Genomic DNA, 57,671 nt, shown 5'->3' with positions numbered 1-57,671 from the left:
CTTACGCGAATTCTTTCAACGCCGGTGAACGTGCAGGAGGATGGGATGGGGCGCACGGCCGCCTTGTCCGGCGACCATTTCGGCGCGTGAACGGCCGCCCCCGAAGCGCATGAGTCTGGTTGCTTGCGACGACCTGCGTTGGGGCCGGCCTGGTGAGGCAGGGGAGATGGGCCGCTGCGGCAGCGCGGAACAGGCATCGAGCCCCCGCCTTAGCGCCCCGCCGGCCGGATCGCCGGGCTCAGAACTCCACGACGACGAAATCTTCCTTGCCGACGTCGCACAGCGGGCAGCGCCAGCCGTCCGGAATGTCGGCGAAGCGGGTGCCGGCCGCGATGCCTTCGTCCGGCAAGCCGTCCGCTTCGTTATAGACCCAGCCGCAAATCAGGCAGACCCAGCTCTTGTATTCGACCACTTCGCTCATGTTGCACTCTTGAAGAACCATTGCATTCGACGTCGTCCGATCGCGCGAACTCGGCGCGTCGGGCGGCGAAAGGCGCAATGGTACCGGATTTGCCGCGAACGCCCGTCGGAGCGCGGCGCGGGGCGGGCGCGCCCGCGGCCTGCCCGCGGGCGTCGCGAGCCGGTGCGCCGGGCGTGCGCCGCCGGTCGGCCGGGCGTCCCGGAGCGGCGCCGAGCCCGCGGCGCGGCGGCCGCTCGCGGTGTATCCTTCGATGGCCTTTCAACCCCAAAGGAGAGAGCGATGCTCTACAACAAATGGCTGGCCGGCGCGTTCACCGCGGCCGCGCTCTTCGCGTCCGCCTCGGCGCACGCGGAAGCGAGGGTGTACTTCGTCGAGCCGACCGACGGTGCGTCCGTCTCGAACCCCGTTCACGTGAAATTCGGCCTCGAGGGCGATGTGGCGCTTCGGCCCGCGGGCGACATGACGCCCAACACCGGCCATCATCATCTGCTGATCGACGGCAAGCCCATTCCGAAGGGCGACGTGATCCCCGTCAGCGAGCGTTCGCTGCATTACGGCAAGGCTCAGACCGAAACCGACGTGAAGCTGCCGCCCGGCCGCCATACGCTGACGCTGCAGTTCGGCGACGGCGCGCACCGCTCGTACGGCCCGGAGCTGAGCCAGACGATCACGATCAACGTCCAGTAGGCCCATTCGGGCAGTCCGGCACGCGAGGGCCGCCGCGCCAGGCCCTCGCCGCCGCCGGGCGCCGCCTCGCGCGGCCCGTCGCACTAGGCCGTCGTGCCATCTCGGCGTCGCGCGCCGCCCCCGGTACAATGAGCGCTTCCGATTTTTCTCCGCCGTCTTCCCCATGTCGCTTTATTCCATCACCGGCGCGCAACTCGCGTTCGGCCACGTCGCGCTGCTCGATCACGCGGATTTCTCGCTCGAAGCCGGCGAGCGCGTCGGGCTCATCGGCCGCAACGGCGCCGGCAAGTCGTCGCTGCTCAAGATCGTCGCCGACCTCGCGAAGCCCGACGACGGGCTCGTCACGCGCCAGCAGAGCCTCGTGACGGTCTACGTGCCGCAGGAGCCGGAATTCGAGGCCGGGCAGACGGTGTTCGACGCGGTCGCATCGGGCCTCGCCGGAACGCGCGCGCTGCTCGCCGAGTACGACGAGATCGCGCACCGGCTCGCGGACACGCCCGAAGGCGCGGAGCACGACGCGCTGCTCGCGCGGATGAACGCGCTGCAGTCGTCGCTCGATGCGACGGACGCGTGGAGCTGGCGCACGCGGGTCGCGACGACGCTCGCGCAAATCGGCCTCGACGGCGACACGCAGGTCGACGCGCTGTCGGGCGGCATGCAGAAGCGCGCGGCGCTTGCGCGCGCGCTCGTCGTGCAGCCGGACGTGCTGCTCCTCGACGAACCGACCAACCACCTCGATTTCGACGGCATCCGCTGGCTCGAGGAACTGCTCGTCGCGCAGCGCGCGGGCCTGCTTTTCATCACGCACGACCGCGCGTTCCTCGATCGCGTGGCGACGCGCATCGTCGAGCTCGATCGCGGCCGCCTGCTGTCGTATCCGGGCAACTTCTCCGCGTACCAGGTCCGCAAGGCGCAGCAGCTCGAAGTGGAGCGGGTGGAGAACGAGAAGTTCGACAAGCTGCTCGCGCAGGAAGAGGTGTGGATCAGGAAAGGCGTCGAGGCGCGGCGCACGCGAAGCGTCGGCCGCATCGCGCGGCTCGAGCAGATGCGCAGCGAGCGCGCGGAGCGCCGCAACACGCAGGGCAACGTGAGGCTCGACGTCGCGCAGGGCGAGAAGTCGGGCAAGATCGTCGCGGAGCTGACCGACGTGACGAAGCGCTACGGCGAGCGCGCGGTCGTCGACCGTTTTTCGAGCACGCTGATGCGCGGCGACAAGATCGGCTTCGTCGGCCCGAACGGCGCGGGCAAGACGACGCTGCTCAAGCTGATCCTCGGCGAAATCAAGCCCGACGAAGGCACGGTGCGCACCGGCACGAACCTGCAGGTCGCGTACTTCGACCAGATGCGCGCGCAGCTCGATCCGGAAAAGAGCCTCGCCGACACGATCAGCCCGGGCAGCGAATGGGTCGAGATCGGCGGCGTGCGCAAGCACGTGATGAGCTATCTCGGCGATTTCCTGTTCGCGCCCGAGCGCGCGCGCTCGCCCGTCAAGTCGCTGTCGGGCGGCGAGCGCAACCGTCTGCTGCTCGCGCGCCTGTTCGCGCGGCCGGCGAACGTGCTCGTGCTCGACGAGCCGACCAACGATCTCGACATCCCGACGCTCGAGCTGCTCGAGGAACTGCTGACCGACTACGACGGCACGGTGCTGCTCGTCAGCCACGACCGCGCGTTTCTCGATAACGTCGTCACGTCGGTGATCGCGTCGGAGGGCAACGGCCAGTGGCGCGAATACGTCGGCGGCTTCACCGACTGGCAGATCCAGCGCGAGCGCGCGCAGCGGATCGCCGATGACGACGCGGGCAAGCGCGCGGCGAAGGAGCCCGCGGCCGCGAAGGACGACGCGCCGAAGAGCGCGGCGGGCCGCAACGCGCAGCGCACGGTCAAGCTGTCGTTCAACGAGCAGCGCGAGCTCGACGCGCTGCCGGAGCGGATCGCCGCGCTCGAGGCCGAGCAGAAGGCGGTCGGCGCGCAGCTCGAGGACGGCTCGATCTTCTCGAAGGACCCGCAGGAGGGCGCGCGCCTGACCGAGCGCTTCGCGGCGCTCGACGACGAGCTTCTCGCGGCGCTCGAGCGCTGGGAGGCGCTCGAAGCGAAACGTAAGCCTTCATGAGTTCGCCGTTGCGGAACCAGTAAAATACGCCGCGTTCCGGACGGGGCCCGCGCGGCGCACGCGCGCGGCGCGCCGCCCGCTTTCGAAGCAATCCGAGCACGCCATTGTTTCGACTCGAATTTTTATCGAATTCAACGTTTTGTCCACGACGTTATCCACACGAGTTGGGGATAACGTCAAGGTGAATGACGAACCTGAGCTTCTATGTCTACGAAAAAGCCCGCAGCGGCGTATAGCGAAGCATCGATCAAGGTGCTGAAGGGCCTCGAGCCCGTCAAGCAGCGGCCCGGCATGTACACGCGCACCGAGAATCCGCTGCACATCATCCAGGAAGTGATCGACAACGCGTCCGACGAGGCGTTGGGCGGTTACGGCAAGCAGATCACGGTCACGCTGCATCCCGACCAGTCGGTGTCCGTCGAGGACGACGGGCGCGGCATCCCGTTCGGGCTGCATCCGGAAGAGAAGGTGCCCGTCGTCGAAATCGTGTTCACGCGGCTGCACGCAGGCGGCAAGTTCGACAAGGCGAAGGGCGGCGCGTACACGTTCTCGGGCGGCCTGCACGGCGTCGGCGTGTCGGTGACGAACGCGCTCGCGACGCGGCTCGACGTGACGGTCTGGCGCGACGGCAAAGTCGCGCAGCTCGGCTTCGCCGACGGCGACGTCGTCAAGCCGCTCGCGACGCAAGGCGCGGGCCGCGGCGAGAAGAAATCCGGCACGCGCGTGACCGTGTGGCCGAATCCGAAGTATTTCGATTCGCCGAACCTGCCGACGGGCGAGCTGCAGCGGCTGCTGCGCTCGAAGGCGGTGCTCCTGCCGGGCGTCGAGGTCGTGCTCGTCAACGAGAAGACGGGCGAGCGGCAGAGCTGGAAATACGAAGACGGCCTGCGCGGTTATCTGCTCGACGAGATGAACGGCAGCGAGCTGCTGATTCCGCTGTTCGAAGGCGAGCGCTTCGCCGATTCGCGCTCGGGCGACGACACGTTCGCCGAGGGCGAGGGCGCGTCGTGGGTGGTCGCATGGAGCGAGGAAGGCTCGCTCGTGCGCGAGTCGTACGTGAACCTGATTCCGACGCCCGCGGGCGGCACGCACGAATCCGGCCTGCGCGACGGCCTCTACCAGGCGGTGAAGAGCTTCGTCGAGCTGCACAACCTGCAGCCGAAGGGCGTGAAGCTGCTCGCGGAAGACGTGTTCGCGCGCGTGTCGTTCGTGCTGTCGGCGAAGGTGCTCGATCCGCAGTTCCAAGGGCAGATCAAGGAGCGCCTGAACAGCCGCGACGCGGTGAAGCTCGTATCGTCGTTCACGCGCCCGGCGCTCGAGCTGTGGCTCAACCAGCACGTCGAGCACGGCAAGAAGCTGGCCGAGCTCGTGATCAGGCAGGCGCAGGCGCGCACGCGCGCGGGCCAGAAGGTCGAGAAGAAGAAGAGCTCCGGCGTCGCGGTGCTGCCCGGCAAGCTGACCGATTGCGAGACCGAGGACATCGCGCGCAACGAAATTTTCCTCGTCGAGGGCGATTCGGCGGGCGGTTCCGCGAAGATGGGCCGCGACAAGGAATACCAGGCGATCCTGCCGCTGCGCGGCAAGGTGCTCAACACATGGGAGACCGAGCGCGACCGCCTGTTCGCGAACAACGAGGTGCACGACATTTCGGTGGCGATCGGCGTCGATCCGCACGGCCCGGACGACAGCGTCGACCTGTCGAACTTGCGTTACGGCAAGATCTGCATCCTGTCGGACGCGGACGTCGACGGCGCGCACATCCAGGTGCTGCTGCTCACGCTGTTCTTCAAGCACTTCCCGCAACTGATCGAGCGCCGCCACGTGTTCGTCGCGCGGCCGCCGCTGTTTCGCGTCGACGCGCCCGCGCGCGGCAAGAAGCCCGCGCAGAAGCTCTACGCGCTCGACGAAGGCGAGCTCGAGGCGATTCTCGACAAGCTGCGCAAGGACGGCGTGCGCGAATCGCAATGGACGATCAGCCGCTTCAAGGGCTTGGGCGAGATGAGCGCCGAGCAGCTGTGGGACACGACGATGAATCCCGACACGCGCCGCTTGATGCCGATCGCGCTCGGCGACCTCGACTTCGAGTCGACCGTCGCGCAGATGACGATGCTGATGGGCAAGGGCGAGGCCGCCGCGCGCCGCAACTGGCTCGAGGAAAAGGGCAACGAAGTCGAAGCGGATATCTGAGCGCGGCCGGGCGCGCGCCCGGCTTCGCACGCATCGCATAAACGGACACGAAATCTAGATGGACGACAACACTCCCGATCTTTTCGCCGAGCCGGCCGCGCCCGAGGGCGATTTCCTGACGCTCGGCCGCTACGCGGAGCGCCAGTATCTCGACTACGCGGTGAGCGTCGTGAAGGGGCGCGCGCTGCCTGACGTGAGCGACGGCCAGAAGCCCGTGCAGCGCCGCATTCTTTACGCGATGAACGAGATGGGCCTCGGCGACAACGCGAAGCCGGTGAAGTCCGCGCGCGTCGTCGGCGACGTGCTCGGCAAGTACCACCCGCACGGCGACCAGTCCGCGTACGACGCGCTCGTGCGTCTCGCGCAGGATTTCTCGATGCGCTATCCGCTCATCGACGGCCAGGGCAACTTCGGCTCGCGCGACGGCGACGGCGCGGCGGCGATGCGCTACACCGAAGCGCGCCTCACGCCGATCGCGAAGCTCCTTCTCGACGAGATCGACGAGGGCACGGTCGACTTCATGCCGAACTACGACGGCTCGTTCGACGAGCCGAAGCTCTTGCCGGGCCGGCTGCCGTTCGTGCTGCTGAACGGCGCGTCGGGGATCGCCGTCGGCCTCGCCACCGAGATTCCGTCGCACAACCTGCGCGAAGTCGCGGCGGCCGCGGTCGCGCTGATCCGCCATCCCGCGCTGCCGCACGCGGAGCTGATGCAGCTCGTGCCGGGGCCGGATTTTCCGGGCGGCGGCCAGATCATCTCGAGCGACGCGGAGATCTCCGCCGCGTACGAAATCGGCCGCGGCAGCCTGAAGGTGCGCGCGCGCTGGAAGATCGAGGATCTCGCGCGCGGCCAGTGGCAACTCGTCGTCACCGAATTGCCGCCGAGCACGTCGGGCCAGAAGGTGCTCGAGGAGATCGAGGAGCTGACGAACCCGAAGCTCAAGGCGGGCAAGAAGACGCTCACGCAGGAGCAGATCAACACGAAGAAGGCGATGCTCGACCTGCTCGACGCGGTGCGCGACGAGTCGGGCAAGGACGCGCCCGTGCGGCTCGTGTTCGAGCCGAAGACGCGCACGATCGACCAGACCGAATTCGTCAATTCGCTGCTCGCGCACACGAGCCTCGAATCGAACGCGACGCTCAATCTCGTGATGATCGGCGAGGACGGACGGCCCGCGCAAAAGGGGCTCGCGTCGATTCTTGGCGAATGGGTGCGGTTCCGCCAGGCCACCGTCACGCGGCGCTGCCGCCACCGGCTCGGCAAGGTGAACGACCGGATTCACATCCTCGAAGGGCGGATGATCGTCTTTTTGAACATCGACGAGGTGATCCGCATCATCCGCGAATCGGACGAGCCGAAGGCCGCGCTCATCAGCGCGTTCGGCCTCACCGAGCGGCAGGCCGAGGACATTCTCGAAATCCGTCTGCGCCAGTTGGCGCGGCTCGAGAAGATCAAGATCGAGAAGGAGCTCGAGGAGCTGCGCGCCGAGAAGGCGAAGCTCGAAGAGCTGCTCGCGAACGAAAGCGCGATGAAGCGGCTGATGATCAAGGAGATCGAGGCCGACGCGAAGCAGTACGGCGACGAGCGCCGCACGCTGATCCAGCAGGAGAAGCGCGCGACGTTCGAGGCGAAGGTGGTCGACGAGCCGGTGACGGTCGTCGTGTCGCAGAAGGGCTGGGTGCGCGCGCTGAAGGGCCATGGGCTCGACCCGGCGAGCTTCTCGTTCAAGGCGAGCGACGGCCTGTACGCGGCGTTCCAGTGCCGCACGCCCGACACGCTGATCGCGTGGGGCAGCACGGGGCGCGTGTATTCGGTGCCGGTCCAGGTGCTGCCGGGCGGGCGCGGCGACGGCGTGCCCGTCACGTCGCTGATCGAGCTCGAATCGGGCTCGCATCTGCTCCATTACTTCGCGGCGCCCGCCGAGCAGCCGTTGCTGCTCGCGTCGAGCAACGGCTTCGGCTTCATCGCGAAGGTCGGCGACATGGTGAGCCGCGTGAAGGCGGGCAAGTCGTTCATGACCATCGACGAAGGCGCGGCGCCGCTCGCGCCGATGCCGGTGCTGCCGGATGCGTCGCAGGTCGCGTGCCTGTCGAGCGGCGGGCGTCTGCTCGTGTTCGGCATGGACGAGATGAAGACGCTCGGCGGCGGCGGACGCGGCGTGATCCTGATGGCGCTCGATCCGAAGGAGACGCTCGTGCAGGCGCTCGCGATCGATGCGGCGGGCGTCGTGCTGACGGGCACGGGCCGCGGCGGCAAGGCGCAGGAAGAGGCGCTGACGGCGCGCGCGCTCGAGCCGCACGTCGGCAAGCGGGCCCGCAAGGGGCGCGCGCCGGACACGAAGCTGAAGGTGAGCGGATTGCGCCCGGTGCTCGGCTGACGGGGCGCGGCGCGGGAGCGTGCGGCGGGGCCGCGTGTCCGCATCGAGATGCGGGCGCGGGCCGGCCCGGTCGGATCGTCGGGGTGCGGCTTTGGAACGTTTCGGCGCCGTCGGGCGGCTTCGGGCTGCTTCGGCGTCGGCGCAGCGCCGCGCGGCCGTGACGTCGGCCGCTGCGATGTCGACCGTCGCCGGAAATCGGCCGCTGTCGCGGGCATTCGGAATAGTTTGGTTGCTGGCGATTCGATCTTCGTTCGTCGTTCGTCGCATCGCGATCGACGGCCAGGTTTGTGGTTCAGGGCAGTAACGAGTACGCTGCTGCGAACGGCGAACGGCGAACGGCGAACGGCGAACGGCGAACGGCGAACGGCGAACGGCGAACGGCGAACGGCGAACGGCGACCGCCGACCGCCGACCGCCGACCGCCGACCGCCGACCGCCGACCGCCGACCCTCTTCGTTCGTTATCCTTTGCGTACGATGTCGGCCATGGCGATCCGCGCGGCGGCGCACGTGTCGCGGCGTATCCGCAGCGCGTCAAGCGAATCGCACGCATCGTCGCAACGTCGACGAACCCGCAATCGACAAACGAAACGAACGAAACGCCGAAACGCCGAAGCGCCGAAGCGCCGTTCGACTAGAGCGGCGCACCCAAAAGCCGCAACCCGCGTGCATTGCGCTGAACCGTCGCGCGCCGCGGCTGTCGAATGCGCTCATCGTGTCGCGCGCCGTGCATCCGCGCGGCGCATCGGCCATCTGAAAACCGGAAAGAAAAGGTCCCCCTCATGTCTCACGCCATCGCCGTCGCTCTGTTTCTCCATCTGCTCGCGGTCGCGGTGTGGGTCGGCGGCATGGTGTTTGCGAACTTCTGTTTGCGTCCCGCGTTGTCCGATCTGTCGCCGCAACTGCGCCTGCCGCTCGTCGAAGCGGTATTCGGCCGCTTCTTCAACTGGGTCGCGGGCTCGGTGATCGTGATCCTGCTCACGGGCGGCTTCCTGCTCACGCAGTTCGGCGGCGCGCACGCGACGTGGCCGCTGCATGCGATGGCGGGGCTCGGCGTGGTGATGATGCTGATCTTCGGCCACATCCGCTTCGCGCTGTTCCCGCGCATCCGCCGCGCGGTGCAGGCGCAGAACTGGCCGGACGGCGCGCGCGCGGTGAATGCGGTGCGTCTCCTCGTGATCGTCAACCTCGTGCTCGGCGTCGTGACGATCGCCGCCGCGGTGCTGTCGCGCGGCTTCTGACTTTCGGCGTCCCCAGCCTTCGACGCGCGCGCACGCGGGGCGTTTGTTTCCCCGATGCGCGCGTCACGGCGCGAGCATCGTCTCCAGCAGCCATGAGCCGGCTGGTCCGAGCGGCCGGCCGCGCGACCACACGGCATCCACCGGCACGCGCCGCGGCCAGCCGCGCGCATTGAGCTCGACGAGCTGTTCGCGCGCGAAGTGTTCGACCATCCAGCGCGGCAACTCCGCCCAGCCGAAGCCCGCCACCGCCATTTCCAGCAACAGCAGATAGCTCGGCGCCGACCAGCAGCGCCGCCCCGCGACGAGCCCCGTTTCGATCCGCTCGCCGTGCGGCGCCACGTAGGTATTGAGGCGCAGCTCGCGTGCGTCGTGCAGCGCGGCGAGCGGTACTTCGGCGTCGCCGTACGCGGCGAACGGATGCTGCCGGCCGACGTAGAGCCCGATCTCCGAGCGCTCGGCGACCGTCGCCGCGCCGATGTCGGGCGGGTAGGTGCTGCGCGCCGCCATCAGACCGAGCTGCGCGCGGCCTTGCTGGATCAGGTCGAGCACGTCGTCGTGCTCGGCGATCTGACATTCGAACTCGAGCGTCGGAAAGCGGCGGTCGAGTGCCGCAAGCGTCTGCTCGTATCGGCTCGACTGATAGGTGTCCGACATGACGAGCGTGAGGCGCGCCTCCTCGCCGCCCGCAAGACGCGCGGCGACCTGATCGATCGCCTCGCTCGCCTCGAGCACGCGCTGCACTTCGGGCAACAGCGCGCGGGCCGCGTCGGTCAGCGTCGGCTGGCGCGTCGAGCGGTCGAACAGCGTGACGCCGAGGTCGATCTCGAGGTTCGCGATCGCTTCGCTGATCGTCGACTGCCGCTTGCCGAGCTTGCGCGCGGCGGCCGAAAACGAACCGAGGTTGGCGGCCTCGGCGAACGCGAGCAGCGCTTCGGGGGAGTGGCGCATCGCGCATGCTCCTTTGATGTATCGGAAAAACCGATCATATCAAATTGGATGATTACGGTTAATCCGATGAAAATAGCGCCATCTCATTCACCGATGGAGCTTTTCATGCAAATGCAAATGACCAGGCACGTGCCGACGAAGACGCTGGCCGAGCGCGTCGTGCACGCGCTCGCGTTCGAAGTGACCGCGATCGCGATCTGCGCGCCGGTCGTCAGCTGGGTGCTCGGCCTGTCGCTCGTGCACGTCGGGGTGTTGACGGCGGCGGTATCCGTGATCGCGATGGTGTGGAACGTCGTGTTCAACGCGCTCTTCGAGCGGATCGAGCGCCGCTATCGTCTCGCGCGGACGTTCGCGGTGCGCGCGATGCATGCGATCGCGTTCGAACTCGGCCTCGTCGCGATGGCGCTGCCGCTCGCCGCATGGTGGCTCGGGATCAGCCTGCTCGAGGCGCTCTTGCTCGATTTCGGCATCCTGCTGTTCTTCCTGCCGTTCACGTTCCTGTTCAACCTCGGCTACGACCGTCTGCGTGCGCGCTGGATCGCGCAAAGGGCGGTGGCGTGGCGATGAACGGAATCCGATTCTTCTTCGATGGTCCCTTTCGAAAGCCGGCGCGACGCCGGCTTTTTCTTTTTTTGTGCAAGCGTGTCGCGGCGCGCTTCGTCGTAGGTGCCCGAGCGTGCGGCGCGGCTCGTCGCGGCGGCGCTCGCGATGAGCCTTTCCGTGCGCGAGCCGGCCGACTTCGGTGTTGCGCCGATCGCGGCCGTGCACGACATGAACTAGCTGCGCTTTCTCGACGCTGCGCATCGCGGGTGGAACACGATGCGGGAGGACTGGGGCGACGCAGCGATGTCGGAGGTGTTCGAGCGCGAACCGAACGCGCTGTGCCGCGCGGCGTGTTCGCGCGGGCGGGCCGCTATTTCGCCGACGGCAGTTGCCCCGTCGGCGCGGACACGTGGCGCGCGACGCATCGCCAAAGGCCGCGAAGCGGGAGGCGGGCGGCAGCGAAGCACAACGCAGCGAACGAAGGGGGAGACAAGTACGGCGCGACGCGAAACGCGACCGTGAAGCGAATCAACGACTCGAATCAGCAACTCAAATCAACAACGCGAAACCACGAGAAACAATAGATCGCGGAAAACCTCGGGCCGCATTCACCCATGCGCCGCGAGAATCAGCCAGCCGCCGCACGCGGCCGCGACCGCGCCGTATAGCGCATAGACGGGCACCTTGAATCGCGCGAGGCACAGCCAGGCGATCACGCCCGTCGCCCAATACACCGGCTCGACGGGCGTCTTCGCGACGAGCCGCACGGCCGCGATCGCGAGGAACGCGGTGGTGGCCGCGCGCAGCACGCGCATGCCGCTCGCGAAGCGCGGATGCAGCTTCAGGCGCTCGACGTGCCGCCGCGCGAAGATGACGAGGCAGCCGGACGGCACGAACAGCGCGACCGTCGACAGCAGCGCGCCGCGCCAGCCGTCCTCGAGATAGCCGAGAAACGGCACGACGTTCAGGAGCGGCCCGGGCGACACCGGCGACAGCGTGAACGCGAGCATGAAGTCCTGCTCGGTGATGCCCGTCGCGCGCGAGACGAACAGCGATTTCAGCACGGGCAGCGCGGAGAAGCCGCCGCCGAAGAGCGTCATGCCGGCGCCCGCGAGGCGCGGCCAGAATAGCGACGATTCGTATTCGATCGGCAGCGGCAGCGCGAACAGCGCGATCAGGACCGCCAGCGATACGAGGAGCCGCCATTCGCGCGCGGGCAGCGCGAGCCGCAGCGTCTCGCTGCTGCGGTGCCCGCCCGCGAGCCAGCCGACGGCGAACGCGGCGGTCAGGATCGCGACGAACGTGGCCGGGCTGTGCGCGAGCGCGAGGAGCACCGTCGCGAGCGCGGCGATCACGCGCTCGAGCGGCGCGTGCACCAGCGCACGGATCTGCCTGAACCAGGTGAGCCCGATCAGCGCGGCGAGCACCATGCCGAAGTGATGCAGCAGCACGGGCGACGCGAGCGTGCGCACGAACGGCGTCTGGTAGAAGATCGCGAAGACCGTCATCGCCGCGAAGAACGGCAGCACGCTCGCGATGCCGGCGATCCACGCGCCGGCGTGGCCGCGCAGCGCGTGCCCGACCTGAACCGCGACGTTGCAGCCGACGGGGCCGGGCATCATCCACGCGAGCGCGACGAGATCGGCGAACGAAAGCGGATCGATACGCCGCTCATGGTTGACGTAATGCTGCTCGAGCTGAGCCATCATCGCAAGACCGCCCCACGACACGGCGGAAACGCCTGTCACGGTCTTGAACAATGCCCATAGCGATTCTCGCTCGCCGCAACACGCGGCCTCCACGCTTGCGATTGTCATGCTGATGTCCAAGTGCGGTCGTGGACGCACCCGCGGCCACATGTGCGTCGCACGTTCCATTGTGCACTCGGAAAACCGGTAGTTGTATGAGCGAAAACGAGTACGCACCGGGCGCGCGGCGCAAACGAGGGTGCGGTGTTTAGTCGCCGCCCGTCGATTGTTTAGCGGTGCTCGCGATATCCCGGCGCAGCGGGGAAGCGCTGTCGCCGCCGCATACGCCGAAGCGCGCGAGAAGGGCCGGAATGCCGTCGGCGGGCACCGGCCGGGAGAACAGGAAGCCTTGCGCCTCGATCCGGCCGAGCGCGGTGAGCCAGGCGATCTGCTCCTCGGTTTCCGTTCCCTCGACGACGACCGTGAGGCCGAGCGAGCGTGCGAGGTGCACGATCGACGACACCATCACGCAGACGCTGCGGTCGGCCGGGATCGCCTGGATGAACGAGCGGTCGACCTTCAGCGTGTCGACCGAGAAGCGGTGCAGGTACGACAGCGACGAATAGCCGGTGCCGAAATCGTCGAGCGCGACGCGGATGCCGAGCTTCTTCAGCGCGACGATCTTCTCCGACACGAGCTCAGGGTATTCCATCATCGCGGTCTCGGTGATCTCGAGCTCGAGGCGGCGCGCCTCGATCCCGGTCTCGACGAGCGCGCGCGAGATCGTCTCGATCAGGTCGCCGCGCCAGAACTGCACGGGCGAGATGTTGACGGCGAGCGTGAGCTTGTCGTGGCCTTCGTTGCGCCAGCGCGCGAGCTGCTCGCACGCGGTGCGGATCACGAAATCGCCGATCGGCACGATGAGTCCGGTCGATTCGGCGATCGAAATGAATTCGTTCGCGGAGATCACGCCGTGTTCCGGATGGTCCCAGCGCACGAGCGCCTCGAAGCCGGTGATGCAGCGGTACGTGAGGTCGATCTTCGGCTGGTACGCGAGGAACAGCTGCCCGTCCGCCAGCGCGACGCGCAACTGCTGTTCCCAGCGCATCAGGTGATCCGCGCGATGCGACAGATGCGGCGCGTAGAACTGATAGCAGTTCTTGCCCGCGTCCTTCGCGCTGTACATCGCGAGGTCCGCCTTTTTCAGCAGGTCGATCTCGCTTTCGTTCTCCACCGAATGCAGCGCGATGCCGATGCTCGCGTGCAGCACGAACGAGCTGCCGCGCACGTCGAACGGCTCGGCGAACATCCGCACGATCGCCTCCGCGAGGCGCTCGGCGCGCCGCTCGACGTCGTCGCCCTTCACGACGACTACGAACTCGTCGCCGCCGATGCGCGCGAGCGCGCCTTCGTTCACGACCGCGTCGGACAGGCGCGCGGCCGTCATCTGCAGCACGATGTCGCCGGCGTTGTGGCCGAGCGTGTCGTTGACGGTCTTGAAGTTGTCGAGATCGATGAAGAGAAGCGCGAGCCGCGACAGGTTCGACGGCAGCGCGACGTCGTTGCGCAGGCTGCGCAGCGTCGCGTAGCGGTTCGCGAGGCCGGTGAGCAGATCGAATTCGGCGAGCTGGGTCATCTCGCGCTCGCGCCCGAGCAGCTTGCCGATCAGGCCCGTCGCGACGCCGAAGAACGCGAGCATCGCGAGCGTGATGAAGCTCGTCATCAGCAGATAGACGTTGCGCGTGTGGTGGTAGTCAGCGAGCTCGTCCGCCTGCGACAGGCCGACCATCACGCCGAGCGGGTAGCCGTCGAGATGGCGGTACGACACGATGCGCACGATGCTGTCGATCGGATCGACGTAGGTGCCCGACGCGCGCTCGGACACCGGATACACGCCCGACGCGGAGAACGTGCCGGGCACCTTCTGCGCGGAGCCCGTGCTGCGCGCGAGCACGGCGCCCGTGTCGGAGATCACGGCGATCACGCCGTCCTTGCCGAGCGTCGCGTTGTTGTAGAAGTCGTTCGTGAAGTAGGTCGGGTCCTCGGACACGACGACGACCCCGGCGAACGAGCCGTCCGGATGGTTCAGGCGCCGCGTCATCTGCAGCGTCCAGTGCCGGGACACGCGGCCGAGCACCGGCTTGCTGATGTACAGATCGTCGTCGTTGCGGTGCGCGTGCACCTTGAAGTGCTCGCGGTCGGACAGGTCGATCGGCTTCGGATGCGGGTCGGCCGTGTTCGCGGTCAGCCGGCCGCGCGCGTCGAGGAGCGACACCTGGATCAGCGTGTCGCTCGGCACGACGCCTTTCTCGACGGTGCTCGCGAGATTGAAGTGCGCGGGCGACTTCTCGAACTCGTACTTGACGAAGCGGGTGATCTGGTCGACCTGATGGATCGCCTTGACCGTGTGCTGCTCGAGCGCGGTCGACAGGATCGCGGCCGACGCCGCGGCCTCGCGGTACGCGCTTTCCTTCTCGACGGACAGACGCGCGATGATGGCTACCCACAGCAGCGCGAGCGCGAGCGTGCCGAGGAGCGGGATCGCGAACAACGCGCGGCGGCGGCGCGACTTGCGTGTCGCGCGCACCGGCCGCGCGGCGCGGGCGGCGTGTGACCGGGACGAACTCATCGGACGAAACGTGTCCTTGCGCGCATGGGCGATCCGACAGGATAACCGAGTAAACGGGCCGATAAAGAAGACAATAGACGAGGCCCGATATTACTGAATGGTCAGTCTTTAATTTAGCGCGGCCAGGATATCGCTAACCGGGTGAGGAGGGGATCGGTCCCGCGCGCGGCCCGCGCGGAACCGGCCGCGCGGCGGGCGCGGCCGGGTGAACGCGCGGCCTACCGCAGCCGGATGCGGCCGTCGACGAGCGTGACCGCGGCGCCGCCGATCCAGATCTTGCCCGCGTCGTCGTCGTAATCGACCGCGATGCGGCCGTCGCGGCCGAGCGCGGTGCCCTGGCGCGCGGTGTAGCTGCGCCCCGGGCGGCGCCCGGCCTGCGCGAGGAGGCCCGCGATCGCAGCGTTCGCGCTGCCCGTCACGGGGTCTTCGCCTGCGGCGAACGCGTCGCCCGTCATCAGGCAGCGGACTTCGAACGTCGCCGGGCCGTCGGCCGGATGCGGGCCGTATGCGGCGAGGCCGCCCGCGCCGAGCGCGGCGGCGATCGGCGCGAGCGCCTCGCGGTCGGGGGCGAGCGCGAGGCAGTCGGCCGCCGACGCGAGCCGCACGACGAGCCACGGCGCGCCGTTGTCGACCGCCTGCGGCGGCGCGCCGAAATCGATCGCGCCCGTGCGCAGCGCGGCCGTGAGCGCCGGCCAGTCGCGCTCGGGCAGCGGCGTCACGCGCGCGGGCGGCGCGGCGAACGCCCAGCCGCCGTCGCGCCGCGCGAGCTCGACGAGCCCCGCGCCGCATTGCTGGACGAGCCGCCCGGGCGTCTTCGGCTGCCCGCCCGCGTCGAGAAACGCGTGCGCGGCGCCGAGCGTCGGGTGGCCCGCGAACGGCAACTCGCCGCCCGGCGTGAAGATCCGCACGCGGTAGTCGGCGGCGGGATCGGTCGGCGCGACGAGGAACGCGGTCTCGGACAGGTTCGTCCAGCGCGCGATCTCGAGCATGCCGGCGTCGCAGAGCGCGTGCGCGTCGAATACGACGGCGAGCGGATTGCCCTTGAACGGCACCGACGTGAACACGTCGACCTGCTTGAAGCGCACCGTCACGGTGCCGGCAGCGGCGGCCATCGCGTTACGCGACTTCGGCGATCAGCTCGATCTCGACGCACGCGCCGAGCGGGATCTGCGCGACGCCGAACGCCGAGCGCGCATGCTTGCCCGCGTCGCCGAACACTTCGGCGATCAGCTCCGACGCGCCGTTCGTCACGATGTGCTGCTCGGTGAACTCGAGCGTCGAGTTGACGAGGCTCATCACCTTGACGATGCGCTTGACCTTGTTCAAGTCGCCGGTGTGCGCGTGCAGCGTCGCGAGCAGGTCGATCGCGACCGCGCGAGCGGCTTGCTTGCCTTGCTCCGTCGTCACGTCGTGGCCGAGCTTGCCGGCCCACACCTTGCCGTCCTTCTTCGCGATGTGGCCGGACAGATAGACGGTGTCGCCGGATTGCGCGCTCATCACGTAGGCGGCGGCGGGCGCACCCGCGACCGGCAGCTCGATGCCGAGATCCTTCAGTTTGTCGTAGACGTTTGCCATCTGATTCCTATCCTCGTGAGTCAATCGTGAAATCGTGAATGTGTGAACGAACGAGAAGCGTCACAGGCGCTCGCGCAGCAGCTTGCCGAGCCGCGCGATGCCTTCCTCGATCTGCTCCGGCGGCACCGTGACGAACGACAGCCGCAGCGTGTTCTTCTGCGCGTCGCTCGCGAAGAACGGCGCGCCCGGCACGAACGCGACGTTGTTCGCCACCGCCGCCTCGAGGAGCTGCATGCTGTCGATCTGCGCGGGCAGCGTCACCCAGATGAACATGCCGCCCTCCGGGCGGTTCCAGCTCACGCCTTGCGGCATGTGCCGGGCGAGCGACGCGAGCATCGCTTCGCATTGCGCGGCGTAGAGCTTGCGGATCGTCGGGATGTGCTCGTCGAGGAAGCCGTCGCGGATCACCTCGTACGCGATGCGTTGCGTGAGCGACGGCGTGTGCAGGTCCGTTGCCTGCTTCGCCTGCACGAGCTTGAAGTGCAGCTCCTCGGGCGCAATGATATAGCCGATCCGAAGGCCGGGTGCGAGCACCTTCGAGAACGTGCCGAGGTGGACGACGTGATCGGGCGCCATCGACAGCATCGTCGGCAGCGGTTCGCCCGCATAGTTGAGCGCGCCGTACGGATCGTCCTCGAGCACCGGGAACGGGCTCGTCTGCGCGAACGCGGCGAGCGCGCGGCGGCGCTCGACGGGCAAGCGGCGGCCGGTCGGATTCTGGAAATTCGGTTGCGCGTACAACAGGCGCGCGTCCTTCGTGAGCTCGGGCGTGAGCCCGTCGGGCACGAGGCCCGCGTCGTCGGTCGGCACCTGCACGTAGGTCGGCTCGAAGAGCGAGAACGACTGCAGCGCGCCGAGGTAGGTCGGCGTCTCGACGAGCACGCGGCTCGCCGGATCGATCAGCGCTTTGCCGAGCAGATCGAGCGCCTGCTGCGAGCCCGTCGTGACAAGCACCTGCGTCGCGCGCACGCGATAGCGCTCGGCGATCCACTCGCGCAGCGGCAGGAAGCCTTCCGTCGCGCTGTATTGCAGCGCGGCGGCGGGCGAGTCGCGCAGCACGCGGTCGGCGGCTTCGCGCATGCGCTCGGCGGGGAAGGTCGCGGGCGACGGCAGGCCGCCCGCGAACGAGATCACCTCGGGGCGCTCGGTCACTTTCAGGATCTCGCGGATCGCCGAGCTCGTGAGCTTGCGTGCGCGTTCGGACAGGGCCCAGTGGGGCGGCTTGAGATCGCTCGGATTCATGGTCTCCTCGGTCGGTATCGTGGGTCGTGAATGAAAGGGGCGATTATCGCTCGTCAAATCAGGCCGCGCGAGCGGGCTGCGGCGCGGTGCTCACGGCGGCGCGGCGGCCGAGCACGACGGTCGCGATCACGGCGGCGGCGAACAGCCAGGTCGACGAGGAAACGGTTTCGCCGAAGCAGAGCGCCGAGAACGCGATCGTGAAGAAGATCTGCAGGAGCTGCACCTGGCCCACGCGCGCGGTGCCGCCCATCGCGAGGCCCGCGTACCAAGCGAAGAAGCCGACGAACTGCGAGAACAGCGTCACATAGCCGAACGCGAGCCACACGCGCGGCGACACCGGGCCCGGGTGCGCCGCGTGGTGCGCCCACGCGAGCCAGCCGACGGGCAGCACGAGCAACGGCGCGGACACGACGAGCGCCCAGCAGATCACCTGCCATCCGCCGATCTCGCGCGCGAGGCGCGCGCCTTCCGCGTAGCCGAGCGCGCCGAGGCCGACCGCGACGAGCATCAGCAGGTCGCCCCGCTGCAGCGCGCCGCCGCCGTCGCGCAGCGCGTACGCGACGACGAGCGCGCTGCCCACGACGGCGCTCGCCCAGAACGCTTTCGACGGCCGCTCGCGCGACAGCCACGCCGCATACAACGCGACGAGAAGCGGCTGCAGACCGTTGACGACCGCGCCGTGCGAGGCGGGCACGGTCTTCATCGCCCATGCGGAAAACACCGGGTACGCGACGATCACGCCCGCCGACACGACGGCGAGGCTCTTGAACTGCGCGCGGCTCGGCACGCGCTCGCGGCGCAGCCACAGCAGCAGCCCGGCCGGCACCGCGGCGGCGAGCGCGCGGCCGAGGCCGTTCAGGAGCGGATGGAGCTCGGTGACGACGATGCGCGTCATCGGCAGCGTCAGGCTGAAGATCATCACGCCGATCAGGCCGAGCAGCATGCCGCGTGTTTCGCGCGAATTCATGAGGGGGCTCCGTGGTCGCGAGTGGTTGTCATGAGCGGTTGTCGTGAGCGGTTGTAGTGAGCGGGAAGCGGGGCGGGCGCACGCGTGAGCGCAGCGTGCCCGCCGGCGTGTCGAATTCGACCGCGAGCGCGGGCGCATCGCCCGTCTCGACGCCGATCAGGTGCGCCGTGCCCGGCCGGAAGTCGGAACCGGTTTTTCGGGCGCGCGTGCGTCACCGCGTCGCATCGCCGTCGAAAAAACTGTAATCGCAGGGGCCAGCACAGTAACGGTACAATCGCCGCGATACTCTTCGGTACAGTTGGAGGCCCGCGATGTCCACCGTCCCGCTCGCGCAGATTCCCGCGCCGCACGATACCGCGACGCTCACGCTCGTCGACCAGCTCGTGCAGTGGGCGCGCCGCCGGATCGACGAGCGCGTGTTCCGGCCCGGCATGCGGATGCCGTCGATCCGCAAGCTCGCGATCGACAAGAGCGTGTCGCGTTTCACGGTCGTCGAAGCCTACGAGCGGCTCGTCGCGCAGGGCTATCTCGATTCGCGGCGCGGCTCCGGCTTCTACGTGCGCGAGCGCGCGCCGGGGCCGCCGCCCGTTGCGGCGGGCGGCGGGCGGGCGCAGCCCGTGCACAACACGATCGACGTCGTCTGGCTGCTGCGCAACATGCTGCATACGGTCAGCCCGGAAAAGGGGCCGGGGCTCGGCTACCTGCCGAGCCGCTGGCTCGACGGCGAGCTGATCACGAGCGCGTTGCGCGCGCTCGGCCGGCAGTCCGGCGCGCAGATGCTCGGCTTCGGCAGCGCGCAGGGCTTCCTGCCGCTGCGCCAGCAGCTGCAGACGCGCCTGGCCGAAATCGAGATCGGCGCGACGCCCGAGCAGCTCGTGCTCGTGTCCGGCATCACGCAGGCGATCGACCTCATCGCGCGCCACTGCGTGCGGCCGGGGGACGCGGTGATCGTCGGCGATCCGGCCTGGTTCCAGATGTTCGGCCGCTTCGCGTCGCAGGGCGCGCAGCTCGTCGGGATGCCGTACACGCCGGACGGCCCCGATCTCGACGCGCTCGAGAATCTCGTGCAGATGTGGCGCCCGAAGATGCTCGTGATCAACTCGGTGCTGCACAACCCGACGGGCACGTCGCTGTCGGCCGCGCAGGCGTTCCGGATACTGAAGCTCGCAGAGGCGTACGATTTTCTCGTCGTCGAGGACGACGTCTACGGCGATCTGTGCCCGCCGAGCTATCCGGCGACGCGCATGGCGAGCCTCGATCAGCTAAAGCGCGTGATCTTCCTCGGCAGCTATTCGAAGACGCTCGCGGCGAACCTGCGGGTCGGCTACATTGCATGCGCGCCGGAGCTCGCGAAGGCGCTGACCGACCAGAAGATGCTCGTCGGGATGACGACGCCCGAGCTCAACGAGCGCGTGCTGTACAAGGTGCTGACGGAAGGGCACTACCGGCGCCACGTCGAGCGGCTGCGCGCGCGGCTCGACGGCGTGCGCGACAAGACCGCGCGGATGCTCGAGCGCAGCGGGATGCGGCTCTTCGCGATGCCGGCGGCGGGGATGTTCCTGTGGGCCGACACGAGCGTCGATTCGGACGCGCTCGCCGCGGCCGCGCACGAGGAGGGCTTCCTGCTCACGCCTGGGAGCCTGTTCTCGCCGCAGCAGTCGCCGTCGACGTGGACGCGCTTTAACGTCGCGAACTGCGGCGATCCGGCGTTGCCCGCGTTCCTCGGCCGCTATCTCGACGGCGTGAACCGCCGCGCCTCTTGAAATTCCGTCGAGCGCCCCAACTTGGGGCGCGGTCGAGCGTCGCGAAAGTGTGATGACGCCGCGCGCCGGCTCCTTTGGGGTCGTGAATCGAAAACGTCTGTCGTAATTGACGCAATCAATGGGTAAATCAAGATGACTCAGCAAACCATGAGCTTTCAGGCAGAGGTCAAGCAGCTCCTCCACCTGATGATTCATTCGCTTTACAGCAACAAGGAAATCTTCCTGCGCGAACTCGTGTCGAACGCGTCCGACGCCGCTGACAAGCTCCGTTTCGAGGCTCTGGAAAACAACGCGCTCTACGAGAGCGATCCGAACCTGCGCATCCGCCTGTCGTTCGACAAGGCCGCGCGCACGATCACGATCGACGACAACGGGATCGGCATGAGCCGCGACGAGGCCATCGCGAACCTCGGCACGATCGCGCGCTCGGGCACGAAGGAATTCTTCTCGAAGCTCTCCGGCGACCAGCAGAAGGACGCGGCGCTCATCGGCCAGTTCGGCGTCGGCTTCTACTCGGGCTTCATCGTCGCGGACCGGATCACCGTCGAGACGCGCCGCGCGGGCCTGGCCGCGTCCGAGGGCGTGCGTTGGGAAAGCGCGGGCGAAGGCGACTTCTCGGTCGATGCGATCGAGCGCGCCGCGCGCGGCACGACCATCACGCTGCACCTGCGCGACGGCGAGGACGAACTGCTCTCGTCGTACCGCCTGAAATCGATCGTCCAGAAGTATTCGGACCACGTCGCGCTGCCGATCCTGATGAAGAAGGAAGAGTGGGATCAGGAAAAGGGCGAGATGGTCGAGAAGGACGAGGACGAGACCGTCAACCAGGCGAGCGCGCTGTGGACGCGTGCGAAGAGCGACGTCACCGAGGAGCAGTACAAGCAGTTCTACCAGCACGTCGCGCACGACCACCAAGATCCGCTCGCGTGGACGCACAACCGCGTCGAGGGCCGCAGCGAGTACACGCAACTGCTCTTCGTGCCGTCGCACGCGCCGTTCGACCTGTGGAACCGCGACTATCGCGGCGGCCTCAAGCTGTACGTGAAGCGCGTGTTCATCATGGACGACGCGGAGCAACTGCTGCCGCAGTACCTGCGCTTCGTGAAGGGCGTCGTCGACTCGTCGGATCTGCCGCTCAACGTGTCGCGCGAGATCCTGCAGGAAAGCCGCGACGTGAAGGCGATCCGCGAAGGCGTGACCAAGCGCGCCCTGTCGATGCTCGAAGAGCTCGCGAACGCCGAAGACGACGCCGGCCGCGAGAAGTACAAGACGTTCTGGAGCGCGTTCGGCCAGGTGCTGAAGGAAGGCGTCGGCGAGGATCACGCGAATCGCGAGCGCGTCGCGAAGCTGCTGCGCTTCGCGTCGACGCACGGCGACACCGACGAGCAGAACGTGCCGCTCGCCGATTACGTCGCGCGGATGAAGCCCGAGCAGACGAAGATCTACTACGTGACGGCCGACACGTGGCAGGCCGCGAAGAACAGCCCGCATCTCGAAGTGTTCCGCAAGAAGGGCGTCGAAGTGCTGCTGCTCACCGATCGCGTCGACGAATGGATGCTGTCGTTCCTGCACGAGTTCGACGGCAAGGGGCTCGCGAGCGTCGCGCGCGGCGACCTCGATCTCGGCGCGCTGAACGACGACGAGAAGAAGGCGCAGGAGCAGACGGGCGAGGCGATGAAGCCCGTCGTCGACAAGATGAAGGAAACGCTCGGCGACAAGGTGAAGGACGTGCGCGTGACGTTCCGGCTCACCGATTCGCCGTCGTGCCTCGTCGCCGACGACAACGACATGAGCGGCTACCTGCAGCGGATGCTGAAGGCGGCGGGCCAGAACGCGCCGTCGTTCCAGCCGATCCTCGAGATCAATCCGGAGCATCCGCTCGTCAAGGCGCTGAAGGCCGACGGCGCGGACTTCGGCGACTGGTGCCATCTGCTGTTCGAGCAGGCGCTGCTCGCCGAAGGGGGCGCGCTCGAGGACCCGGCAAGCTTCGTGAAGCGGACCAACGCGCTGTTGCTGTCGCGCGCGGCGTGATGGCGCGGATGCGTTTCGACGCGGCCGACGCGCATTGGCGCGAGACGCCGCGCCCCGGCGCGTCGAGCGCGCAGAAGGACTGGCTCACGCGCGGCGGCTCGCTGACCGCGCACCTCGCGCGGCTCGGCCGCGTGACGGTGCGCGTGACGCGCGAGACCGTCGCGACACCGTGGGCCGATGAGCACGCGGCGCTCGCATGCGCGCCGCGCACGCCGGTGTGGGTGCGCGAAGTCGTGCTCGCGGTCGACGGCACGCCGTTCGTCGCCGCGCACAGCATCGCGCCGCTCGCCGCGAGCAAGGGCGTGTGGCAGGCGATGCGGCGGCTGCGCACGCGGCCGCTCGCGGAGCTGCTGTACAGCGATCCCGAAGTGACGCGCTCGGCGCTCGTGAGCCGGCGCGTGATCGCCGGCCATTCGCTGTTCGCGCTCGCGTCGCGCGCGCTCGAGCGCGCGCAAATCGCGCCGCACGCATTCGCCGCGCGCCGCTCGGTGTTCGAGCGGCACGGCGAGCCGCTGATGGTGACCGAATGCATGCTGCCCGCGTTGTGGCGGCATCTCGATGCGCCCGGCGCGCGCCGCGCGCGCGGCGGCGAGGCCGCGTGATGTTGCGCGGCTTTCCTCCCGTCGTGGCGCCCGGCACGCACACGCTGATTCTCGGCAGCTTTCCCGGCGAGGCGTCGCTCGTGGCCGCGCAGTATTACGCGCATCCGCGCAATCAGTTCTGGCGGCTGCTCGGGGCGGCGCTCGGCGAGCCTGCGTTGCATGAATTGCCGTACGACGCGCGTCTCGCGCGCGTGCTCGCGCACGGCTTCGGCATCTGGGACGTGCTCGCCGCGTGCCACCGCGAAGGCAGCCTCGATTCGGCGATCCGCCATGCGAAGCCCAATGATTTCGATTCGCTGCGGGAAGTCGCGCCGTCGCTGAAGAAGGTGTGCTTCAACGGCAAGACGGCGGGGCGGTTCGAAGCGATCATTCGCGCGGCGGGGTTCGATACGCTCGTGTTGCCATCGTCGAGCCCGGCCAATGCAACGCTGTCGTTCGACCAGAAGCTGATCATTTGGAAGGGCATCGTCGCCTGACGCGCTGCGCGCGACGCGATCGCCGACGCCGGCCGTCGCGCGTTTCCCGTTCGTTTCGTTTTGCTTCGTCATCCTTCGCGTCGAGTGCCGCGGAATGCGGGGCGAACCGATGCGGCGAGCAACCGTTTCACGTGTGCTCAATGCCGCGAGTGCTATCCTCTCGTTCGCCCGAAGACCCACATCAGTACGAGATTCATCCATGACCCGATTGATCAAGCGCGCGTCCGCCGAGGCGCGCGCGTTCCAGCGCGGCAAGCCGTCTCCGTTCAACGGCTCCGACAAGCTCAAGCCGTCCCGCGCGAAGCGCAGCCGCGCCGCGTTCGACGACGAAGTCGACGGCGTTGCCGTGCTCGACGCGCCTCGCAAGCCGCGCTTCGCGCCCGTCACGTTCTCCGAAGAGCGCGGCGTGCGCTATCTGCATTTCGGCACCGAGTGGGTGCAGGGCGCGATGCGCCTGTCGAAGCCGCATCACATCGAGCTCGAGTACGCGCAGCAGATGATGGCGTGGCTGCTCTTTCTCGAGACGCCGAAGCGCATCGTCCAGCTCGGCCTCGGCACCGGCGCGCTGACGAAGTTCGCGCATCGCTTCCTGCCGCGCGCGCACGTCGAGGCGGTCGAGCTGAATCCGGCCGTGATCGTCGCCGCGCGATCGATGTTCGAGCTGCCGCCCGACGACGCGCGTCTGACCGTCCACGAAGCGGATGCGTGGGATTTCGTCAATGATCCGAAGAATCGCGGCACGATCGGCGCGCTGCAGATCGACCTGTACGACGCGACCGCGCGCGGCCCGGTGCTCGACAGCGTCGCGTTCTATCGCGCGGTGCGCAGCTGCCTGGCCGACGCGGGCGTCGCGACGATCAACCTGTTCGGCGATCATCCGAGCTTCGTGCGCAACATGAAGCACCTGAACGCCGCGTTCGACCAGCGCGTGATCGCGCTGCCCGAAGTGCACGACGGCAATCGGATCGCGCTCGCGTTCTCGGGCCCGGCGCTGTCGGTGCCGTTCGCGCAGCTGACCGAGCGCGCGAAGCTGATCGAGGCCGAGCTGCGCCTGCCCGCGCGCTCATGGGTGAAAGGATTGAAAGCGTCGCTCGGCGAGCGCGCCGACGTGTTCACGATCTGACGCCGAAGCGGCCGCGCAGGCCGAAGGCCGCGTATGCCGCGTATGCCGCGTATGCCGCAGAGGCCGCGCAGGCCGCGCAGGCCGCCCGCGCCGCCGCCGCAAGGGCGGGCGGCGGCGGGGCCGGCTCCGGGTTCGCCCTCGTATGACAGGGTATTTCCGACTTTTATACTGACTGACGCCAGGGGAGGCGCAGCTTACCCGTCGTGTCGTTCCTCTCGCACCGCCGTACCCGTTCAGAACATATCAATAACCGGGATGTGAAGAGGAGACGTCATGGCTCACGATGCCGACGCCAACCGGGCCGCGAAACGCTGGCTCTGGCTGCTGGTCCTGCCGCTCGTCGCGATGGTCTGGGTGCCGTCGTACAACAAGATCGAACCGCAATGGCTCGGTTTCCCGTTTTTCTACTGGTACCAACTGATGTGGGTGTTCATTAGCGCCGTGATCACCGCGTTCGTCTACTTCAAGACGAAGAACTGCTGGAAGGGCGTTCCGCGGGGAGACGGCAAATGAACCTGACCGCGACCTTCGTCTTCGTGCTGTTCTTCGTCGGCGTGACGATCATGGGCTTTCTCGCCGCGAACTGGCGGCGCGGCAATCTCGCGCATCTCGACGAATGGGGCCTCGGCGGCCGGCGCTTCGGCACGATCGTCACGTGGTTCCTGCTGGGCGGCGATCTCTACACCGCGTACACGTTCGTCGCCGTGCCGGCGCTCGTGTTCGGCGCGGGCGCGATGGGCTTCTTCGCGCTGCCGTACACGATCCTCATCTATCCGTTCGCGTTCGTCGTGTTTCCGAAGCTCTGGAGCATCGCGAAGCGCCACGGCTACGTGACGGCCGCCGATTTCGTCAGCGCCCGCTACGGCAGCCGCTCGCTCGCGCTCGCCGTCGCCGTGACGGGCATCGTCGCGACGATGCCGTACATCGCGTTGCAGCTCGTCGGCATCGAAGTGGTGATCGGCGGGCTCGGCTTCGACACGAAGGGCTTCGTCGGCGACCTGCCGCTCATCATCGCGTTCGCGATTCTCGCCGCGTACACGTACACGTCGGGCCTGCGCGCGCCCGCGATGATCGCGATCGTCAAGGACATCCTGATCTACATCACGATCGCCGCGGCCGTGATCGTGATTCCGGCGAAGCTCGGCGGCTTCGGGCACATCTTCGGCGCGGTGCCCCCCGCGAAGCTGCTGCTGAAGGTGCCCGACGCGTCGAGCATGAACGGCTTCAGCGCATACACGACGCTCGCGATCGGCTCGGCGCTCGCGCTCTTTCTGTATCCGCATTCGGTGACGGCGATCCTGTCGTCGTCGTCGGGCAACACGATTCGCCGCAACATGGCGATGCTGCCCGCGTATTCGTTCGTGCTCGGCCTGCTCGCGCTGCTCGGCTACATGGCGCTCGCGTCGGGCGTGAAGGACATGCCGCAATACGCGCCGTACTTCAAGGCGTTCGGCCCGAACTTCGCGGTGCCCGCCTTGTTCCTGCACTTCTTCCCGTCGTGGTTCGTCGGCGTCGCGTTCGCCGCGATCGGCATCGGCGCGCTCGTGCCGGCGGCGATCATGTCGATCGCGGCCGCGAACCTGTACACGCGCAACATCCATCGCGAGTTCGTCAACCGCAACATGACGCACGACCAGGAGACGAACGTCGCGAAGCTCGTGTCGCTGATCGTGAAGGTCGGCGCGGTCGCGTTCATCCTCGGGCTGCCGCTCACGTACGCGATCCAGCTGCAGCTGCTCGGCGGGATCTGGATCATCCAGACGCTGCCCGCGATCGTGCTCGGCCTCTACACGCGCATGCTCGACTATCGCGGGCTCCTGCTCGGCTGGGCGGCGGGGCTCGTCTGCGGCACGTGGATGGCGATCTCGCTGAAGCTCGCCGGCTCGATCTTCACGATTCATTTGTTCGGCTATGCGATTCCGGGCTACGCGGCCGTCTGGGCGCTGGCCGTGAATCTCGTCGTGTCGATCGTCGTCAGCGCGCTCGTGCGCGTGCTCGGGATGGCGCATGCGGAAGACCGCACGCGGCCGGAGGATTATCTCGACGTCGTCGAGAGCTGAAGCGCGCGTCCGCTCCGGCGGGAAACGCAAGCAAAGACGCCCGCGGCGCGCATCGCGCCGCGGGCGTCGTCCGTCGATCGGTTGCGGGAAGCTTCGGCTTCCGAAGCGTTCGCCGCCTTCACTTCTTCATGTTCGGATCTTCGACGTTGATCATCCAGTGCACGCCGAACTTGTCGCGCAGCATGCCGAAGCCGAGCGCCCAGAACGTCTTCTCGAACGGCATCGTCACCGCGCCGCCGCCGCCGAGCAGCGCGTCGAAGATCTTCTTGCCTTCGTCGACGCTCGGAGGATTGAGCGACAGCGAATAGCCGTCGTGCACCTGCTGCGTGCCCGACTTGCAATCGCCGTCCGAGCACATCAGCACCGAGTCGCCGATCTGGAAATTCGCGTGCATCACCTTGTCGGCCATCTCGGGCGGCGTCGGCCGCTCGGGATTCGGCGGCGCGTCCTTGAAGCGCGCGATGAAATTCACTTTCGCGCCGAGCGCGTCGCCGTAGAACTTCAGCGCCTCGTCGCAGCGGCCGCCGAAAAACAGATACGGTTGTACTTGCATCGTCGTCTCCTTGAACTTGGGCTGGGAGGGGCGCAGTCGCACCCGTGCGAACGATTGTAGTGCGTCTGGATGACAGCGACGGGAAGAATGAAAAGGGCCGCAACGCGCGAGAGGGGAAAGCGCTCGGGAGAAGGGCCGCGATCGAACAGGACCTCAAAAGAACCGTGCCGGTGGCGGACGGCCGGGCGTGCGCCACCGGCGCGATGCAAGAGCGCCGCATCGCATCGCGACGCAGCGCTTCGTCGATTCATGCAATGGCAAGCAAAGAAACGGATGCCGGCCCCGAGCCGCGCGGCGGCGGACGTCGACGCCGCGCCGCGATTCGGGGCCCGCGCGCGTCAGCGCAGCGCGTCGATCATCCGCTCCAGCTTCACCGCATCCGCCGAGAACAGGCGGATGCCTTCGGCGAGCTTCTCGGTCGCCATCGCGTCGTCGTTCAGCTGGAAGCGGAACGACGATTCGTCGATCGCGACGCGCTCGAGCTGCGCGTCCTTCGCCGCGTCCGGAGACAGCTTGCGCGCGACCGTTTCGGCGCTGTCCTGCAGCTTCTGCAGCAGATCGGGGCTGATCGTCAGCAGATCGCAGCCGGCGAGCTCGGTGATCTGGCTCGTCGTGCGGAAGCTCGCGCCCATCACTTCGGTCGTGTAGCCGAAGTGCTTGTAGTACGTGTAGATGCGGCGCACCGACACGACGCCCGGATCGTTCGCGCCGCCGTCCTTCGCCTCGTCCCACTCGGCGCCTTTGTGCTTCTTGTACCAGTCGTAGATCCGGCCGACGAACGGCGAGATCAGTTGCGCGCCCGCCTCCGCGCACGCGGCCGCCTGCACGAGCGAGAACAGCAGCGTCATGTTGCAGCGGATGCCTTCGCGCTGCAGCACTTGCGCCGCACGAATGCCTTCCCACGTCGACGCGAGCTTGATCAGCACGCGTTCGCGGCCGATGCCCGCCGCTTCGTAGAGCTTGATGAGCTCGCGGCCCTTGTCGATCGAGCGCTGCGTGTCGAACGACAGGCGCGCGTCGACTTCGGTCGACACGCGGCCCGGGATCAGCTTCAGGATCTCGGTGCCGAACGCGATCAGCAGGCGATCGATGATGAAGCCGACGGATTCGCCCGCATGGTCGCGGACCGTTTTTTCGAGAATCGGCCGATAGGCGTCCTTCTGGACGGCCTTCAGGATCAGCGACGGATTCGTCGTCGCGTCCTGGGGCTGGTATTGCGCGAGTTGCTGGAAGTCGCCCGTGTCGGCGACGACGGTCGTGTATTGCTTGAGCTGGTCGAGTGCGGTAGTCATGACGAGTCGAAAGCGAGGCGCGGCGCGCCGGTTCGGTGAGGACGACCGCGCGGCGGGGCGCGGGGCGATGCGTGGCGGCGCGGCTTGCGCGGCCGCCGGGCCCTCCATTTTAGGCCCGAATCGGGAACCGGTGCCGAACGCTCGTGCGCGGACGGTTGCGCGGCGCGCGCCGACCGCGCATCGAGCGCGCATGCCGGCGATGCATCGGGATGCCGATCGCGCCGCCGCCCGCGTGCGAGCCGGGCGGACCGAACGCGGCGCGCACGCGAGCCCGGCGAACGTCAGGCGGTGCGACGCGCGTTGAGAATCGCCTGCGTGAGCACGCCCGCGACGAGCCCACAGAACGCCGAGCCGATCGACAGCAGCGTGAGGCCGGAGGCCGTGACCATGAACGTGACGAGCGCCGCCTCGCGCTGTCGCGCGTCCTGCATCGCGTTGGTGAGGCCGCTCATGATCGAGCCGAACAGCGCGAGCGCGGCGACCGATACGACGAGCGCCTTCGGCAGCGCGCCGAAGAGCGCGGCGATCGTCGCGCCGAACACGCCCGCGACGAGGTAGAACACGCCGCACCAGACGGCCGCCGTGTAGCGCTTCGTGCGATCGTCGTGCGCTTCCGGGCCGGTGCAGATCGCGGCCGTGATCGCCGCGAGGTTGATACCGTGCGAGCCGAACGGCGCGAGCACGAGCGACGCGATGCCCGTCGTCGCGATGAGCGGCGACGACGGCGTCTCGTAGCCGTCCGCGCGCAGCACCGCGATGCCCGGCACGTTCTGCGACGCCATCGCGACGACGAAGAGCGGAATGCCGATGCTCACGATCGCCGACAGCGAGAACGACGGCATCGTGAACACCGGCCGCGCGAGCGCAACGTGGAAGCGGCTGAAGTCGAGCAGGCCGAGCGCGCCGGCGGCCGCGGTGCCGGCCGCGAGCGTCGCGACGATCGCGTAGCGCGGCGCCGCGCGCTTGACGATCAGGTACGTGAAGAACATCGCGAGCACGAGCGCGGTCTGGAACTGCGCGGCGCGGAAGATCTCGATGCCGATCTCGAACAGGATGCCGGCGAGCAGCGCGGCGGCGATGCCGGACGGAATCCTGCGCATCAGCGTGTCGAACAGGCCGCTCGCGCCGACCGCCGCGAGCAGCAGCGCGCACACGACGAACGCGCCGATCGCGTCCGAGTACGCGACGCCCGGCAGCGATGCGACGAGGAGCGCCGCGCCGGGCGTCGACCACGCGACGACGATCGGCGCGCGATACCGCAGCGACAGCCCGATCGTCGTCACGGCCATGCCGATCGACAGCGCCCAGATCCACGACGAGATCTGCGCATCGCTCAGATGCGCGGCGCGGCCCGCCTGGAACATCAGCACGAGCGAGCTCGTGTAGCCCGTCATCATCGCGACGAAGCCCGCGACGAGCGCGGACGGCGACGTGTCCGCGAGAAGATTGAGCCGCGCGAGCGCGGGCGACAGATTGGAGGCGGGCGGCTGACTGCTCATCGGTGAAACGTCGGGTCTGATGCGTTGGGGGAGGTGAAAGGCGCGGTGCGCGGCGCGTGCGTCACTTGCTCAGCGCGCGCATCGCGGATTCGAGGCCCGCGAGCGTGAGCGGATACATCCGGTCGCCGAGCACGTCGCGGATGATCGAGATCGACTGCCGGTATTCCCACAGCCGCTCGGGCTCGGGGTTCAGCCACGCGAAGCGCGGGAACTGGTCGGCGAGACGGCGCAGCCACACGGCGCCCGCCTCGGGATTGTTGTATTCGACCGAGCCGCCCGGCTGCAGCACCTCGTAAGGGCTCATCGTCGCGTCGCCGACGAAGATCAGCTTGTAGTCGGGCGTGAACTTGTGCAGCACGTCCCACGTCGGCGTGCGCTCCGCGTGGCGGCGGCGGTTGTTCTTCCACAGATGGTCGTACACGCAGTTGTGGAAGTAGTAGAACTCGAGGTGCTTGAATTCGGCCTTCGCGGCGGAGAAGAGCTCCTCGGTGCGTTTGATGTGGTCGTCCATCGAGCCGCCGACGTCGAGCAGCATCAGCACCTTCACGTTGTTGTGGCGCTCGGGCACCATCCTGATATCGAGCCAGCCGGCGTTCGCGGCGGTGCTGCGGATGGTGTCGGGCAGGTCGAGCTCCTCGGCCGCGCCTTCGCGCGCGAAGCGCCGCAGCCGCCGCAGCGCGACCTTGATGTTGCGCGTGCCGATCTCGACCGAGTCGTCGTAGTCGCGATACGCGCGGGCTTCCCACACCTTGACCGCGGTGCGGTTGCCGCTCGACGGCCCGCCGATCCGGACGCCTTCCGGGTTGTAGCCGCCGTGCCCGAACGGCGACGTGCCGCCCGTGCCGATCCATTTGTTGCCGCCCTCGTGGCGCTCCTTCTGCTCGTCGAGCAATGCCTTGAGGCGCTCCATCAGCTTGTCGAGGCCGCCGAGCGACTGGATCTGCGCCTTCTCCTCGGGCGTGAGCTCGCGCTCGAGGCGCTTTTCGAGCCAGTCGAGCGGGATGTCGAACGCGTCCGACGGCAGCGCCGACACGCCGTGGAAGTACGCGCCGAACGCCTTGTCGAACTTGTCGAAGTACTGCTCGTCTTTCACGAGCGTCATGCGCGCGAGATAGTAGAACGCGTCGAGCGACGGCTCGATCGTCTGCGCCTTGAGCGCCTCCAGCAGCGTCAGGTATTCCTTGACGGACACCGGCAGCTTCGCGGCGCGCAGCGAGTAGAAGAAATCGATCAGCATGGGCGGGCCCTCGCGCAATCGCGGCGAGCCGGGCGGCAAACGCGCGTCGCGCGCTCGTTCGCGCTCGTGGCGGCTGAAATCCGGCGGCTCATCTCGCGTGTCTCCTCGCAGCTCCCGCGTGCCTAGCGGTTATGGCGGTTCATGTAGACGAGCCGCTCGAACAGGCTCACGTCCTGCTCGTTCTTGAGCAGCGCGCCCGCGAGCGGCGGCACGATCTGCTTCTGGTCCTTCGAGCGCAGCGCGTCGGGCGGGATGTCCTCGGCGAGCAGCAGCTTCAGCCAGTCGAGCAGCTCGGACGTCGACGGCTTCTTCTTCAGCCCCGACACGCCGCGCAACTCGAAGAAGCTCTCGAGCGCCGCGCGCAGCAGGTCCTGCTTGATGCCGGGGTAGTGGACCGCGACGATCTTCTGCATCGTCGACGGATCGGGGAACTGGATGTAGTGGAAGAAGCAGCGGCGCAGGAACGCGTCGGGCAGCTCCTTTTCGTTGTTCGACGTGATGATGACGAGCGGGCGGTGCTTCGCGCGCACGGTCTCGCGCGTCTCGTACACGTGGAACTCCATCCGGTCGAGCTCGCGCAGCAGGTCGTTCGGGAATTCGATGTCGGCCTTGTCGATCTCGTCGATGAGGAGCACGCTCGGGCGCTCGGCGTCGAACGCCTGCCAAAGTACGCCCTTGACAATGTAGTTCGCGATGTCCTTCACGCGCTCGTCGCCGAGCTGCGAGTCGCGCAGGCGCGATACCGCGTCGTACTCGTAGAGGCCCTGCTGCGCCTTCGTCGTCGACTTGACGTGCCACTGCAAGAGCGGCATGCCGAGCGCCGCGGCGACTTCCTCGGCGAGCATGGTCTTGCCCGTGCCCGGCTCGCCCTTGATGAGGAGCGGGCGCTGCAGCGTGAGGGCGGCGTTGACGGCAAGCTTCAGATCGTCTGTCGCGACGTAGTGCGAGGAACCTTCGAAACGCATGGCGGCGAGCTTCCGGCGAAAAAATCCCAGTATAAGGCAGAAGCGCCGACGGCTTCGCGCGCGCGGTGTATCGTGCGGGGCGCACTCGGCGGGGCCGCATGGTGGACGCATTCCCCGGCGACGCGGTACAATCTGGCCGTTTTTTTGGCCTGCGTGGCGGCCTCACAAGTAAAACGGCGCCGGCCGTTGCCTTTGCGGGCGCCAGTTTCCCCTCAAGCTAGGTTACAAGAGCTATGAATAAATTCGGCAAACATGTCGTTGTCGCAGCGGCGCTCGCGGCGCTCGCCGCCGGCGCGCAGGCGGCCGGTGTGGTCGGCAACCCGAAGGACGGGGCGAGCAAGGCCGCGATGTGCATCGGCTGTCACGGCATCGACGGCTACCGCGTCGCTTACCCGGAAGTCTACAGGGTTCCGCTCCTCGGCGGCCAGAACCAGGTTTATCTCGAGAACGCGCTGAAGGCCTACCGGAAGAAGGATCGCCATTTCCCGTCGATGAACGCGATCGCCGAATCGCTGACGGATCAGGACGTCGCCGATCTCGCGGCCTACTACGCCGCGCAAAAGCCCGATTCGAAGAACAATCCCTACAAGTAAGCTCGCGCTTGCTGATCTCAGCACCGGGATAGGAGCATCCATGAAGAAGCCTCAGACGGCACTCAAGACGGCGGCGGCGCTCGCGCTCGCGGCCGGCTTCGCGATCGGCACCGCGCATGCGGCGGACATCGCGAAGGGCAAGGAACTCGTCGAGTCGCACAACTGCGCGGCCTGCCACGGCGCGAAGCTCGACAATCCGATCAACGCGGAATATCCGCGCCTCGCGGCCCAGCACGCCGACTATCTGGTCTGGGCGATGCGCGAGTATCAGATGGGCCTGACGAACCCGCTCCTCGGCCGCAACAACGCGATCATGCAGGCGCAGGTGCAGAGCCTGTCGGTTGCCGACATGAAGGACATCGCCGCGTATCTCGAGTCGCTGCAAGGCAGCCTCGTGTTCAAGAAGTAAGGACGGATACGTCCGGCGTCGCGTGCGTCCGCTTGCGCGGCGCGCGCCCGAAAAAATGCCCCGCTTCGCGCGGGGCATTTTTTTGTTCGGCGCGCAGCGCGCGGATAGCGGTGTGCGATGCGGTCGCGAGCGCGGCGGTGCGGGCGATCGCGCAAGCGCGGGGTGAGCGCGGCGCTCGCCGGTGTGCGAGCGTTTCCGGAGCGCGACGCGCGGGCGGCGTGTGCTCGCCCGAGGATGCGCACGGCGCAGCGTGCGGCGGACTCGTTTTTTTGCCCGATTGCGATTGCGGCGCAATCCGTGCGCGCCGATGTTCGCGCGCCGGGCGAAGCCGTGCCGTGTCGTCGCTTCGGCCGTCGCAGCGGCTTTCGAGGGCGGATGGCAGGAGCGGGCGGTGCGAAGCCGCGAAACGGCGCGGCGAAAGCGGATGGCGAAACCGGACGAAGATACCGGAGGAGGCAGCGAAGCGCGACGTGGCGAAGCGCCGCCGCGTCAGCCGCGCGAAGCGCGTTGCAGGATGCGCTGCAGATAGGCGTCGGAGTCGGGCGGCGTGTTCGTCCGTTGCGCTTCCCAGATCGTTTCGCCGAGACATTCCATGATCGCATGCTGCGCGTCGTGCGCCGAATCGCAGCGGGCGGCGAGTTTCTCGTGCGCGGCCCGGATGCCGGGCGGTTGATCGATCGACAATTGCTCGCTGATCGCGAGATGCATCGACAGATGCAGGAACGGATTCGTGCGCCCTTCGTCGGGCGTGTAGTCGTGCGCGGCCGAACGTTCGGCGTCCTCGAGTTCCGCGTGGTATTCGGGATGCTCGACGATCCAGTCGGCCGCCATCGCTTCGAGCGGCGTGAGGATTTCGCCCTTGCGCTGCTTGCGCCAGGCGTCGATGAAGAAGCGACGCACGTCGTCGCGGCTCGGATTGAACATGATCGTAAAGCGGGGTGCGTGTAGCGGGCCGTCGCGGCCGCGCGAATGCGCATTTTACGCCGCTTGCGGCCGCGCTGCCGAAAGTGCGTCGATACGGTGCGCGGGCGACGGGCAGCGCGCATGCGACGGGGCGGACCGCCCGCGCGCGAGGTTCGCGTGCGGATGGTCGCGGCGCACGGGAAATCGTCCGGCAGCGGCTTGCCGGCGCAGATGCACGGCGATGATTTTCCGTTTCGTCGTGTCCGGCTGGCGAGCGGGCGGTGCGCCCGTGACGCGGGGCATGGAACCCGCCGCGCCGCGTGTTGCGCGGGTGGCGGCGGATTCGGCATAAACACCGCTTATGCGGGCGTTTGAAGCTCGTTAGAATCGAGCGCTTTCACTACTCGTTTCCCGCCATGGCCGCTGCCGCCGGAGCACCTTCCGCCGCCTTGCGCGGTGCGCTGTACGTCGCGTTGTCCGCCGCCGCGTTCGGCGCGATGGCGATCTTCGGCCGCTACGCGTATGCGGGCGGCGCCGACGTGCTCGGCTTGCTGATCGTCCGCTTCTCGATCGCGGGCGCGCTGCTCGCCGTCATCGCGCGACGGCGGCGCGTGAGCTGGCCGCGCGGCCGCGCGCTTTGCGCGATCGTCGGCATGGGCGCGCTGGGCTACGTCGGCCAGTCGCTGTGCTACTTCAGCGCGCTGCAACATGCGCAGGCGAGCCTCGTCGCGTTGCTGCTCTATTTGTATCCGGCGTTCGTCACGTTGCTCGCCGCGTGGTGGCTCGGCGAGCGGCTTACGCGCGCGAAGGCGGTCGCGCTCGCGCTGTGCGTCGCCGGCTCGGCGCTGATGGTGGGCGGCGGCCGCGGCGAGCCGCTCGGCATCGCGCTCGCGCTCGGCGCGGCGGTCATCTATTCGCTGTACATCGTCGTCGGCGCGAAGGCGACGCGCGGCGTCGATCCGCTCGCGACCGTCGCGGTCATCTGCTGCGCCGCTGCCGCGACGCTCGTCGGGCTCGCGCTTGCGCGCACGGCCGCGTTCGACTCGCCGCCGCATTGGCCGCGCGCGGCGTCCGGCTGGGCGGCGCTCGTCGCGATCGCGCTCGTGTCGACGGTCGCCGCGATGCTCGCGTTCTTCGCCGGCCTCGAGCGGCTCGGCGCCGCTCGAACGTCGATGCTGTCGACGCTCGAGCCTGTCGTGACGGTCGCGCTTGCCGCGTCTCTGTTCGGCGAGACGCTGACGCCGCTGCAATGGGCGGGCGGCGTCGCGATCCTTGCGGCGGTGCTGTGGCTCGTGCGTGCCGGCAATCCGGCCGACGAAGCGCCGCCGTCGACGATCGCGAGCGCGTGACGCGCGCGGGGTGGCGCGTGGGGCGTCTTGTCGATCGAGCGGGGCGGAGGGCGAGCGTGGGGAGGGAGTTGACGTCGCTCGCGGAAGGCACTTTTGCGACGGAGACTCCGCCGGGCGTATCGGGCGTATCGGGCGTATCGGGCGTATCGGGCGTATCGGGCGTATCGGGTACATCGAGTACATCGAGTACATCGGGCACGTCAGGTGCATCGGGTGTATCGAGCACGTCGGGCACGTCGAACATGTCGAGCGTGCCTAGCGACGAGCATGCGGAGTACGCCGGACACATGAACTACGCCGAGCACATCGAGCGAGCCAAGCACGGGGAGCGCGCGGAGCAAGCCGCGTACTCAATTTCGGCGAGCGCGCCCAGCACGCCCCATATGGAGAGCATGCCGAGCAGATCGAGCGGCTATACGCGGCGCTCGGAATTGAGGCGTGCAGGCGGCGGTGTGATTCGCGTACAGAACGGCTGAGCGGACGGTGCGAATGTCGATGCCGCGCGCCGCGGTCTCCTCAACGGCTTCGATTGCGTCGATGCAGCCTGCGGTGAACGGGACGCACGGGGCGCGGAGCCTCGCCACGCGGTCTCATCGCGACTGTTCGAAGCGAGCGAGATTGACGATGTCTCCATCGGCCGAAGGCGCGTTCGAGTCTCGCATCGCCGGATCGGACAAGGCATTTCGACGCACGCGCCTTCGCATCGAACGCCTGCGCGCAGGCGCGAAGCAAGCGCGGAGCAATTCGAGCGGACCGCGCCGCGTCGCATGCGGCGCGCGTTCGTCACTGCACGGGCGCCGGCGTCTTCGGCTTGTACTCGCACAGCGGCTCGATCGCGCAATGCCAGCATTCGGGCCGGCGCGCCTTGCACACGTAGCGTCCGTGCAGGATCAGCCAGTGATGCGCGTCGTGCACGAATTCCTTCGGCGTGAACTTCTCGAGCGCGGCTTCGACCGCGCGCACGTCCTTGCCGGGCGCGAGCCCCGTGCGGTTCGCGACGCGGAAGATGTGCGTGTCGACGGCGATCGTCGGCTGGCCGAACGCGGTGTTCAGCACGACGTTCGCGGTCTTGCGGCCGACGCCCGGCAGGCTCTCGAGCGCCTCGCGCTCGGCCGGGACTTCGCCGCCGAAGCGCTCGAGCAGGATCTTGCACGCCGCGACGACGTTCTTCGCCTTCGTCCGATAGAGGCCGATCGTCTTGATGTAGTCGGCCACGCCGTCCTCGCCGAGCGCCACGATCTTTTTCGGCGTGTTCGCGACCGGGAACATCTTGCGCATCGCCTTGTTGACCGACACGTCGGTCGCCTGCGCCGACAGCATCACCGCGATCAGCAGTTCGAACGGCGTCGTGTATTCGAGCTCGGTCGTCGGATGAGGATTGAGGCTTTGCAGCGTTTCGAAGATCGCGCGTCGTTTGTTGGCGTTCATGCGGTTATGGCTTCGTTTTCGAGGTCGGCGACGCGTCGCCCGCGGCGCTCGATTCGCCGCCGCCGGGCTGGTCGGTCGTGTCTCGCCGTTCGGCGAGGCGCCGGCGCCTCGCTTCGGCCGCGTCGATCTGCGCCTGCACGGCGGCGCTCACGCCTTCGGTGTTCTTCGGTCCCGCGCCTTGGGCGGCGAGCTCTTCCTTCTTCTTGCGGGCGCGTTCGAGCGCCGCCGCAATGATCGCACGCTTCTTCGCTTCCGGATCGTGGTCGGCGGACGTGGCGGTAGCGGACGTGCCGGTAACGGATGCACCGGCAGCGGACGCATCGGCAGCCGGCGCGGCCACGGAGGCGCTCGCCGCTGCCGCCGCGCGACGCGCCGCCGCACGCGCTTCGGCGGCTTCGCGCTCGCGCTTCTGGCGCGCGAGGCGCGCGTCGTGGCGCGCGCGCGCGGCGTCCGCCTGCTGCTGCGACCACGCGTCCCAGCCGGTCTTCTCGCCCGTGACGGGTATCATCGCGATGCAATCGACGGGGCACGGAGGCACGCACAGGTCGCAGCCGGTGCAGAGCTCGGCGACGATCGTGTGCATTTGTTTCGGTGCCCCGACGATCGCGTCGACGGGACACGCCTGCATGCACAGCGTGCAGCCGATGCACAGCTGCTCGTCGATGAACGCGACGGGGCGCGGGCGCTCGACGCCGTGCTCCGGATTGAGCGCGATCACGGGCTTGCCGAGCAGCTTCGCGAGCCGCGCGACGCCTTCGACGCCGCCCGGCGGGCATTGATCGTAGCCGGCCGCGCCGGCCGCGATCGCCTCCGCGTACGGGCGGCAGCCGTCGTAGCCGCACTTCGTGCATTGCGTTTGAGGAAGCAGATCTTCGATGCGATCCGCGAGGGTCTTGGAATCGGTCACAGTGACTACGTGGGGAGGCACGCGGGCGCGGCGCGGCGGCCGGGCGTTCGAACGCGGCCAGGATCTCTCTCGAAACGACAATTATCGCCGATTTTTCGCATTGCGCTTAACAACGCATGTGCCATAATCAAAACGCTTTTTCGCGTGACTATAGCAGGGTGTCCCTTAACGATGGCGCGCCCGTTCACGCCGCCGGCGATCGACGCAGGGCCGGCGGCGCGAGCCGGACTACGCGGCTCACATAGCAAAACGCCACTATGAATCAGCCAAAAATCAAAAGAGACCCAGAGGGAACCCGGCGCCGGATCCTGCTCGCGGCGGCCGAAGAGTTCGCGACAGGGGGGCTGTTCGGTGCGCGAGTCGACCAGATCGCGCGCCGCGCCGAAACCAACGAGCGCATGCTCTATTACTACTTCGGCAGCAAGGAACAGTTGTTTACCGCGGTGCTCGAATACGCATTCTCCGCGCTGATGGAAGCCGAGCGGACGATCGATCTGGAAGGCATCGCGCCCGTCGAGGCGATCACGCGGCTCGCCCATTTCGTGTGGGATTACTACCGTGACCATCCCGATTTGCTGCGCCTGCTCAACAACGAGAACCTGCACGAGGCGCGCTATCTGCAGAAATCGACGCACATTCGCGAAATGATCTCGCCGATCGTCAAGACGCTCGACGGCGTGCTCGAACGCGGCCAGAGGGCCGGGCTCTTCCGCACGGACATCGATCCGCTGCGGTTCTACGTGACGCTGTCGGGGCTCGGCTACTACATGGTGTCGAACCGCTTCACGCTCGCGGCGATCTTCGGCCGTGATTTCAGCACGCAGGGCGAGCGTACCGAGATGATCAAGATGAACACCGAGCTGCTGCTCGCGTTTTTGCTGAGGCGCTGAGCCGGGCGGCGCCCGGCCGGTTCCGATCGTTTGCGGCGCGGATGCGGCCGTAGATTCGTCAAATTCAAAAAAAACGCGCGCCGCTCGCGCCCGAAGGCGGGAGGCGGCGCGCGATTCGGCGGGAGCGCGCGGCGGCGCCCGCTTCAGGCGGCCTTGCGCGAGCGCGGCGCGCGCGTCGAAGGGGCCTTCGCCGCGGTGCGCTTGGCGGCGGCCGGCTTCGCCGCGCGGGCTTTCGCCGCCGGGCGCTTCGCGGTCGTCAGACGCAGCGCGGCCGCTTTCGCGGGCGCGGCGCTCGCCGTTTCACTGCCCGATTTCGATTCGCCCGGCTTGGACCGCGAAGCGGGCGCGGGCCCGGCCTGCGGCGTCGGCTTTTTCGGCTGCGACGCGTGCTCGCGGATGAAGTCGCGCAACTGCGGGTAGATGATCGTGCGCCAGCGGCGGCCGGAGAAGATGCCGTAGTGGCCGCACTTCTCGGCGGTGAGGCTGCGGCGTTGCACCTGCGGGATGCCTGTGCACAGCTCGTGCGCGACATGCGTCTGGCCGCTGCCCGAGATGTCGTCGAGCTCGCCTTCGATCGTCATCAGCGCGGTCGAATGAATGTCGGCCGGCTGCACGCGTTCGCCGCGGATGTCCCACGTGCCTTCGGCGAGACGGAACTCCTGAAACACGATGCGGATCGTGTCCAGGTAGTATTCGGCCGCCATGTCGAGCACCGCGTTGTATTCGTCATAGAAGCGGCGGTGCGCCTCGGCGTCTTCCTCGTCGCCGCGCAGCAGGCTTTGGTAGAAGTCCCAGTGCGATTGCGCGTGGCGCTCCGGATTCATCGCGACGAAGCCCGTGTGCTGCAGGAAGCCCGGATACACTTTGCGGCCTTCGCCCGGATAATTCGCGGGCACCGTGTGGATCACGTTGTTCTCGAACCACGAATGCGAGCGGTTCGTCGCGAGCGAATTCACCGACGTCGGGCTCTTGCGCGCGTCGATCGGGCCGCCCATCATCGTCATCGTGAGCGGCGTGTCCTCGCCGCGGCTCGCCATCAGCGAAATCGCCGCGAGCACGGGCACGGTCGGCTGGCACACCGAGATCACGTGCAGGTTGCGCGCGCCGATATGCCGGATGAATTCCTGGATGTAGTCGACGTAGTCGTCGAGATGGAACGGGCCGACTTCGACGGGCACCATCCGGGCGTCGATCCAGTCGGTGATGTAGACCTTGTGATCCTGCAGCAGCGTGCGGACCGTGTCGCGAAGGAGCGTCGAGTGGTGGCCGGACAGCGGCGCGCACACGAGCACGACGGGTTCGTCCTTCAGTTGCCCGACGGCGCCCGAATCGTCCGCGTAGCGCTTGAAGCGCAGCAGGCGGCAGAACGGCTTCTCGACGATCGTCTGCTCGACGATCGGAATGTTGTGCCCGTCCTTGACGATCTGATGAATCGCGAACTCCGGCTTTTCATAATCCTTGCCGAGCCGATACAGCAATTCGTAGCCCGCCGCGAGGCGCGTCGCGCCCGGCACGAGCGAAAGCGGGCTCGACGGATTCGCGAACGATTTGGATGCGGCTTGAGCCCAGGCGGTCAGCGGGCTCAACATCGCCCGCTGGAATTCGTGAAATTGGTAAAGCATGCGAGCTCCCGATGGGAGAACGGTGCGCGAACGCGGCGCGGGGCGTCGCGGCGTGCCGTGTCAGTCAGCAATCGGACCGATTCGCTCGTCGGATCGAATCAGTCGCGACTGATCATATCGGACATTCAGGGGTGTCGCAACGCAGCATACCCGCATTTCCGAGCGATGCCTCGACATCTGACCTTGTCTTACGTTTGTCGCGAAAAGCGTGATCGGCGCTAGCGTCCGGCGACGGCGTCGGCGGGCGTCGGCTGGCCGGCCGCGCGCAGCATTTCCTCCTCGTGATGCATCAGGTTGAACGCCGTGTGCACGAGCCCGACGTGCGAGAACGCCTGCGGGAAATTCCCTACCTGGCGACGCGTCACGGGATCGTATTCCTCGGCCAGCAGGCCGAGGTCGTTCGTGAGCGACAGCAGGCGGCGGAAGAGCGCGTGCGCGTCGTCGATGCGGCCCAACAGGGCGAGATTGTCGACGAGCCAGAAGCTGCATGCGAGAAACGTGCCTTCGCCGGGCGGCAGGCCGTCGTCGTATTCGGTCGTGTGATAGCGCAGCACGAGGCCGTCGCGCATCAGCCCGCGCTCGATCGCGGCGACCGTGTCCGCGACGCGCGGATCGGACGGCGGCAGGAAGCCGACGAGCGGCAGCATCAGCACGCTCGCGTCGAGCGCGTCGCTGCCGTAGCTCTGCGTGAACGCGCGCATCCGCGAATTCCAGCCGTGCGCGCAGACGTCCGCGTGGATCTCGGCGCGCACTTCGTGCCAGCGCTCGAGCGGCGCGGGCAGGCGGAACATCTCGGCCGACTTGATCGCGCGATCGAACGCGACCCACGCCATCACCTTCGAGAACGTGAAGTGGCGACGGCCGCCGCGCGTTTCCCAGATGCCTTCGTCGGGCTCGCGCCAGATCTTCTCGAGGTGCGCGAGCAGCGTCGTCTGCACCGACCACACCGTGTCGTCCGCCTGCAGGCCGCCCACGCGCGCGACGTGCAGCGCCGCCATCACTTCGCCGAACACGTCGAGCTGCAACTGGTTCGCCGCATTGTTGCCGATGCGCACCGGCCGGGAGTCGTGATAGCCCGGCAGCCAGCCGAGCTCCATCTCCGGCAGGCGCCGCTCGCCGGCGATTCCGTACATGATCTGGATCTGCTCGGGCGAGCCCGCCATCACGCGGCCGAGCCATGTGCGCCACGCGCGCGCCTCGTCGTAGTAGCCGCCGCGCATCAGCGCGAGCAGCGTGATCGTCGCGTCGCGCAGCCAGCAGTAGCGGTAGTCCCAGTTGCGCGAGCCGCCCAGTTGCTCGGGGAGCGACGTCGTCGGCGCGGCGACGATGCCGCCCGTCGGCTCGTACGCGAGCGCCTTCAGCGTGATCAGCGAGCGGCGCACGGCGGCCGCGTAGCGCCCGCGCACCGGGCAGCGCGCGGACCATTCGAGCCAGTAATTCTCGGTGCGCGCGAGCATCGACAGCGGCTCGCGCGCGGGCGGTAGCCGCAGGTGCGACGGCGCGTACGACAGCGAGAACGGCACGCGCTCTTCCGCCTTCACGGTGAATTCGGCGATCGTGTGCAGGTTCTCGCCCGACAGCGGCACCGGCGTGCGCAGCACGACCGTGTCCGGGCCGGCGATCGCCTTCACGCCGGCTTCGCGCGACAGCCGCGTGACCCACGGGACCGAGAAGCCGTAGTCGAAACGCAATACGAGCTGCATTTGCATTCTCATCTCGCCGCGCCGGCCGACGACGATCCGCACGAGCTCCGACCAGCCGCTGCCGGGCGGCATGAAGTCGATCACGGTGACGGCGCCTTCGTCGCTCTCGTAGTCGGTTTCGAGGATCAGCGTGTCGCCGCGGTAGCGGCGCGAGGTCGAGCTCACGCGGACGTCGGCGGCGGGCGCGACGAGCCAGCGGCCGTGCTCCGGCGTGCCGACGAGCGCGGCGAAGCACGCGCCGGAATCGAAACGGGGCCAGCACAGCCAGTCGACCGAGCCGTCCCGGGAAATCAGCGCGGCCGTGTGGCCGTCGCCGACGAGGGCGTAGTCTTCGATGAGGGCGGGCATGGGCGACGATCCTCCAGCAATCCTTGTCGTTTCACGATCTGGGCACGTTCGCGCCGCGCTGTACGGCGGCAAGCGGGCGCCCGTATACTCCGGCGGGCGGCGCGGCGCGGGCGCTCGAGGCGGCCCGCGTTTCGCAACATCACATCACTTGAGACGAATCGATGCAAGGAGGTTCCGATGACCCGACGCGCTCACGCGCCTTCGCCTTTCGCTTTCCCGCTTAGGTTGAGCCACTGGATGAAAGGTTTCGCGCTCGCGCTGCCGCTTTTCGGCGCTCATGCGTTCGCAGAAGAGGCGAGCGCGGGCCCGGCGGGCGGCGTCTTCAACCTGCTCGTCGGCACCTACACGGGCTCGGGCAGCGAAGGCATCTACGTGTATCGCTTCGACACCGGCTCGGGCGGCATGACGCCCGTGTCGTCGGCGAAGGCGGAGAACCCGTCGTATCTCGTCGCGAGCCGCGACGGCCGCCACGTGTACGCGGTCAACGAGCTGCCGGGCGACGCCGGCCCCGCGAGCGTGCGCGGCGGCGTGAGCGCGTTCGACTTCGACGCGAAGACGGGCGCGCTCACGTTCGTCAACCGCGTGTCGGCGCAAGGGAACGACCCGTGCTACCTGAGCCTGTCGCCGGACGGCAAGTATCTCGTCGCGGCGAACTATTCGGTCGCGTCCGATCCGGGCGGCAGCTTCTCGGTGTTCCCGGTCGAGGCGACGGGCGCGCTCGGCGCCGCGGTGCTGAACGTGCATCACGAGGGCACGGGGCCCGTGAAGGGGCGGCAGGACGGCGCGCACGTTCATTCGACCGTGTTCTCGCCGGACGGCCGGTATCTGTTCGTGCAGGATCTCGGCGCGGACAAGATTTTCTCGTACCGCTACACGCCGGACGGCAGCCGCGGGCTCATCGGCCCGACCGACATGCGCTACACGCTCGCGAAGCCGGGTTCGGGCCCGCGTCATCTCGTGTTCAGCGCGAACGGGCGGTTCGCGTACGTGACCAACGAGCTGAACGCGTCGGTCGGCGTGTACCGCTACGACGACGGCCGCCTCGCGCACGTCGAGACGGTGCCGATGACGGCGCCGGGCTTCGCGGGCAAGGTCGGCGGCGGCGCGCTGCATCTGTCGCCGGACGGGCGCTTCCTGTACGCGACCAATCGCGGCGACGCGAACGACATCGTGATCTATGCGGTCAACGCGGCCGACGGCAAGCTCGCGCTCGTCGGCCGTCAATCGAGCCTCGGCAAGACGCCGCGCGAGTTCGCGATCGATCCGAGCGGCAAGTGGCTCGTGGTCGGCAACCAGGACAGCGACAGCGTGTTCGTGTTCCGGCGCGACATCGCGAGCGGCCGGCTCGAGCCGAATCCGGCGCGCATCGAGCTCGGCAAGCCGGTCGACTTCAAGTTCGTGCCGGCGCGGTGACGCCGGGCGGCGCGCGGCGCGCTTGACCGCCCCGGCGGGGATCGGGGCGGGCGACGGGCGCGGCGTTCGCCGTTGGCGTTGATTCGGGCGCGAAAAAGCAAAACCCCTCGCGGCGTGCGAGGGGTTTTGCTTGCCGCATTGCGTCGCGCGGCGCGGCGCGGCGATCGCGCTGCGCCGCATGCGCGCGGGCGCGCCTATTCGGGCAGCGGCGGCGCGAGCACTTCGCGGCTGCCGTTGATGCCCATCGGCGACACGAGGCCCGCCGCCTCCATCTGCTCGACGAGGCGCGCCGCGCGGTTGTAGCCGATGCGCAACTGCCGCTGCACCGACGAGATCGACGCGCGCCGCGTGCGCACGACGAACGCGACCGCCTCGTCGTAGAGCGGATCGGCTTCCGCATCCGGCGCCTCGCCGAACAAGTCTTGCGAGCCGCCTTCGGCGCTCGGCCCGTCGAGAATGCCTTCCTCGTACTGCGGCTCGCCGAACTGCTTCAGGTATTCGACGATCCGGTGCACTTCCTCGTCCGCGACGAACGCGCCGTGCACGCGCTGCGGGTAGCCCGTGCCGGGCGGCAGGAACAGCATGTCGCCCTGGCCGAGCAGCGATTCGGCGCCCATCTGGTCGAGAATCGTGCGCGAATCGATCTTCGACGACACCTGGAACGCGACGCGCGTCGGAATGTTCGCCTTGATGAGGCCCGTGATCACGTCGACCGACGGACGCTGCGTCGCGAGGATCAGGTGGATGCCCGCGGCGCGCGCCTTCTGCGCGAGCCGCGCGATCAGCTCCTCGATCTTCTTGCCGGCGACCATCATCAGATCGGCGAGCTCGTCGATCACGACGACGATGAGGGGCAGCGTCGACAGCGGCTCGGGATCGTCGGGCGTGAGCGAGAACGGGTTGCCGATCTTCTTTTCCTTCGCGGCGGCGTCGCGGATCTTCTGGTTGAAGCTCGCGAGATTGCGCACGCCGACGGCCGACATCAGCCGGTAGCGCTTCTCCATCTCGCCGACGCACCAGTTGAGCGCGTTCGCGGCGAGCTTCATGTCGGTGACGACGGGCGCGAGCAGATGCGGGATGCCCTCGTAGACCGACAGCTCGAGCATCTTCGGATCGATCATGATGAGCCGCACGTCCTCGGGCGCCGCCTTGTACAGCAGCGACAGGATCATCGCGTTGATCGCGACCGACTTGCCCGAGCCCGTCGTGCCGGCGACGAGCATGTGCGGCGCCTTCGCGAGATCGGTGACGACCGGGTTGCCGGTGATGTCCTTGCCCATCGCGAGCGTCAACTGCGACGCCGAGTGCTGATACTGGCGCGACGCGAGAATTTCGGACAGGCGGATCACTTGCCGCTTCGCGTTCGGCAGCTCGAGGCCCATGCAGGTCTTGCCGGGGATCGTTTCGACGACGCGGATCGACGTGAGGCCGAGGCCGCGCGACAGGTCCTTCATCAGGCCGACGATCTGGCTGCCGCGCACGCCGAGCGCGGGCTCGATCTCGAAGCGCGTGATCACCGGGCCGGCCGACGCGCCGACCACCGTCACCGGCACCTTGAACTCCTGCAGGCGCTGCTCGATGATCTGGCCGGTATGCGCGAGATGCTCGTCGGAGATCGCCTCGATCGCGTCGGATGCGGGCTCGAGCAGGTCGAGCGTCGGCAGCTCGACGTTCGACGCGGCGGGCGCGTGGAATTCGAACGCGTTCGGGCCGGGCTGGCGGGCCGGGCTGGCGGGCTCGGCCGGGGCAGTGGGGGCGGCGGCCGGCTGCGCGGCGGCGATGGCGGCCGGCGCGGGGGGGATGAGCAGCGTGCCGGGCGTTGCCGGGGCGCCGGATGCCGGTGGTGCTTCCGGCGTTCCGGGGACGCTCGGTGTTCCTTGTGTTCCCGGTGCTCCCGGTGCTCCCGGTGCTCCCGGTGCTCCCGGTGCTCCCGGTACTCCCGGTACTCCCGGTACTCCCGGTACTCCCGGTACTCCCGGTACTCCCGGTGCGGCGGCGTGCGACGGCAGCGTCGCGCCCAGCGCGGTTGCGGTCGGCACGGCCACAGCCGGCGTGACGACGGGCGGCGTGACGACCGTCGATGCCGCGACTACCGGCGCAGCGACGGGCGGCGCTGCAACTGCCGGTCCGGCGACAGCAGTCATGGCAGCGGATGGCGCGGACGGGCTCGGGAACGCACCGCTGGTTGCGATGAAATCCGGCCCGGCTGCGTTCGTCGCGTGGCCGTGCGGGGCGGATGCGTGCGTTGCGGCGGCGCTCGGCGTCGACGCGACCGGCGCGATGTTCGGCGACGGAATAGACGGCGTGATTGGCGCGGTGGTCGCGCCTGGAGCGGCGGCGCTTGTCCCCGGGATTGTCGGCGCGCTCACGCTAGACATCGCGAACGGCGCTCCTGCGGGCGGCACGATCGGGTTCGACGCGACGGCAGGCGCAGCGGCAACGTTCTGAGCGGCATTGCCTGCCGCGGCGGCCGACGGGGCGACGTTCGTGGCGGCGGCGCTTGCTCGCGGGACGCTCGGCACGCCGGCCGATGACGCAGCCGTGCTCGCCGCAGCCGTGCTCGCGGGCGCAGTCGGCACGGCGGGGGCGGCCGGGACGGCCGCGCCGGGGAGCGTTGCGGTTACGCTGCTCGGCGCAATGGCGTCGGGCGACGCCGCAGCGGAAGTCGGTCCGGCGTGGCCGCTGGCGGCGCCGAAGGCCGCCGTCGGAGCGGCCGCCGTCGACGCATCGAACGGCGGCACGGCGGCGGATGCCGCTCGATCGATCGCGGGGGGGCCGGCGGGCGTCACCGGGGCGCTTGTGCTGGCGCTTGCCGTGGCGGCCGGCGCAGCCGCGTCGGCCCCGGCAACCTCGGCAACCTCGGCAACCGCGCGGGCGGCACCGAGCATTCCGAATGCCGCACCGACGATGCCGACGGCGCCGCCTGCGGCTGCGTCGCCCGCCGGGGCGGGCGCTGCGGGAGACGTCGAGTCGACCGGGGCCGACGCACTCGACGTTGTCGATGCGGCCGGCGATGCAGCCGGTGTCGGCGCAGCCCCGTCCTTCGAGTCGTTCGATAAGGTTGCCTCAGCCTGTTCCGGGACCTGGGCAGCCGAAGTTCCCGCCACGGCCTGCGTCTCGCTGCGCTGGACGCTCGTCGCGGGGCGCGCGGCGTCTGCCGAACGGGGGAGGGCGACGGCCGCGCCGCTTGCCGGCACCCCTGGGAACGCCGGGAGCGAAACGGCGGTGCCGCTCGCGATTGCGGCTTGCGCTGGCTGCGGCTGCGCGTGCGATTCGCTCGGCGTCGTCGCGGACGAAGCGGCCGCTGCGCCGGCATCGGCCACGTTCTCCCACGGTGCGACCGAGTTGCGCATGTCGCCGGCGGCCGGCGATGCGCTCGTCATCGCGTGCGAATCGACCGCCGCAGCCGGTTGCTGTGCGGCTTGCTTGCCGTCGTCGCCGGCGGACGCGATCGGGGTGCGATCCGCGACGCCGTTGTTCGATGTGGCGGCATGCGCGGCGAATGCCGTCTGCGCCGCGAATGGCGACGCATTCATGACGCGCGGCGAGGCGGCTGACCGGGGTTGCTCGTTCGAGGCCGAGGCTGCGGCGCTCGCCGAGTCTCGGTTCGACGACGGCGTGTCGGCGGCGCCGGGGGCCGGCCCTTGCGGCGCGGCGACGGCTTGCAGCATCGCGTCGCCCGAGTCGGTCGCGGAGTCGGCCGCATGCTTTTCATCGATGGCTTCGGATGTTGCGGCTGACGCGAATTTTGTCGCCGCGACCGGCTGCTCGGGTTCGATGCCGACCGGCGCGGGGGCCGCCGCAACGGGGACAACGGCGGTTGCGGGGTTGCTCGGCGAAGCGACGGCGGATGGCGCGTTTTGCTCGACCGAACTGCCGGCGTGCGTGCCGGCTTCGGCAGCCGGCATCGTGCCCTGGACAACGACACCCGCGGTAACGGCCGCAACGGCGGGCGCAGCGGCCATGTCGGCGCGATCGCGATGGGGGCCGTTCGTCGCCGACGACGCCGGTTCTTCGGACACGCCGGCCTCGCTGACATGGGCAACGGACGTACTGTCGTCGATGTCGTGGGCGGGGTCGACGGCGGCCGCGGCGGCGGCGGTTTCGACCGGAGCAATCCCGCTTGCGCAACCGGTAATGTCCGCGGCTGCAGCTTCAGTTACCGGGTCGGCGGCGACCATGCCGCCAACGCCAACGCCAACGCCAACGGAAGCGACGCCGACGGCCCGCGCGGCCGCATATTCAGCCGGTGCGGCGGCTTCGGCGACGGAAGGACTCGCGGCGGCGATCGCCGCCGCCGTCGGAACGTTCGATCCGGCCGTCTCGGCATCCCAGTCCGGCGATGTGGTCGATGCCGTCGGCGCGCGCGCCGTTTCCAGCGCCGCGCCGGCATCCGTTGCGCCGGCGAGCGCCGTCCACCGCGCCGCGCTGGCCTCGATCGAGCGCAGCGTTTCGTGCACGCTCGGCGCGGGCGCGATGCGTTCCGCGGGCTTTTCCGTCCATGCGTAGAGCGGCGCGCGCGCCGGGCCGGGCGCACGCTTGCGCGCCGGCTCGGCGGCCTGCGTCGGCATCGGCGCGCGGGCGGCGGGCTGCGGCGACGTCGCGGCGGCGTTGCGCGTCGGGCCGGCCGTCTGTTGCGACGGCGTGAACGACATCGGCCGATTGCGGACCGCTGACACGGCGGCGTGCGTCGCCGGGCGGCGCGGTGCGAAGCGGTGGTCGGGCGTGGCCGGGCGCGCTTCCGAGCGTTTGCCGATTGCCGCGACGGCCGCGGTCGAGCCGATCGGCTTCGCGATGCCGGCCGAGGCCGGCACGAACGTCGCGTGCGGCGTGGCGGGCAGGGCGGGCGAGGCGAACAACGCGGGTGAAGTGCCGGTGCCGAGCGGCGCGGCCGCGCCGCCCGCCGAGGCGGCGCTCGCCGTTTTTACGGGCACGCCCGCCGGCATCGTCGCTCCGGCAGACTTCACGGCGCCGGTCGCGGGCGTGGCCGAAACGGGAGTCGGCGCTTTCGCCGCACCCGCACCGCTTCCTTGCATCGCGAAACCGGCGGCCTTCGGCACGCCGCTTGCGGGCAACGTCGAATGGGCCGCGTTCGGCGCGATGTAGACGGGCATTGCTGCGCCGGCCGTTTTCGCCGGCTCGCCCGTCGGCAGGGCGCTGCCTGTCGCCTTCGCGAATCCGGGCCCCGACGCGTCGGGGCCCGCCGCCTTCGTGGCGCCGCTCGCTGCCGTTCCCGCCGTTCCAGCGGCTCCAGCCGTTCCAGCCGCCATCGCGGCGGCCGGCGTCGCGCTCCGCGGCGTCGCGCCCGGCCTGAGCCAGCCCGCGGGCGCGGTCGGCTCTGCGGCGGCTTTCGCCGCGCCGCTCGCCCCGGCATGGCGCCGCTCGCCGCGTTGCGCGTCGTTCGGCCGCCACAGCGTCGGCCGCGAATAGCGGCCGTTCTGTCGCGGAGCCATCGAGTTGACCGTGTGCGCGGTCGTCGGCTGCACGTCGGCCGCGCGTCGCACGCGCCGGTCGTCGTCGCGATGCAGCGCGGCGCGCGGCAGATCCGCGACGCCGCGCGATTCGTCGTCGCCGTGATCGCGCGCGAGGCGGATGCCGAACGACGCGTCGAGCCACGCGTTCACCTGCTGCCAGCGCACGCCGACGAGCCACGGCAGCCCGACGACGAACAGCACGACCATCGCGAGCGGCGTGCCGACGTGTCCGAGCACGCGCTCGAAGCCGCCCGCGAGCGCATGGCCGAGCGCGTTCGTCGTCGCGTCGCCCGGCAGCGCGGTCGCGAGCGTGCAGCTCGCGATCAGCACGCACAGGAAGCCGAGCCAGAGCCGGATCGAGCCGGGGCCCGCGAGCCCGCCGCCGCCCGGCAGCATCGCCTTGATGAGCCGCCAGAAAAGAGGGATGAACCAGACGGCCGAGAAGCCGAACCAGCCGAGAACTACCGTTTGCATGCTCAGAAACAGGAGGAGGACGGGGCGCGATGCGCGAACCCGTCGAGTTTAACCGGTCGACGACGGTGTTTTCGGGAACGGCGCGCGTCGCCGCGCCGTTCCCGTGCGGCGCGCCGGGGACGCCCGCCGTCCGGTTCGCCGGCCGGGCCGTGCGCCGTGCGTCGCGCGACGCGGCTTATTTGCTGTCGCGGCGCGCGAACGTGAGCGTCGCGCCGTCGTCGGTGACGATGATCAGCTGCTGCGGCTCGCGCATCTGCACGCCGGCCTTCGAGACGTGGGCGAGCGCGGCGAGGTAGTCGCGCTCGAGCGCGCTGCGCGCGGGCGCGGCGCACGCCATCCGCGTGCCGACGAGCGGGCCGAAGGCGAGCACGCCGTTCTTCACGTCGTAGGCGCCCATGTAGCGGTTGCAGCCCGAGAAGCCGGCCACGCGCCGCACGCCCGTTTGCGTCGACAGCGCGAGCTTGATCGGCTCGCCGTTGTCGCCGTGCGGGATGTCGCGTTGCGAGCCGTCGGCGTTGCGCCAGCCGACGAGCTCCCAGCTCGTGTCGTCGATCAGTTGGATCGTCGCGGGATTGAACGGATCGGGGGCGGGGGCGCTCGAGTCGGGATGAGTCGGCATCGTGCAGGCGGCGAGAAGCGCGGCGACGGTCAGCGCGCCGAGCGGCGCGCGCAGCGAGCGGACGATGCGAAAGCGCATGCGCGCGGCTGCGGATGAATTGAACATGACCTCGTTCCTCTTCGAATTTTCAATGTTGCGGGCGAAGCCGTAAGGGTAACGCACTAGCGTCGCCGGATGCGAGCGGACAGTCGCCGCACGCGTTCGTTCATGTGTTTTGCGGCGATGATGCGGTGCGTTTCTTGCGCGGTTCGCCGGCAATGCGGCGCGGCGTTGAGGATCGGCCTCGGGTTGTTGCGAGGCGCGGCGCGCCGGCGGCGAAAAGGAACGCGGCGCTCGCCACGAGGGAACGCGGCGCTCGCCGCGAGTTGGGTCGATGCGCCGGGGCCGCGCATGGCTCCGCGACGTCGGCGCCGTCGCGCGCGACGACGGGCCGACCCGCCGCCGGCGGACGGCGAGGCGACATGCTCGTGGCGAAGGCCCGCGAAGTCATGGACGCTGCGGCGAACGCCGCGTGTCGTGAAAAGCGCGGATGATGCGGGCGAGGGCGAGGGCGAGGGCGAGGGCGAGGGCGAGGGTGAGGGCAAGGGCAAGGGCAAGGGCAAGGGCAAGGGCAAGGGCAAGGGCAAGGGCAACGCGGCCGCCGCGCGGCCGCCGAGCCTCGTGGCGGCGCGGCGCCGGCCGTTTCACCGTGCGTCTCGAGCCACGGCGCGGCGCGGGCGCGCGCAGCGCCGTGTTGCCGGCGCGCCCGCCCGCGCACCCTGTTTCGGCCCGCCCGCGCATCCGCCAATTCGGCCGGCGGCGCGCGCGCCTCGCGTGATAGCATCGCGAGTCGTTTTCGCCATCCATCATCCAGCGGGAAATCTCATGCAGATCGGTCAGCGGCTCGGCACGCCGCTTTCGCCGTCCGCCACGCGCGTCATGCTGCTCGGCGCGGGCGAGTTGGGCAAGGAAGTCATCATCGCGTTGCAGCGGCTCGGCGTCGAAGTGATCGCCGTCGACCGCTATCCGAACGCGCCCGGCCATCAGGTTGCGCATCGCGCGCACGTGATCGACATGACGGACCCGGCCGCGCTGCGCGCGCTCGTCGACGCGGAGCGTCCGCATCTCGTCGTGCCCGAAATCGAGGCGATCGCGACCGATGCGCTCGCGGCGATCGAAGCGGCCGGCGTGGCCGAAGTGATCCCGACCGCGCGCGCGACGCAGCTCACGATGAATCGCGAGGGCATTCGCCGGCTCGCCGCCGAGGAGCTCGGGCTGCCGACGTCGCCGTACGCGTTCGCGCAATCGTTCGACGAATTCAAGGCGGCCGTCGCGCAGATCGGTTTCCCGTGCGTCGTCAAGCCCGTGATGTCGTCGTCGGGCAAGGGGCAGTCGGTCGTCAAGAGCGACGCCGACGTCGAGCCCGCGTGGCAGTACGCGATGGCGGGCGGCCGCGTGAATCACGGCCGCGTGATCGTCGAGGGCTTCATCCGGTTCGATTACGAGATCACGCAACTCACGGTGCGCGCGATCGACCCGGCGAGCCTCGAGACGCGCACCTATTTCTGCGAGCCGATCGGGCACGTGCAGGTCGCGGGCGATTACGTCGAGTCGTGGCAGCCGCAGCCGATGAGCGCGAAGGCGCTCGAGCGCTCGCGCGACATCGCGCATCGCGTGACGAGCGCGCTCGGCGGGCGCGGCATTTTCGGCGTCGAGCTGTTCGTGCGCGGCGACGACGTCTGGTTCTCGGAAGTGAGCCCGCGTCCGCACGACACGGGGCTCGTCACGCTCGCGTCGCAGCGTCAGTCGGAGTTCGAATTGCATGCGCGCGCGATCCTCGGCCTGCCGGTCGAGCCCGCGCTCGCGACGCCCGCCGCGTCGGCCGTGATCTACGGCGGGCTCGACGAGGCGGGCGTCGCGTTCGAAGGCGTGCGCGACGCGCTCGCGGTGCCGGGCGCGGACCTTCGCCTGTTCGGCAAGCCGGAGAGCTTCGTCAAGCGCCGGATGGGCGTCGCGCTCGCGGCGGGCGCGAACGTCGACGAAGCGCGCGAGCGCGCGAAGCGGGCGGCCGCCGCGGTGCGGCCGGTGTCCGCGCGCTGACGGCGGGCGGCACGTATCGCGCATCGCCCGCGTCGGCTCGCGCCGGTACGGGCGGGGCAGCCGCGATCGGCCGGCGGTTGCGACGCCCCCGGCCCGCCGGCGGCAGTCGAGGTTTCGGGCCGATGCCGCGCGCCGCGATTGGGCGTGCGGCGAAGGCTGTAGAGGAGGTGGCAATGAAGTGGATGTTGATCGTCGTGTTGTGTCTGTCGACGGCGGGCTGCGGGCTTGCCGCCGCGCCGTGCCGGATCGCGTCGGCGGGGCTGAAGATCGTGCCCGTCGTCGGCCACGTCGCGGCGGCGCCGACCGACGCGTGCGCGGGCGTCATCGATCCGGACTGACGGACTGACGGACCGGCGCGCGGCGCTCGTGCGGCGCGCGTCCATCGCTTGAAGAGGAAAGGCATGAACAAGGCAACGCAGGCGGCGATCGGCGTCGCCGCTCTGTGCGCGGCGGCGGGTGCGGCGCACGCGGCGCGGCTGACCGTCGAGGAAATCGACGCCGACGCGCGCGAAACCGTCGTCTATCGGTGCGCGAACGAGCCGAAGCCGGTGCGGGTGTCGTACTGGCGCGCGGACAACGGCCAAAGCTTCGCGCTCGTGCCCGTCAACGGGACGCCGCTGTTGTTCGTCGACACCGTGTCGGCGTCGGGCGCGCGCTATCAGGCGGGCCGCTACGTCTGGTGGACGAAGGGGCGCGACGCGAATCTGTACGACGAAATCGCGGACGAGAAGGCGCCGCCCGTGCTCGGCGGCTGCAGCGAGATTCAGAAGAAGCGCAAGAAGGATTGAACGGCGGGAGGGCGCTGCCGCGTGAGGGCGTGCGCTTCGTGCTTGTCGCTCGGTTCTTCGTCGTCGCTCGGCGTTTGGCGTTCGGTATCGGGTTATTGTGATTGGGGGGCCGGCGTTCGGCGTCTGACGTTGCATCCGGCGCTTGGCGCGACGCCGCATCGATCGGCTTGGCCCGCGCCGCGGCCGTATCGCGGCGCCTGAGTGCCGTGCGGCCGCGCGGTGGTTCGGGCGCCTGCCGCAGGCCGTCGTCCGCATCGCCGCCGCACGGATCTACCCGCGGGATCGCCCGCGCGGGACGGGCCGGCGGAACCCTTTCGCGAGGGATGCTACAATGCTGCCCTTTCTGCCGGCACTCCTGCCGGACGAAGCCCCGCGCGCGGAAGCCCCGCGCGCGGCCCGGACGGCCTCAAGCGCCGGCGGCGCCCTGCGGCGCGCCGCGGCTTCGTCTTCATTCCGAAGTGGTTTGCGCAGCGTGTCTCGCGAGCGAGCATGCCGCGCGCTAGATGTCCCGCCGCGCCTTTTGAGCGAAACGCCACCATGTCCGATTCTGTTGCCAAGCCTGTCGACGCGACGTTCGATCAATTCGGCCTTGCCGCCGAGATCCTGAAAGCGATTGCCGATCAGGGCTATACGACGCCGACGCCCATTCAGGCGAAGGCGATTCCGGTCGTGCTGTCCGGCCGCGACGTGATGGGCGCCGCGCAAACCGGCACCGGCAAGACCGCGAGCTTCTCGTTGCCGATCATCCAGCGCCTGCTGCCGCAGGCGAACACGAGCGCGTCGCCCGCCCGCCATCCGGTGCGCGCCCTCATTCTCACGCCGACTCGCGAGCTCGCCGACCAGGTCGCCGCGAACGTCCACGCATACGCGAAGCACACGCCGCTGCGCAGCGCGGTCGTGTTCGGCGGCGTCGACATGAATCCGCAGATGGCCGAGCTGCGCCGCGGCGTCGAGGTTCTGATCGCGACGCCGGGCCGCCTGCTCGACCACGTTCAGCAGAAGACCGCGAATCTCGGCCAGGTGCAGATCCTCGTGCTCGACGAAGCGGACCGGATGCTCGACATGGGCTTCCTGCCCGACCTGCAGCGAATCCTGAACCTGCTGCCGAAGGAGCGCCAGACGCTGCTGTTCTCGGCGACGTTCTCGCCGGAAATCAAGAAGCTCGCGTCGACCTACCTGCGCAACCCGCAGACGATCGAAGTCGCGCGCAGCAACGCGACGGCGACGAACGTCACGCAGGTCGTCTACGACGTCGCCGAAGGCGACAAGCAGGCGGCCGTCGTCAAGCTGATCCGCGACCGCTCGCTCAAGCAGGTGATCGTGTTTTGCAACAGCAAGATCGGCGCGAGCCGCCTCGCGCGCCAGATCGAGCGCGACGGGATCGTCGCGTCGGCGATTCACGGCGACCGTTCGCAAAGCGAGCGGATGCAGGCGCTCGACGCGTTCAAGCGCGGCGAGATCGAGGCGCTCGTCGCGACCGACGTCGCCGCGCGCGGGCTCGACATCGTCGAGCTGCCGGCCGTGATCAACTTCGATCTGCCGTTCAACGCGGAAGACTACGTGCACCGGATCGGCCGCACGGGGCGCGCGGGCGCGTCGGGCGACGCGCTGTCGCTGTGCAGCCCGAACGAGCGCAAGCAGCTCGCCGACATCGAGAAGCTGATCAAGCGCGCGCTGCCGCTCGAGGCGCTCGAGCTCGACCTGCCGCGCCATCGCCACGACGACCGCGGCGGCCGCCGCGAGCGCGACCGTGACGAGCGCCGAGGAGGCGCATCGGTGGGCCGCCGCTCGGCGGGCGGCGAGCGCTCGCATCATTCGCGCCGCGATGCGCCGATCGACGATTTCTTCCTGAAGCCGTACGTGCCGTCGCCTGCGGCGAGCCAGCCGGAAGAGGCGAAGCCCGTGCACCCGGAGAAGAAGGCGTCGAAGCAGCCGCTCGCCGCGCTGCTCGGCGGGTTCGGGATGCCGCGCAAGACGTCGTCGTGACGCGCGGGGCCGAGCGTCGCGCGTGACGGCGCGTCACGCCGGGCTCGGCGCCAAGGCCGCTGAGAAGCGGGCGGGTGCGTGAGCATCCGCCCGTTTCGTTTTGCATGGCCGATCGAGAGCGGGCGGGCCGAGGGCGAATGGCGGCGGTGTCTCGGTCGGGCCTCGAGAGAACCGCTCCGCGCGGGCTCGGCGGCTGCGTACTGCGTAGTGGGTGAACGAGCACGATAGCGGCGAACCGGCGGTTGCGGGCAGAGCGACGGGCAGAGCGACGAGGCTACGCGTCGCGGCCGAGCGCCACGCGCCTCGTCATCGACGCGCGTTCGGTCCGAACCGCGCGTCCCACGCGGCGATCGCGGCCGGCTGGAACGCGCCGAGCGACGCGCACGCCGCCTCGTCGAGCGCGAGCCCCAGATGCCGCGCGGCCGCGGCGAGCGGGGGCAGCGGCGCGGCGGGATCGAGCGCCGTCGCGCCCGTTTGCTTGCTGAGCTTTTCGCCGTTCGCATCGACGACGACGGGCACGTGCAGATAGTGCGGCGTCGGCAGCTCGAGGCAGCGCTGCAGGTAGATCTGCCGCGCGGTCGAGTCGAGCAGGTCCGCGCCGCGCACGACGTGCGTGATGCCCGCGTCGCCGTCGTCGACGACGACCGCGAGCTGGTACGCCCACTGTCCGTCCGCGCGCTTCAGCACGAAGTCGCCGACTTCCGTCGCGAGATCCTGCGTCTGCGCATGCTGCCAGCGATCGTCGAACGTGACGACGGCGGTTGCGCCGTCCGGCACGCGCAGCCGCCACGCACGCGCGGGCTTGCCGTGCAGGCCGTTGCGGCAGGTGCCGGGATACGCGAGCGTCATGTGCCGTTCGTGCGCGGCGCGCAGCGAATCGGCGATTTCCTTGCGCGAGCAGCCGCACGGATAGACGAGCCCCGCGGCCGTGAGCCGTTCGAGCGCGGTCGCGTAGCGCGCGACGCGGGTGCTTTGCCAGACGGGCGGCTCGTCGGGGACGAAGCCGAAGCTGCGCAGCGTCGCGAGAATGTCCTCGGCCGCTCCGGGCACCGTGCGCGGTGCGTCGATGTCCTCGATCCGCACGAGCCACGCGCCGCCCCACGCGCGCGCGTCGAGCCAGCTCGCGAGTGCGCCGACGAGCGAGCCGAAATGCAGCGGGCCGGTGGGCGACGGCGCGAAGCGCCCGCGATAGTCCGTCATCGAATGCGGCGTGCGAAGAAGGCGCGCGGCGTCAGGCGGCGTGCGCCGGCTCGGCGGTGCGATCCGCGCGCTCGCCCGGATGGCATGCGGGGCACGACTTGCCGGGCACGTAGAGCGGCGACTGCTGCGCGTCGGCCGGCACGACCGCGCGGCATGCGAAGCACGTGACGTCGGCTGTCGGCTCGAGGCGCGGATTGAGCGCCGTGCGGTAATCGAACACGAAGCAGTCGCCGTGATAATGCGCGCCGCCCACTTCCTCGAAATACTTGAGAATCCCGCCTTCGAGCTGATACACGTTCTCGATGCCGACGTCCTTCATGTGGATCGCCGCCTTTTCGCAGCGAATGCCGCCCGTGCAGAACGACACGACGGTCTTGCCTTCGAGGTCCGAGCGGTTCGCCTCGATCACGTCGGGGAACTGGCTGAACTTGTCGATCCGGTAGTCGAGCGCGTTGTCGAACGTGCCGACGTCGACTTCGAATGCATTGCGCGTGTCGAGCATCACGACCGGGCGGCCCGCATCGTCGTGGCCCCGGTCGAGCCAGGTCTTCAGCGTGCGCGAGTCGACGGACGGCGCGCGGCCGAGTTCCGGCTTGATCGCGGCCTTCTTCATCGTGATGATCTCGCGCTTCAGGCGCACGAGCATCCGCCGAAACGGCTGCGAGTCGGACAGGCTCTCCTTGAACTGCAGGTCCGCGAATTTGCCCTCGAAGAGCGGATCGTGGCGCAGGTAGTCGACGAACGCGCCGGTTGCGTCGCGGGTTCCCGCGATGAACAGATTGACGCCTTCGGGCGCGAGCAGGATCGTGCCGCGCAGCTCGAGCGCATTGCAGCGCGCGGCGATGAGCGGCCGCATTTGCTCGATCGAGTCGAGCGAGACGAAGCGGTAGGCGGCGAGGTTGACGGTGGTCATGTCGTTCGAAAGGTAAGGCGGCTGCGGCCCGACGGCGCGGCCGCACATGACGGGTGGCGGCGGAGGGCGCTCGGGCGGAAGCGGGCGAAAGCGGAAAACCCGTATTATCCCGCAAACCGCGTGGCTTTCCGCGGTCGGCCGAACGGACGACGTGCGACGACATCGCGCGGCCGCGCCGAGGCGGGCGAGCCGGCGCGCCGCAGCGGGTTCTCGATGCGGCCGGATCGCCGGCTTGCCGGGGCGCGTCCATCCGTTCGCACAATTGCCGAACCGCCGAACCGCCGAACCGCCGAACCGCCGAACCGCCGAACCGCCGAACCGCCGAACCGCCGAACCGCCGAACCGCCGAACCGCCGAA

Annotated in this window: 45 protein-coding genes and 4 pseudogenes; 25 read left to right on the top strand and 24 right to left on the bottom strand. The window is 69.0% G+C overall.

What is annotated here, in order from left to right:
• Positions 1-238 precede the first annotated feature (238 nt).
• A complete protein-coding gene (locus tag X946_RS14925; RefSeq protein ID WP_038748749.1) occupies positions 239-421 on the bottom strand; it encodes a rubredoxin in 183 nt (60 codons plus the stop codon).
• Between the two features lie 279 nt (positions 422-700).
• On the opposite strand from X946_RS14925, the gene X946_RS14920 reads away from it, so the two are divergent.
• The 5 genes from X946_RS14920 (at position 701) to X946_RS14900 (ending at position 9,022) form a co-directional block, all read left to right on the top strand.
• Positions 701-1,108 carry a DUF4399 domain-containing protein gene (locus X946_RS14920; protein WP_038748730.1) on the top strand — a complete coding sequence of 136 codons (408 nt, stop codon included), beginning with the start codon at positions 701-703 and terminating at the stop codon, positions 1,106-1,108.
• 163 nt (positions 1,109-1,271) lie between these two features.
• Positions 1,272-3,218 carry an ATP-binding cassette domain-containing protein gene (locus X946_RS14915; RefSeq protein WP_038748728.1) on the top strand — a complete coding sequence of 649 codons (1,947 nt, stop codon included), beginning with the start codon at positions 1,272-1,274 and terminating at the stop codon, positions 3,216-3,218.
• A gap of 204 nt (positions 3,219-3,422) precedes the next feature.
• Positions 3,423-5,405 (top strand): DNA topoisomerase IV subunit B, encoded by a 1,983-nt coding sequence (gene parE, locus X946_RS14910; protein ID WP_038748726.1) that lies wholly within the window; start codon positions 3,423-3,425, stop codon positions 5,403-5,405.
• A gap of 58 nt (positions 5,406-5,463) precedes the next feature.
• Positions 5,464-7,782 carry a DNA topoisomerase IV subunit A gene (gene parC, locus X946_RS14905; RefSeq protein WP_038748725.1) on the top strand — a complete coding sequence of 773 codons (2,319 nt, stop codon included), beginning with the start codon at positions 5,464-5,466 and terminating at the stop codon, positions 7,780-7,782.
• Positions 7,783-8,563: 781 nt separating this feature from the next.
• A complete protein-coding gene (locus X946_RS14900; protein ID WP_038748723.1) occupies positions 8,564-9,022 on the top strand; it encodes a CopD family protein in 459 nt (152 codons plus the stop codon).
• A 63-nt stretch (positions 9,023-9,085) separates the two neighbouring features.
• Here X946_RS14900 and X946_RS14895 read toward each other — a convergent pair whose 3' ends face one another.
• Positions 9,086-9,970, bottom strand: a complete 885-nt coding sequence (locus tag X946_RS14895) for a LysR family transcriptional regulator (RefSeq protein WP_038748721.1) — start codon at positions 9,968-9,970, stop codon at positions 9,086-9,088.
• Positions 9,971-10,075: 105 nt separating this feature from the next.
• On the opposite strand from X946_RS14895, the gene X946_RS14890 reads away from it, so the two are divergent.
• Together X946_RS14890 and X946_RS36240 are read left to right on the top strand one after the other, a co-directional pair.
• Positions 10,076-10,537, top strand: a complete 462-nt coding sequence (locus X946_RS14890; protein WP_038748747.1) for a multidrug/biocide efflux PACE transporter — start codon at positions 10,076-10,078, stop codon at positions 10,535-10,537.
• 99 nt (positions 10,538-10,636) lie between these two features.
• Positions 10,637-10,995, top strand: a pseudogene (locus X946_RS36240) (histone deacetylase family protein); the annotation flags it as partial.
• Positions 10,996-11,121: 126 nt separating this feature from the next.
• Here the strand turns inward: X946_RS36240 and X946_RS14880 are convergent.
• The 6 genes from X946_RS14880 to X946_RS14855 form a co-directional block, all read right to left on the bottom strand.
• Positions 11,122-12,330, bottom strand: coding sequence for a chromate transporter (locus X946_RS14880; RefSeq protein WP_052145093.1), 1,209 nt, complete (start codon positions 12,328-12,330; stop codon positions 11,122-11,124).
• Between the two features lie 139 nt (positions 12,331-12,469).
• Entirely contained in the window at positions 12,470-14,830 is a 2,361-nt protein-coding gene (locus X946_RS14875; RefSeq protein ID WP_038748717.1) for a bifunctional diguanylate cyclase/phosphodiesterase, read from the bottom strand.
• Positions 14,831-15,048: 218 nt separating this feature from the next.
• Entirely contained in the window at positions 15,049-15,942 is an 894-nt protein-coding gene (locus X946_RS14870) for a PhzF family phenazine biosynthesis protein (protein ID WP_038748716.1), read from the bottom strand.
• Between the two features lie 4 nt (positions 15,943-15,946).
• Positions 15,947-16,405 carry a RidA family protein gene (locus X946_RS14865; RefSeq protein ID WP_038748714.1) on the bottom strand — a complete coding sequence of 153 codons (459 nt, stop codon included), beginning with the start codon at positions 16,403-16,405 and terminating at the stop codon, positions 15,947-15,949.
• A 60-nt stretch (positions 16,406-16,465) separates the two neighbouring features.
• On the bottom strand, positions 16,466-17,647 hold the full coding sequence (locus tag X946_RS14860) for an aminotransferase-like domain-containing protein (protein WP_038748712.1): 1,182 nt from the start codon (positions 17,645-17,647) through the stop codon (positions 16,466-16,468).
• A 58-nt stretch (positions 17,648-17,705) separates the two neighbouring features.
• Positions 17,706-18,614 (bottom strand): DMT family transporter, encoded by a 909-nt coding sequence (locus X946_RS14855; RefSeq protein WP_038748710.1) that lies wholly within the window; start codon positions 18,612-18,614, stop codon positions 17,706-17,708.
• A gap of 311 nt (positions 18,615-18,925) precedes the next feature.
• Between X946_RS14855 and X946_RS14845 the strand changes: the two genes are divergently transcribed.
• From X946_RS14845 to mctP, 7 genes are all read left to right on the top strand, one after another.
• Positions 18,926-20,377: an aminotransferase-like domain-containing protein gene (locus X946_RS14845; protein ID WP_038748707.1), complete on the top strand. Its 1,452-nt coding sequence runs from the start codon at positions 18,926-18,928 to the stop codon at positions 20,375-20,377.
• 132 nt (positions 20,378-20,509) lie between these two features.
• Positions 20,510-22,408: a molecular chaperone HtpG gene (gene htpG / locus X946_RS14840; RefSeq protein ID WP_038748705.1), complete on the top strand. Its 1,899-nt coding sequence runs from the start codon at positions 20,510-20,512 to the stop codon at positions 22,406-22,408.
• On the top strand, positions 22,408-23,010 hold the full coding sequence (locus X946_RS14835; RefSeq protein WP_197419449.1) for a chorismate--pyruvate lyase family protein: 603 nt from the start codon (positions 22,408-22,410) through the stop codon (positions 23,008-23,010). The genes htpG and X946_RS14835 overlap by 1 nt, the downstream gene beginning before the upstream one ends.
• A complete protein-coding gene (locus X946_RS14830; protein WP_038748743.1) occupies positions 23,010-23,486 on the top strand; it encodes a DNA-deoxyinosine glycosylase in 477 nt (158 codons plus the stop codon). The genes X946_RS14835 and X946_RS14830 overlap by 1 nt, the downstream gene beginning before the upstream one ends.
• Positions 23,487-23,685: 199 nt before the next feature.
• On the top strand, positions 23,686-24,609 hold the full coding sequence (locus tag X946_RS14825; protein ID WP_038748703.1) for a spermidine synthase: 924 nt from the start codon (positions 23,686-23,688) through the stop codon (positions 24,607-24,609).
• Positions 24,610-24,882: 273 nt separating this feature from the next.
• Complete coding sequence (locus tag X946_RS14820) at positions 24,883-25,122, top strand: DUF3311 domain-containing protein (RefSeq protein WP_038748701.1); 240 nt, start codon at positions 24,883-24,885, stop codon at positions 25,120-25,122.
• Positions 25,119-26,669, top strand: coding sequence for a monocarboxylate uptake permease MctP (mctP, locus tag X946_RS14815; RefSeq protein ID WP_038748699.1), 1,551 nt, complete (start codon positions 25,119-25,121; stop codon positions 26,667-26,669). The genes X946_RS14820 and mctP overlap by 4 nt, the downstream gene beginning before the upstream one ends.
• 118 nt (positions 26,670-26,787) lie before the next feature.
• Here the strand turns inward: mctP and X946_RS14810 are convergent, their stop codons facing one another.
• From X946_RS14810 to X946_RS14790, 5 genes are all read right to left on the bottom strand, one after another.
• Positions 26,788-27,222 (bottom strand): VOC family protein, encoded by a 435-nt coding sequence (locus tag X946_RS14810; RefSeq protein ID WP_038748697.1) that lies wholly within the window; start codon positions 27,220-27,222, stop codon positions 26,788-26,790.
• Positions 27,223-27,560: 338 nt separating this feature from the next.
• Complete coding sequence (tal, locus tag X946_RS14805) at positions 27,561-28,514, bottom strand: transaldolase (RefSeq protein ID WP_038748696.1); 954 nt, start codon at positions 28,512-28,514, stop codon at positions 27,561-27,563.
• 281 nt (positions 28,515-28,795) lie between these two features.
• Positions 28,796-30,013, bottom strand: a complete 1,218-nt coding sequence (locus tag X946_RS14800; protein WP_038748694.1) for a benzoate/H(+) symporter BenE family transporter — start codon at positions 30,011-30,013, stop codon at positions 28,796-28,798.
• 61 nt (positions 30,014-30,074) lie between these two features.
• A complete protein-coding gene (locus X946_RS14795; RefSeq protein ID WP_038748692.1) occupies positions 30,075-31,250 on the bottom strand; it encodes a vWA domain-containing protein in 1,176 nt (391 codons plus the stop codon).
• Positions 31,251-31,372: 122 nt separating this feature from the next.
• Positions 31,373-32,215 carry an AAA family ATPase gene (locus tag X946_RS14790; protein WP_038748690.1) on the bottom strand — a complete coding sequence of 281 codons (843 nt, stop codon included), beginning with the start codon at positions 32,213-32,215 and terminating at the stop codon, positions 31,373-31,375.
• Between the two features lie 233 nt (positions 32,216-32,448).
• Between X946_RS14790 and X946_RS14785 the strand changes: the two genes are divergently transcribed.
• Positions 32,449-32,808: a c-type cytochrome gene (locus X946_RS14785; protein WP_038748688.1), complete on the top strand. Its 360-nt coding sequence runs from the start codon at positions 32,449-32,451 to the stop codon at positions 32,806-32,808.
• A 40-nt stretch (positions 32,809-32,848) separates the two neighbouring features.
• On the top strand, positions 32,849-33,217 hold the full coding sequence (locus X946_RS14780; protein WP_038748686.1) for a c-type cytochrome: 369 nt from the start codon (positions 32,849-32,851) through the stop codon (positions 33,215-33,217).
• A 489-nt stretch (positions 33,218-33,706) separates the two neighbouring features.
• Here the strand turns inward: X946_RS14780 and X946_RS14775 are convergent, their stop codons facing one another.
• Positions 33,707-34,141, bottom strand: coding sequence for a DUF1841 family protein (locus tag X946_RS14775; RefSeq protein WP_038748684.1), 435 nt, complete (start codon positions 34,139-34,141; stop codon positions 33,707-33,709).
• Positions 34,142-34,536: 395 nt separating this feature from the next.
• On the opposite strand from X946_RS14775, the gene X946_RS14770 reads away from it, so the two are divergent.
• The gene (locus X946_RS14770) at positions 34,537-35,469 is read left to right on the top strand and encodes a DMT family transporter (protein WP_038748682.1); all 933 of its coding nucleotides are present in this window, start codon (positions 34,537-34,539) and stop codon (positions 35,467-35,469) included.
• Positions 35,470-36,252: 783 nt separating this feature from the next.
• On the opposite strand, the gene nth is transcribed toward X946_RS14770, so the two are convergent.
• Both nth and rsxB read right to left on the bottom strand, forming a co-directional pair.
• Positions 36,253-36,897, bottom strand: coding sequence for an endonuclease III (gene nth, locus X946_RS14755; protein WP_038748677.1), 645 nt, complete (start codon positions 36,895-36,897; stop codon positions 36,253-36,255).
• A 4-nt stretch (positions 36,898-36,901) separates the two neighbouring features.
• Entirely contained in the window at positions 36,902-37,804 is a 903-nt protein-coding gene (gene rsxB / locus X946_RS14750) for an electron transport complex subunit RsxB (RefSeq protein WP_038748675.1), read from the bottom strand.
• A gap of 257 nt (positions 37,805-38,061) precedes the next feature.
• Here rsxB and bspR point away from each other — a divergent pair, with 257 nt between their 5' ends.
• Positions 38,062-38,694, top strand: a complete 633-nt coding sequence (gene bspR / locus X946_RS14745) for a T3SS transcriptional regulator BspR (protein WP_038748673.1) — start codon at positions 38,062-38,064, stop codon at positions 38,692-38,694.
• Between the two features lie 143 nt (positions 38,695-38,837).
• Here bspR and X946_RS14740 read toward each other — a convergent pair whose 3' ends face one another.
• Complete coding sequence (locus X946_RS14740; RefSeq protein WP_038748672.1) at positions 38,838-40,316, bottom strand: polyhydroxyalkanoate depolymerase; 1,479 nt, start codon at positions 40,314-40,316, stop codon at positions 38,838-38,840.
• A 218-nt stretch (positions 40,317-40,534) separates the two neighbouring features.
• Positions 40,535-42,367, bottom strand: coding sequence for a glycoside hydrolase family 15 protein (locus X946_RS14735; protein ID WP_038748670.1), 1,833 nt, complete (start codon positions 42,365-42,367; stop codon positions 40,535-40,537).
• On the opposite strand from X946_RS14735, the pseudogene X946_RS36860 reads away from it, so the two are divergent.
• Together X946_RS36860 and X946_RS14730 are read left to right on the top strand one after the other, a co-directional pair.
• Positions 42,323-42,548: pseudogene (locus tag X946_RS36860) on the top strand (hypothetical protein). The gene X946_RS14735 and the pseudogene X946_RS36860 sit on opposite strands and share 45 nt — an antisense overlap.
• 56 nt (positions 42,549-42,604) lie before the next feature.
• Positions 42,605-43,780, top strand: coding sequence for a lactonase family protein (locus X946_RS14730; RefSeq protein WP_038748668.1), 1,176 nt, complete (start codon positions 42,605-42,607; stop codon positions 43,778-43,780).
• A gap of 194 nt (positions 43,781-43,974) precedes the next feature.
• Here the strand turns inward: X946_RS14730 and X946_RS36855 are convergent, their stop codons facing one another.
• Positions 43,975-46,158 (bottom strand): DNA translocase FtsK, encoded by a 2,184-nt coding sequence (locus X946_RS36855; RefSeq protein WP_442854590.1) that lies wholly within the window; start codon positions 46,156-46,158, stop codon positions 43,975-43,977.
• Between the two features lie 76 nt (positions 46,159-46,234).
• Here X946_RS36855 and X946_RS36850 point away from each other — a divergent pair, with 76 nt between their 5' ends.
• Entirely contained in the window at positions 46,235-48,289 is a 2,055-nt protein-coding gene (locus tag X946_RS36850) for a hypothetical protein (protein ID WP_442854591.1), read from the top strand.
• A 317-nt stretch (positions 48,290-48,606) separates the two neighbouring features.
• Here the strand turns inward: X946_RS36850 and X946_RS36845 are convergent.
• Together X946_RS36845 and X946_RS14720 are read right to left on the bottom strand one after the other, a co-directional pair.
• Positions 48,607-49,728 (bottom strand): annotated as a pseudogene (locus X946_RS36845) (DNA translocase FtsK); the annotation flags it as partial.
• Positions 49,729-49,903: 175 nt separating this feature from the next.
• Positions 49,904-50,452: an META domain-containing protein gene (locus X946_RS14720; protein ID WP_038748664.1), complete on the bottom strand. Its 549-nt coding sequence runs from the start codon at positions 50,450-50,452 to the stop codon at positions 49,904-49,906.
• A 759-nt stretch (positions 50,453-51,211) separates the two neighbouring features.
• On the opposite strand from X946_RS14720, the gene purT reads away from it, so the two are divergent.
• The 4 genes from purT to X946_RS14695 all read left to right on the top strand — a co-directional run bounded on the left by purT (position 51,212) and on the right by X946_RS14695 (position 55,200).
• The gene (gene purT, locus X946_RS14710) at positions 51,212-52,426 is read left to right on the top strand and encodes a formate-dependent phosphoribosylglycinamide formyltransferase (RefSeq protein WP_038748661.1); all 1,215 of its coding nucleotides are present in this window, start codon (positions 51,212-51,214) and stop codon (positions 52,424-52,426) included.
• Between the two features lie 173 nt (positions 52,427-52,599).
• Positions 52,600-52,764 (top strand): DUF6726 family protein, encoded by a 165-nt coding sequence (locus X946_RS35685; RefSeq protein ID WP_038748659.1) that lies wholly within the window; start codon positions 52,600-52,602, stop codon positions 52,762-52,764.
• Between the two features lie 63 nt (positions 52,765-52,827).
• Positions 52,828-53,214: an MliC family protein gene (locus X946_RS14700; protein ID WP_038748657.1), complete on the top strand. Its 387-nt coding sequence runs from the start codon at positions 52,828-52,830 to the stop codon at positions 53,212-53,214.
• A gap of 537 nt (positions 53,215-53,751) precedes the next feature.
• A complete protein-coding gene (locus X946_RS14695; protein WP_038748655.1) occupies positions 53,752-55,200 on the top strand; it encodes a DEAD/DEAH box helicase in 1,449 nt (482 codons plus the stop codon).
• Positions 55,201-55,506: 306 nt separating this feature from the next.
• Here X946_RS14695 and gluQRS read toward each other — a convergent pair whose 3' ends face one another.
• The 3 genes and pseudogenes from gluQRS to X946_RS36225 all read right to left on the bottom strand — a co-directional run.
• Positions 55,507-56,400 (bottom strand): tRNA glutamyl-Q(34) synthetase GluQRS, encoded by an 894-nt coding sequence (gluQRS, locus tag X946_RS14690; protein WP_038748653.1) that lies wholly within the window; start codon positions 56,398-56,400, stop codon positions 55,507-55,509.
• A gap of 31 nt (positions 56,401-56,431) precedes the next feature.
• Positions 56,432-57,313 (bottom strand): sulfurtransferase, encoded by an 882-nt coding sequence (locus tag X946_RS14685; protein ID WP_038748651.1) that lies wholly within the window; start codon positions 57,311-57,313, stop codon positions 56,432-56,434.
• A gap of 104 nt (positions 57,314-57,417) precedes the next feature.
• A pseudogene (locus X946_RS36225) lies at positions 57,418-57,671 on the bottom strand (hypothetical protein); the annotation flags it as partial.

This window comes from Burkholderia sp. ABCPW 111, from assembly GCF_000773065.1.
Lineage (GTDB): Bacteria > Pseudomonadota > Gammaproteobacteria > Burkholderiales > Burkholderiaceae > Burkholderia > Burkholderia savannae.
Note: the sequence above shows the minus strand (reverse complement) of the source record. Positions and strands in the feature narration are given on the sequence as shown.

Coding starts and splice junctions, on each gene's coding strand:
- X946_RS14770 (WP_038748682.1), top strand. CDS start 34,537: ATGGCCGCTGCCGCCGGAGCACCTTCCGCCGCCTTGCGCGGTGCGCTG.
- X946_RS14685 (WP_038748651.1), bottom strand. CDS start 57,313: ATGACCACCGTCAACCTCGCCGCCTACCGCTTCGTCTCGCTCGACTCG.
- X946_RS14855 (WP_038748710.1), bottom strand. CDS start 18,614: ATGAATTCGCGCGAAACACGCGGCATGCTGCTCGGCCTGATCGGCGTG.
- X946_RS14835 (WP_197419449.1), top strand. CDS start 22,408: ATGGCGCGGATGCGTTTCGACGCGGCCGACGCGCATTGGCGCGAGACG.
- X946_RS14780 (WP_038748686.1), top strand. CDS start 32,849: ATGAAGAAGCCTCAGACGGCACTCAAGACGGCGGCGGCGCTCGCGCTC.
- X946_RS14925 (WP_038748749.1), bottom strand. CDS start 421: ATGAGCGAAGTGGTCGAATACAAGAGCTGGGTCTGCCTGATTTGCGGC.
- nth (WP_038748677.1), bottom strand. CDS start 36,897: ATGAACGCCAACAAACGACGCGCGATCTTCGAAACGCTGCAAAGCCTC.
- X946_RS36855 (WP_442854590.1), bottom strand. CDS start 46,158: ATGTCTAGCGTGAGCGCGCCGACAATCCCGGGGACAAGCGCCGCCGCT.
- X946_RS14825 (WP_038748703.1), top strand. CDS start 23,686: ATGACCCGATTGATCAAGCGCGCGTCCGCCGAGGCGCGCGCGTTCCAG.
- X946_RS14895 (WP_038748721.1), bottom strand. CDS start 9,970: ATGCGCCACTCCCCCGAAGCGCTGCTCGCGTTCGCCGAGGCCGCCAAC.
- X946_RS14735 (WP_038748670.1), bottom strand. CDS start 42,367: ATGCCCGCCCTCATCGAAGACTACGCCCTCGTCGGCGACGGCCACACG.
- X946_RS14810 (WP_038748697.1), bottom strand. CDS start 27,222: ATGCAAGTACAACCGTATCTGTTTTTCGGCGGCCGCTGCGACGAGGCG.
- X946_RS14830 (WP_038748743.1), top strand. CDS start 23,010: ATGTTGCGCGGCTTTCCTCCCGTCGTGGCGCCCGGCACGCACACGCTG.
- bspR (WP_038748673.1), top strand. CDS start 38,062: ATGAATCAGCCAAAAATCAAAAGAGACCCAGAGGGAACCCGGCGCCGG.
- gluQRS (WP_038748653.1), bottom strand. CDS start 56,400: ATGACGGACTATCGCGGGCGCTTCGCGCCGTCGCCCACCGGCCCGCTG.
- X946_RS14920 (WP_038748730.1), top strand. CDS start 701: ATGCTCTACAACAAATGGCTGGCCGGCGCGTTCACCGCGGCCGCGCTC.
- X946_RS14870 (WP_038748716.1), bottom strand. CDS start 15,942: ATGGCCGCCGCTGCCGGCACCGTGACGGTGCGCTTCAAGCAGGTCGAC.
- X946_RS14900 (WP_038748723.1), top strand. CDS start 8,564: ATGTCTCACGCCATCGCCGTCGCTCTGTTTCTCCATCTGCTCGCGGTC.
- parE (WP_038748726.1), top strand. CDS start 3,423: ATGTCTACGAAAAAGCCCGCAGCGGCGTATAGCGAAGCATCGATCAAG.
- X946_RS14695 (WP_038748655.1), top strand. CDS start 53,752: ATGTCCGATTCTGTTGCCAAGCCTGTCGACGCGACGTTCGATCAATTC.
- X946_RS14800 (WP_038748694.1), bottom strand. CDS start 30,013: ATGAGCAGTCAGCCGCCCGCCTCCAATCTGTCGCCCGCGCTCGCGCGG.
- X946_RS14890 (WP_038748747.1), top strand. CDS start 10,076: ATGCAAATGCAAATGACCAGGCACGTGCCGACGAAGACGCTGGCCGAG.
- X946_RS14775 (WP_038748684.1), bottom strand. CDS start 34,141: ATGTTCAATCCGAGCCGCGACGACGTGCGTCGCTTCTTCATCGACGCC.
- X946_RS35685 (WP_038748659.1), top strand. CDS start 52,600: ATGAAGTGGATGTTGATCGTCGTGTTGTGTCTGTCGACGGCGGGCTGC.
- X946_RS14860 (WP_038748712.1), bottom strand. CDS start 17,647: ATGAATCCGAGCGATCTCAAGCCGCCCCACTGGGCCCTGTCCGAACGC.
- X946_RS14875 (WP_038748717.1), bottom strand. CDS start 14,830: ATGAGTTCGTCCCGGTCACACGCCGCCCGCGCCGCGCGGCCGGTGCGC.
- parC (WP_038748725.1), top strand. CDS start 5,464: ATGGACGACAACACTCCCGATCTTTTCGCCGAGCCGGCCGCGCCCGAG.
- X946_RS14915 (WP_038748728.1), top strand. CDS start 1,272: ATGTCGCTTTATTCCATCACCGGCGCGCAACTCGCGTTCGGCCACGTC.
- X946_RS14795 (WP_038748692.1), bottom strand. CDS start 31,250: ATGCTGATCGATTTCTTCTACTCGCTGCGCGCCGCGAAGCTGCCGGTG.
- mctP (WP_038748699.1), top strand. CDS start 25,119: ATGAACCTGACCGCGACCTTCGTCTTCGTGCTGTTCTTCGTCGGCGTG.
- X946_RS14820 (WP_038748701.1), top strand. CDS start 24,883: ATGGCTCACGATGCCGACGCCAACCGGGCCGCGAAACGCTGGCTCTGG.
- htpG (WP_038748705.1), top strand. CDS start 20,510: ATGACTCAGCAAACCATGAGCTTTCAGGCAGAGGTCAAGCAGCTCCTC.
- X946_RS14865 (WP_038748714.1), bottom strand. CDS start 16,405: ATGGCAAACGTCTACGACAAACTGAAGGATCTCGGCATCGAGCTGCCG.
- X946_RS14845 (WP_038748707.1), top strand. CDS start 18,926: ATGTCCACCGTCCCGCTCGCGCAGATTCCCGCGCCGCACGATACCGCG.
- X946_RS14740 (WP_038748672.1), bottom strand. CDS start 40,316: ATGCTTTACCAATTTCACGAATTCCAGCGGGCGATGTTGAGCCCGCTG.
- X946_RS14720 (WP_038748664.1), bottom strand. CDS start 50,452: ATGTTCAATTCATCCGCAGCCGCGCGCATGCGCTTTCGCATCGTCCGC.
- X946_RS14785 (WP_038748688.1), top strand. CDS start 32,449: ATGAATAAATTCGGCAAACATGTCGTTGTCGCAGCGGCGCTCGCGGCG.
- X946_RS14700 (WP_038748657.1), top strand. CDS start 52,828: ATGAACAAGGCAACGCAGGCGGCGATCGGCGTCGCCGCTCTGTGCGCG.
- X946_RS14880 (WP_052145093.1), bottom strand. CDS start 12,330: ATGACAATCGCAAGCGTGGAGGCCGCGTGTTGCGGCGAGCGAGAATCG.
- X946_RS14790 (WP_038748690.1), bottom strand. CDS start 32,215: ATGCGTTTCGAAGGTTCCTCGCACTACGTCGCGACAGACGATCTGAAG.
- X946_RS14730 (WP_038748668.1), top strand. CDS start 42,605: ATGAAAGGTTTCGCGCTCGCGCTGCCGCTTTTCGGCGCTCATGCGTTC.
- tal (WP_038748696.1), bottom strand. CDS start 28,514: ATGACTACCGCACTCGACCAGCTCAAGCAATACACGACCGTCGTCGCC.
- purT (WP_038748661.1), top strand. CDS start 51,212: ATGCAGATCGGTCAGCGGCTCGGCACGCCGCTTTCGCCGTCCGCCACG.